We start from the raw sequence: 57,671 nt of genomic DNA, 5'->3' as shown, positions 1-57,671 counted from the left end.
GGGCGGTGTTCCACGGCCCGAGGTCGCGTGCCCACACCACGTCGCCGTCGAGCGAGGGGCGGTTCAGGTACAGGAACGGCGCGAACGCCAGCATCCCCGCGGAGTCGCGGGCCAACTCGCCGCGGCACGCGGGCGCCAGCGTGCCGGCGGGCTCGAGGCGCAGGTTGGGATCCGGGGTGGCGCCCGTCCTGACGCCCGGCCGGCCGAGCGCCGCGAGGCTGTCCAGCCTCGCGACCAGCGCCGCGCCGCTCGGTCCGCCGACCTGCGCCCGGTCGAGCGCCTGCTCGAGGGTGCAGGCGTCGATCGCCGCATAGAGGCGCGTGGAGCGCGGGGCCGGCACGCCGAGGGCCCACATCCGGACGATCAGCCGCGACCCCCAGCCGTCCGGGATCACCACCACCGCGTGGCTGATGCCGGCGCGCCTCGCGTCGCGGTCGGGATGAAGGTCGAAGACCGGCGTTGCCCGGCGGTATGCCGCGAGTCGGCCGGGCGTCACGGTCACGAGTCCGAGCAGCATCGCGGCGGCGAAGGCGAACACCGCCGCGTGCCCCGAGGTGACCCCCGGCAGAATCTCGCGCCCCGTGCGACGCAGCAGCACCAGCCCACGCGCCACCAGCACGACCAGCCAGGGGACGGCGGTGAACAGGAACCGTGGCCCGTAGAACACGTCGCGGTGCCAGTAGAAGAACAGCAGGCCGACGAGTGCGGCCGCGCCCGCGACGGGCACCGCGTCACGCGCCTCGAGGCGGCGTCGCGCGGCGACGAACGCGACGGCGATCAGGACCAGGATCGGAAACGGTGCGTCGAACAGGTACGCGTCCACCTGGTGGAGATCGATGCTGGTGAGCCCCACCGCCCGCGCCGGCGTGAGCGGGATCCCCCAGGGGACCGGATGAAACCCGAGCGAGTGGTTGGGTCCCCAGAGATAGGTGTACCCCAGCTCGTGCCAGGAGCCCGTGGTGTGCGCGTTGTACCAGAAGAACGGCAACGTCAGCAGGACCCCGGCCACGCCCGCGACCGCCAGCACCGCGATGCGCCGCGGCGGCGGAGCAGCCATCACCAGGATGACGGCGGCCGGCGCCGCCGCCGCCACGGCGTCCAGCGGGCGGACCGCGGCCACCAGGCCCAGCAGCGCGCCCGCGACGAGCCCGGCGCGGCGCCAGTCGCGCCCGGCGGCCGTGGCGCCGGCCGCGGCGAGCATCCCGAGCGCGGCCGCGGGCAGATGGCTCATCTCGCTGCCGGACACCGCCACCACGAACGGGGACAGGCACAGCAGGACGGCGGCCAGCCGGGCCGTGGTCTCACCCGCGCACCAGCGGGCGGTGCGATACGTGCCCGCGACCAGCGCGAAGGCGAGCAGCGGATTGAGCAGCCACCAGGCTCCGGCCGCGAGGCCGGCCGCCAGCACGAGCGACTGGCCGGGCGGGTACTGGGAAAACCAGCGGTCGGGGCCGATGATCATGTGCAGCGTGGCGAAGTTCCCGATCTCTCCGGCCGGAGGCGGCGGCACCCACAGGCGGCCGGCCAGGAAGATCCGCGCCTGGAACAGCTGGGCGAAGCCGTCGACGTTGCGCGGGTTGCCGGCAAACACGGCGAGACACATCGTCAGCGCCGCGCCCGCCAGCACGACCGAGACGGCTGCCACGAACCACGCCGCCGGCGGCCGCGCCGCCAGCCGGCGCCACGCGTGGAGCATGCGCGCCGCCGCCGCACCTCGCGTGAGCACCAGGACGACGGCCGCCCCGCCGCCGACGACGACCGTGCCCCAGAACCAGGCCTGCCAGGCCGTCGCGTAGTACTCCAGCGGCGCGCCCGCCCACCAGGCGCCGGCCGGGATCAGCGACCACGCCGCGGCGAGTGCCACCGCAGCCGGCACCACGATCGAGGGCCAGCGACTCGTCGCGTTCACGGTCCCGCCCGCGCCGGCCCGGCGAGACGGCCCACGAACAGCAGCGGCGTCTCGTCCACCGGCTGGAGCTGAACGCTCGCGCCCGACGCCGCGCCCTCGCCCGGCAGCACGATCGTGAAGGCGCGCGGCGGCTGCGGGATGGGTGAGGGCTCGAAGCGCGAGAACACGATCGCCGAGGCCCGTTGGGCACGCGCGTACCGGACGGTGCGCTCGAACGAGGCGTACGGCAGCACCCGCCAGGGGCGGGACGCCCACAGGGCGACGGCGGGGTGCCAGCTCATCACCACCGAGTCCGGGGGCAGGTGGCGCGCGAGGTATTCGCCGACCACCCGCCGCGCCGTGGCGACCTGCTGAAGCGCCGTGGTCTGCGGCCAGGCGCGCACCAGGTCGCGCGCCGCCGGCTCGACCAGCACGAGCGCGGTTGCAGCCACCAGCGCGGGTCGCGCGCGCTTGCGCCACCCGGCCGGAACCCGGTCGGTGATCCACAGCACGGCCGCGCCGCCGTAGATCGCCGCGAGGACGGCCAGCGGAAGCAGGCTGCGCGGCTCGACGTAGGTGAGCAGAGAGGGCAGGAGGGCGCAGGCGGCAAGCGGGAGCACCCACGCCAACGCTCGCGCGGACCCGACGACGATGCCGGCGAGCGCGAGGGCACCGAGCCACCACGGCACGACCGTCGTCAACCCCCGCCACCACACGAGCGCCGCGCCACGGCGGGCGGGCGGAGCGGTGGCGCGGGCGGAGTCCACGCGAGGCGAGGGCACGCCGGCTGCCGGCGGCGATGCGATGCCGGCGGCGCTCGGCGCCGGCGCGGCCACGGCATTCCGGTGCACGCCCCAGTACTGCGACGCCATCCACTCTCCGGACGCATCGAGGCCGTAGAGCGAGCGCAGGAACGCATCCGGCTCGCCCTGCCAGACGAAGCCCTCGAGCACCTGGCCGCCGGCGCGCGCCCCCTGCACGGCGGACGGCAGCTCCGCGTCGGCGACCGCGGCCGCCTGCACCCGGCCGCTCAGCGCCCAGCGGCCGAGGGTCGCGCGCAGGTAGCCGAGGTAAGGGGCGGTGACGACGACGGCCGCCGCGGCGGCCAGGGCGAGCCGCTTCCAGTCTGGGACCCCGGCGCGCCGCACTGCGAGGACGCCCGCCAGCGCGGCGAAGAGCGCGGCACCGAGCACTGCACCCTCGGCGCGGGTGAGGTAGGCGCCGCCGGCCAGCGCGCCCGTGAGAACCCACCACGGCCAGCGTGCCTCGCAGGCCCGCGCCGCCGAGGCCACGGCGCCGAAGGCGAGCACCAGGAACAGCGGCTCGCTGCCGAAGTAGAGGTTCCAGCTCTCGCCGGGGAAGAACGGCACGAAGCTCATCAGGGCGGGCGTCGCGGCCGTCAGCGCCGCGGCCACCAGCGCGAGCCGGCCGCCACCCACTCGCCGACCCAGCGCCGCCACGGGCAGGACCAGCAGGCTGCCGCAGACGGCGGCCAGCAGCCGGGACGCCCACAGGTCGGGCAGTCCCGTCAACGAGAGCAGCGCCACCAGCACGGGCTGCAGCGGCGAGAGCGCGACGTGGGGCAGACCGTTGAGCGCGAATCCGTGTCCGGCCACGAGGCTCCGCGCCAGCAGCAGATAGTAGCCCTCGTCGTAGACGATGTAGTCGCCCCGGGCCACCAGCAGCACGAGTCGCACGGCCAGTGCCGCCAGGACGACCAGCCACAGCACACGACGCTCGCTCACGCGGCCCTCCCGGGTTTCGCGCCCCGCAGCCTGGCCACCAGCAATCGGAGCGCACGGCCGAAATCGGGCCGCGGATCCTCCAGCAGCGCGGTGAGCCGCGCCACCGGTACCCGGCGGCCACCGTAGGTGCGGCGCCGTGCCCGCAGCACGTGCGGCACCAGCGGCCAGAACTGCAGCCACCCGCGGATGGTGGCGCGCGCCGGCCAGCCGCTGAACAGCGGGTCGAGGAACGGCCAGGTCAGCATGACCGGCCCCCAGGGCACCAGCCGCCGCAGCGGCATGGTCTGGAAGAACAGCAGCAGCGCGTTGCGCACCATGAACACGGCCTTCGGTATGCTGAGCTGCCCGGCCGTGGCGTGCGCGCGGTGCCGCACGACCGCCGCCGGCTCGTACCAGCACGCGAAGCCGGCCAGCTGCGCGCGAATTCCCAGCTCGACGTCCTCGAACCAGGCGAAGAACGCCTCGTCGAAATCACCGATCGCCTCGAACAGCTCGCGGCGGTACGCCGCGGCCCCGGCACAGGCGCACAGAACCTCCCGGCCGCGGTCGAACGGCGGCCCGTCGGGCCGGCCGCGTCCCATGTCGTAGGCGAACAGCCCCATCGCGGCGCCCGCGGAGTCGAGGACGCCGGGGTCGCGCGCCGTCACCATCTTCGACGCTACCGACCCGATCTCGGGCCGGCGGTCCAGCACGGCGACCAGCGCCGCGAGCCACCCGGGATCCGCCTCGGCGTCGTTGTTGAGCAGCATCACGTATTGCCCGCGGGCGGCGCGGACGCCGGCATTGACCGCCACCGCGAACCCCCGGTTCTCCGGAAATTCCACCACCACCACGGCGGGAAACTCGCCCCGCAGCATCTCCACGGTCCCGTCCCGCGACCCGTTGTCCACCACGACGGTCTCGAAGTCGCGGAAGCTCTGCGCCCGCAGGGAATCGAGCGCGGCCTTGAGCAGCGCCCGCCCGTTCCAGGTCGGGATGACCACGCTCGCGCGCGGCGCCGCGGCCGTCACGGCTTGGTGGCCACCAGCACCAGCTCCTCGCCCGCCGGGATGCCGAGTCGGGTGAGCGCCCACTCGGCCAGCTGGAACGCGCGGGCGCGCCGGCCGGCCCAGCCGCCTGGCGGCCGCTGTCCCGGCTCCGGCCAGGCCGCGAGCTTCCCGCGCGCCAGCAGCCACGAGAACTCCGCGTTGCGCACGCTGCTCCTGGCGGTGAGGACGCGCAGGCCCACCCGCGCGGCGAGGCGCCGGAGCGTGGCGCGCGAGAACAGGTGGAGGTGTCGCGGAGGATCGAGCCCGATCCAGGCGACGCCGAGACGGCGCCGACCGAGACTCTCCGTGTTGGGCGTCACGACCACGACCCGTCCGCCGGACCGGGTGACGCGCGCACACTCGCCGAGAAACGCGAGCGGATCGTGTACGTGCTCGATCACGTGGCTCGACGTCACGGCGTCGAAGCGCCCGTCCGCGAAGCGGTGCTCCTCGAGCGTGCCCTCCCGCACGTCGAGGCCGCGCCGCGTGCGCGCCACCTCCACCGCGCGCGGGTCCGGCTCCACGCCCACCACGCGCCAGCCCAGCTCGCGCATCCGCTCGAGGAACGCGCCCCCGCCGCACCCGACGTCGAGCACCTCGCCCCCCGCCACGCGCGGCAGGTACATGACCGAGAATCCCGCGGCCTCGGCGCCCTCGGGACGCGGGACGGCCAGCAGCGCGAGCGCCCGCTGCCAGCGCGCGAGGCCGTCGTCGTAGCCGAACGCGTGGGCCAGATACGCCGCCGGCACCACGCGGGCCAGGCCCCGCGGAGCCGGAGCGGCGAGGGGCAGGGCCAGGTTGAAGGGGTAGTTCTCGTACGCCCTCGCGATGTGCGCCGCTGAATACCGGGGATCGAGAATCAGCAGGCCGCAGCCCGTGCAGCGCGCGAGCGACCACGTCCCCGGCGTTCCGCACAGCCGGTCCGTCAACCCGGCGTATTCGGCCGCGCGCCGCGTCTGTCCGCACACCGGGCAGGGACCGGCCGCTTCGAGCGGCTGCGGCACGGCGGCGGGAGGGCCCGCCATCACCGGCCCCGACGCCACGGCCGAGCCTTGAGCGCCGCCGCCACGGCGGTGCGCTCGCCTGCCCGCAGAACCACGATCCAGCCGAGCGCCGCCGTGCCCACCGCGAGCAGCGCCCCGACGGCGAGCCGCGCTCCGGCACCCGCGCGGCCGGCCGCGTCGAGCCACGCCGCGGGCACGGCGACCGCCAGCACCGCGCCGTACGACGCCAGTCGCCGGACGGAGCCGGCGTGCTCGGCGGCACCGACCAACCGGTGGGCTGCCGCCAGCAGCAGCGCTCCGTCGAGCGTGACGCGGATGGTCCAGGCCGCGGCCGCGCCGGTGATGCCCTGCCAGCGGAGCAGCACCAGCAGCAGCGGGCCGTAGAGGACCAGCTCGCCCAGGTGGAACTTGGCACACACGTCGGGGCGTCCGATGCCCTGGAGCAGCCAGAAGGGTACCATCGCCACCGCGTTGACGGTGACGCCGACCGCGAGCAGCTGCAGGGTCGCGCCGGACCGGGTCGCGAACTCGTCGCCCAGCCACACGCGCAGGACGTCCGGCGCGAGCGCCACGATCAGCACCGCCAGCGGGCCCATGACCAGCGCGATGGCCCGCGCGCCGTCCACCGCCAGCCGCCTCGCCTCCCGCACGTCCGCCGACCGGTCGGCGCTGAACAAGGGGAACAGCGCGCGCATCGCGCTCGAGGGCACCAGCGACAGCCGGGTCACCAGGTCGTACGGCGCGGCGTAGAATCCCACGGCGCGCACGGACAGCACGGCGCCGATGACGAGGCGGTCGGCGTTCACCATCAGCGGCCCGACCACGTTCGAGATCGCGACCCAGCGCCCGTAGCCCAGCAGGGCGCGCACCGCGCCGAGTCGCGGGCCGCCGCTCCGTAACTCCGGCACGGCCCGCAGGCACACCGCCAGCGTCGCCGCGCAGGCGGCAGCCTGCACCGCCGCGATCGTCACGACCACCGGCAGCAGGCGCGTCGTCCACGGCAGCACCATCAGCGGCGCCAGCAGGCCGAGCGCCGCGGTCGGGACCGAAATGAGGGCGACGAGGTCGAACCGCCGGCCGGCTTCGAGCGCCCCCAGCAGCGCCGGCAGCAGCACGACGAAGGGCGCCGCGAGGGCGAGGGCGCGGAACGCCGCCACGGCATCCGCGGTCAGGGCCGGCGGGATCCGGAGCACGTGGCGCACCAGGGGACCCGCGACGGCCAGGAGGCCGAGGCCGCCCGCCACGCCGATCGCGGCCGCCATCAGGGCCACGGTCCAGAAGGTCTCGGCCGCCGCCGCGCCGGGCTCGCTCAGCGCGCGGGCGAGGAAGCGCGTGCTCGCCCGCCCCAGGCCCACGTCGAGGAGCGCCGCGTACGCCAGCACGACGGCGGCCGCGGCCAGCACGCCGTAGCGCTCGATCCCGAAGCCGCGTATCACGGCCGGGACCGTCACCAGCGCGAGCGGCAGCGGCAGGAAGCTCGCCACGAGATTGAGGCTCGCATTGGAGACGACGCCGCGCGCCCGGGCGGCCGGGCGCGGCTCCGGCGTCGCCGCCGCGGGCACCCCGCCTCCCGTCACGGGCGCGGCGCCTCGCCCAGCCGGCGCGCCAGCCCTTTCGGCAGCAGGCCCTCGAGCCTCCCGCACTGGAAGCCGAGCATCCGCACGGCCTCGAAGGCGACGGCGTGCGGCAGCGCCGCCGTTCCGTAGCGCGTGCCGACCCAGCGCAGCTCGCGCGCGAGGTGACCGCCTCCGCCCCGCCAGGCGCCGCCCGCGAGGCCGAGCGCCTGCAGCGAGGAGCCGCTGTCGAAGTTGCGCCGGAACGCGCGCCGGAAGCCCGACCGGTGGCCGTGGTACGCCTCCGCCCGCGGCTCGTAGCGGATCTCGTGACCCGCCCGCAGCACCGCGAGCGCCCAGGCCTGGTCCTCGCTCATCACCACCCCGGGAAACGGAATGGCCGCCCACACCGACCGCCGCACGGCGCCGAAAGCGTTGGAGAACAGCGTCGTCCCCGGCCCGAACGCGGTGCCCAGGTCCGCGCGCGTCAGCCGCCGGGGCCGCCCGGCATAGTTGACCCTCGCCAGGAATTCCTCCTCCGGCGACGCCCCGCGCGGCACCTGCCGCCCGAAGGCGCCCGCGACCGCACCGTCGGCGAACGCGGCGAGCAGCGGTGGCAGCCACGAGTCCCCGGCCGGCTCCACGTCCTGAGTGAGGAACAACAGCACGTCGCCCGTGGCCACGGCCGCCGCCCGGTTCCGCGCGCTCGCGTGGCCGAACGCCGCGCCGCCGAGGTCGAGCACCCGCGCGCCCGCCCCGCGCAGCAGCTCCGCGGTCCCGTCGCGCGAGCCGGAGTCGATGGCGACGATCTCCGCGAGGCCGCGCCCCGTCGCCCGCTCGCGCCCCAGCGACGCGAGCAGGGCCGGCAGCGTCGCCGCGCCGTTCAGCGTCGGGACGATCGCCGATACCCGCGGCGGGCTCACCGCGCCGACCCGACGCCCACCGGGCTCCCCGCGGTCCTCGCGCCGCCCGCACGTTCTCGACCCGAGCCGGGTGTCACCGGCGCGGGTCGTCGCGCAGCACGCTGATGAAGAACGAGCCGAAGACGACCTGCGCACCGACCACGATCAGGCTCAAGCCGAGCAGCGCCGGCCGCACCGCGAACAACTGGCCGCGGCCCGCCCGGAGCCAGCTCTCCAGGATCCAGCCGTTGACGCCGAGGCCGGCCGCGGCCAGTGCGAGGCCCACCAGCAACCCGCGCTCGAGCGTGAAGTGGCGGTCCAGCCACGCGACCCACCGGTCGCCGGGGACGGCGAGCTCGCCTCCCCCGTACGACTTGGCCGCCAGCCCGAGCACGACGAGCTGCACGCCCAGCACCGCCAGGGCGCTCGCGACGAACATGAAGTGGTAGTCGAACAGCAGCCCGCCGATCTGGAGCGGCCCCGGCAGCAGCGCGAGCAGCGCCGCCAGGCCCGCCACCAGCGCCGCGAGGCCGGGCACGAGGAACAGCGGCGTCGGCGAGAGCAGCAGCATGAAGCGGAGGTGTCGCCACCCGTCCCGGAAGCTCCGCAGCTTCGACTCGCCGCTGCGCGGATAGTACGTGATCGGAATCTCGCCCACCGCCAGGCCGTGGCGGAGCGCCAGCGCCACCATCTCGGAGGCGAACTCCATGCCGCTGGTGCGCAGGCGCATCCGCGCGCTCGCGTCCCGGGTCATCGCCCTGAGGCCGCAGTGGGCGTCCGACACGCGGCGGCCGAAGAACAGGCTCAGGATCCCCGAGAGCACCGGGTTCCCGACGTAGCGGTGCAGCCACGGCATCGCGCCGGGCAGGATGCGCCCCTTGAACCGGGAGCCGAGGACCACGTCGCTGCCGGCCTTGAGGGCCGCCACGAACTCCGGCACCGACGCGAAATCGTAGGTGTCGTCCGCGTCGCCGAGCACCAGCAGGTCCCCCCGGGCCGCCTCCAGGCCGGCGAGATACGCCGCCCCGTAGCCGCGGACCGGCGCGGCCACCACCCGCGCGCCGGCGGCCTCGGCCAGCGCGGGCGATCCGTCGTCCGAGCCGTTGTCGGCCACCACGACCTCGCCGGAGAGCCCGGCCAGCTCCATGGCCCGGCGCGCCTTCGCGACGCAGCGTGCGACGGTGGCCGCCTCGTTCAGGCAGGGCATGATCACCGAGACGTCCGGCCGCGGTCCGCTCACGGCGACGCGCCGCCCGCGGGCCGCGCCGGGCCGCTGCGATCCACGGCGAACGCCATCGCGCTCGCGGGCGGCGGCCACAGGCGCGCCACGTGGAGGTAGCCCGGGTAGCGTCCCAGCAGCTGGCTGATCGTGGGCGCCGCATCCGACCCTGCGCTGCCCAGCAGCACGTAGCTCACGCGGGCGCGGTCGAGCCACGCCTTCAGCGTATCCGGGCCCAGGCTCTCGTCGGAGCGCCCGCGGTATCGCCACACGTACGAGGGAACGGCGCGGCGGCCGGTGTAGAGCCATAGCAGCGCTTCGTCCTCTCCCGCCACCACCGCGTCCGGCGGCGTCTGGTCGCGCACCCACGGCAGCAGCTCCGAGACGGTGGCGGAGATCCCGCGCCCGAGCCCGGTCGCGTCGCCCCGGACGTAGCCGCGGACCTGGTAGAACGCATAGCCGGCGACGACCGCCACCACGGTCGCCGCGACGGCCCACCGCCCCACGGCGCGGACCGGCGGCGCGGCCGACCTGGCCCGCTCCGCGACCTGCAGCGCGCCCGCGAAGAACGCGACGGCCAGCAACGGCCAGGCGGCCCACACGAACCGGTCGGGGCCGTACGGCCAGACGAGGACGACCGCGCCGTAGGCCAGCAGCGTCCAGCCCAGCGCCGCGGCCCGCCGCAGCAGCGGACCGAAGCCGGCCGCCACGAGCGCCAGCGCCGGCACGCCCAGGAAGAGCCGCAGCCACCCGCGGAACGGCGCCAGCGCGACCGCGCCGATCGGCCGCAAGAGGTCGCCGACGTTCGCCGGCGAGAACGCGGACCAACCGGCCTGCGCCATCAGGTCCCCGTAGGTGCCGTAGCCCGCCACCAGCGCCGGGTCCACGCCGCCGCGGTGCCGCGCGACCCACGCCAGCCACGGCACCAGCCACAGCGCCGAGACCCCCAGCGCCACCAGCGCCGCGCGCGGACGCCGCGCCAGGACCAGCGAGAGCGGGACGGCGGCCACGACCGTGATGCCCAGCGACCGCGCCAGCGCCGCCGCGCCCGCCAAGAACCCCGCGAGGCCCGCGAGCAGCCACGCCTCCCGCCGGCCGTCCGCCTCACGCGCGGCGTCGCCGGCCCAGCAGGCCGCCACCAGCGCCACCAGGAACAGCGGCTCGGCGAACAGCGCGGTCGCGACGGTCACCAGCGGCAGTGCGGTGGCGGTGGCCGCCACGAGCACGGCGACCCGCCACGGCCGCGCCGCGCTGCGCCCGCTGAGGTAGAGCACCAGCAACCCCGAGCCGAGGCCGAGCAGCACTGCGTTCGCCGCCTTGAACACGGCCACGTTGGCGGGGAACGACGGCGCCAGCTTCCACAGTCCCGCGAGAAACAGGGGATAGAGGAACGGATAGTGCACGCCCGCCGGCGCGCCCGGCAGGTAGAGGAGGTGGTAGCCGTGCCCCTCGGCGAGGGCCCTGGCCAGCGAGAGGTAGATCCCGTCGTCGTAAAACACGCCGACCAGGGAGGTCGTGAGGTTGAGCGCGACGACGGCCCCGACGGCGAGCGCCGCGGCCGCCGCCCACACCGCACGCTCCCTCACCGGGCCGCCGTCACGGCGCCTCTTCGTACCGCGCCAGCTTCCGGTACAGGGTCGACGGGTCGATGCCCAGCACCTCCGCAGCGCGGCTCTTGTTCCCGCCCTCGCGCTCCAGCACCCACAGCACGTATGCGCGCTCGACCACGTCCAGCGTCGGGTTGGCGGCCGGGCGCTCGGCGACCAGGGCCGGCGCCCGCTGCTCCGTGACCCGCGCCGGCAGGCCCTGGACCGTGATGGTATCACCCTTGCTCAGCGTGCAGGCGCGCTCCAGCGCGTTCTCCAGCTCGCGCACGTTGCCCGGCCACTCGTAGGCGAGGATCGCCTCCATCGCGTCGGGGCCGAGCGTGCGCGGCGCCTCGTGACGCTCCTGGGCCATGCGCCGCAGGAACGCGTCCGCCAGCAGCGGGATGTCGTCCCGGCGGTCCCTGAGGGGCGGCAGGTGGAGCGCGATGACGTTGAGCCGGTAGTAGAGATCGGACCGGAACCGGCCCTGCTTCATGTCGTCTTCCAGGTCGCGGTTCGTGGCCGCGATGATCCGCACGTCGACCGGCACCGGCTGGGTGCCCCCCACCGGAATGGCCTCGCGCTCCTGCAGCACCCGCAGCAGCTTGACCTGCGTGGCCGGCGTCGTCTCGCCGATCTCGTCGAGGAAGAACGAGCCGCCGGCCGCGGCGGCGAACAGCCCCTCGTGGTCCCGCACCGCCCCGGTGAACGACCCCTTCACGTGGCCGAACAGCTCCGACTCGAGGATGCCCTCCGGCAGCGCGCCGCAGTTGATCGAGAAGAACGCGCCCCGGGCCCGGCTGGAGAGCGCATGGATGAACCGCGCCACCACCTCCTTGCCGGTGCCGCTCTCGCCCTGGATCAGGACCGTGCTGTCGGTCGGCGCCACCGTCTCCGCCATGCGCAGCACGTCGCGGAACACCTTCGAGACACCGATGGGCTTGACGGCCTGCGCGCCCTCGCGGCGCTGAATCTCCTGCTTGAGCACCCGGTTCTCGGCCTTGAGCTTGCGGTGCTCGAGCGCGCGCCGGCAGATCGCGACCAGCTCGTCGTTGTCGAACGGCTTCTGGATGTAGTGGAACGCGCCGCGGTTGATCGCCTCGATCGCCGTCTTCAGCTCGGCTTGCGCCGTCATCAGCACCACCGGCACGTCCGCGTCGCGGCCGCGGGCCGCGCTGAGGATGTCGATGCCGTTGACCGTCGGCATCCGGATGTCCGTCAGCACGAGGTCGGGCGCCTGTCCCTCCAGCGCCTCGAGACCGGCCGGCCCGCCCTGCGCGACCAGGACCTCGAATCCCTCGTTCTTGAACAGAATGCGCAGCGAGTCGAGGATCGCCGACTCGTCGTCCACGATCAGCACCGCAGGCCGTTCGCTCACGCGTCCTCCTCCGCATCGAACCGTGCCGGCAGGAACACCGTGAAGGTGGTGCCGTGGCCGCGCAGCGAGTCGCAGAAGATCAGGCCCCGGTGCGCCTGCACGGCGCGCTGCACGATCGCGAGCCCGAGCCCCGTCCCGCCGACCCGGCCGGTGACGAACGGCTCGAACAGGCGCGGCAGGATGTCGGGCGCGATGCCCGGGCCCGTGTCCGAGACCGCCAGCAGGCGCGGGGACTCCATCGTCACCCCGCCCGGCAGGTCGCCGGGCGCGGCCGGCGCCACGCGCACCCGGACGTCGGCCGGCCCGGGGGCGGCCTGCACCGCGTTCAGCACCAGGTTGAACACCACCCGGTGCAGCAGGTCCTCGTCGCCCTCGACCAGCACCGGGCCGTCGGCCACGTCGAGGGCGATGGCGGCGACGGGCGAGCAGTCGGGGTGCTGGCGCGCCAGGCGGATCCCGTGCTCGGCGACCGACACCAGGTCGAGCCGCGCCGAGCGCGTCACCCGCACCCGGGAGAAGTCCAGGAACTCGGTGAGCAGCGCCGACAGCCGGTCGCTCTCGCGCACGATCAGGCCCGCCAGCACGCGCTCGTCCGCGCCCGGGGGCGCGAGGCGCGAGAGCTGCACCACCGCGCTGCGGATCGAGGCCAGCGGGTTCTTGATCTCGTGCGCCAGCGAGGCCGAGAGCTCCGCCACCGCCTCCAGCCGCTCGGTCCTCAGCCGCAGCTCCTCCACCCGGCGCGCGTCGGAGATGTCCTGGAAGATCACCGTGGCCGAGGGCGGCACCCCCTCGGCTGCGCGCACGGCCGTGGTGGTGAACCCGACCGGGAAGTTGCGGCCGTTGCCGGCCACCTCCGCCACCGTCCGCACCACCCGCCGGCCCTCGCGCGCCGTGCGCCGCATCGCGTCGGCCAGGGTCGGCGCCACCTGGTCCATCCGCTCGAGCACGGGCTGGCCCAGCAGCTCGGTGAGCGGCAGCCCGAGCAGCACCTCGGCCGTGGGGTTCGCGTACACCAGGCTGCCGTCGCCCTCGACCGTGATCACGCCGGCGCCGATGTGCCGCAGGATGTCCGCCGCCTGGAGCCGCACGCGCCGCAGCTCCGCCTCGAGCGTCTCGTGAGCGGCGCCCGCCACGCGCACCCGGCTCGCCAGGTAGCCGGTGGCGCCCGCGACCAGCCAGAACACCGCCACCTGCAGCAGCACCGCCGCCGACAGCTCGCCGCCCACGATCACGTCGGCCGTGTAGACGATCCCGGCGAGCAGCGCCACCAGCAGGCCGTTGGCGAGCGGCATCAGCACGGTGTAGAACGCGATGACCAGGATGTAGAGCGCGGCGAAGTAGGAGTACGGCCCGCTGATGTGGGACACCGCCGTGACCAGCGCCACGTCGAAGACCGCCTGCCCGTACAGGCCGGCCTGGCCGAAGTCCCGGAGGCGCACGTGGGTGTACCAGAACGACACCCCGGTCACGGCCAGCGCCAAGGTGACCGACACGGAGGCCACCAGCAGCGCGGTGAGGTCGGAGCTCCACCAGGCGAGGGCGGCGGCCAGGAACACGGCCAGGGCCACCGAGACCCGGCCGATGTACAGCCACTGCAGCAGCGTGCGGGCGGGCGGCACCACGCCGGGGGCGGGGCGCACCCTCGAAGCCGCGGCCGGCGATGGGACGGTCACGGCGCCCAAAGTAGGGGGAGTATTGCAGAATGCAAGAACGACGGCGGGCGGGTCAGTTGCGAGACGCCGAGTGGCGAGCGGTTACGAGTCCGGAAGACTGCAGGGGCCAGTCCAGTTGTCCGTAGAGACACCCGGCCTGGCCCCTCACGCCTCTCATCTCACCACCACTCGCAGCTCGGCGTCTCGCAACTGCTCTGCGCTCCGCCCCCTGCCGGCTCGTAACTCTACTGCACCGCCCCGATCATGCCGAAGATCGGCAGGTACATGGCCACGATCATGCCGCCCACCACGACGCCGAGGAGCACGATCATCACGGGCTCCATGAGGGAGAGCAGCGCCTCGACCGCGGCGTCGACCTCCTCGTCGTAGAAGTCGGCGATCTTGCTCAGCATCTCGTCCAGGCCGCCGGTCTGCTCGCCGACGGCGATCATCGAGATCACCATGGGCGGGAACACCTTCGACTTCTGCAGCGGCGCCGCGATCGTCTCGCCGCCGGCGATCGACGCCCGCGACTCCATCACGGCGTCGTGAATGACCCGGTTGCCGGCCGTCTTGGCCGTGATCTCCAAGCCGTCGAGGATGGAGACGCCGGACGCGATGAGCGTGCCGAGCGTGCGGGTGAAGCGCGACACGGCCGACTTGCGAATGACGTCGCCCAGGACCGGCATGGCCAGCAGGATCCGGTCCACGTTGAGGCGGCCGGTCGGCGTCGCGTAGTAGCGGCGCACCGCGAACACGACCAGGGCGATCAGGCCGCCCATGAGCCACCAGAAGTGCTTCACGAGGTCCGACGTGCCGATCACGATCCGGGTGGGCAGCGGCAGCTCCATCTTGACGTCGGCGAACATGCTGCGGAACACCGGGATCACGAACACCAGCAGGACGATGACGGCCAGGATGGCGACCGAGAAGATCACCGCCGGGTAGATGGCGGCGCCCTTCACCTTCCGCACCAGGGCGTCGTTCTTCTCCATGAAGGTGGCGAGCCGGAGCAGGATGGTGTCCAGGATGCCGCCGGCCTCGCCCGCGGCCACCATGTTCACGTACAGCTCCGAGAACGCCTTGGGGTGCTTGCGGAGGGCGTCGGCCAGGGTGTGGCCGCTCTCCACGTCGTACACCACGGCGCGGGTCACATCCTTGAGCGCCTTGTTCTCGGTCTGCTCCGACAGGATGTCGAGGGCCTGCACCAGGGGGAGGCCCGAGTTGATCATCGTGGCGAACTGCCGCGTGAAGATGACGATGTCGCGGGTGCTGATCCCCTTGCCGAACGAAAACTTGATGTCGCGCGGCGCCTGCTGGACCTTCACGACGATCATCCGGTTCTTCCGCAGGTGCTGGACGACGTCGTCGTGGCTCGGCAGGTCGATCGAGCCGGACTGCAGCTCCCCGGTCAGGGTCCTGGCAGTGTAGTTGAATACCGGCATCGGTCAGCCTCCTGTGCGCGCGGGGACTTCCGGTGGCGCGATCATCGCTTGAGCCCGCCCGTGAGCGGCCGGTCCTTCGGCGCCATCGCCTTCTCTTCCTCCGCGGGCACCGGCTCGCCGATCATCCGCAGGAACTCGTTCGGCTCGCCCGACACCCGCAGGCACTCCTCCAGCGCCACCTCGCGGTTCATGTACAGCTGGTACAGCGAATCGTTGAGCGTCTGCATGCCGTGCTTCTTGCCGGCCTGCATCGAGGACTGGATCTGGTGGACCTTGTCGTCGCGGATCAGCGCGCGGATGGCCGGCGTGGCCACCAGGATCTCGCACGCCATCACCCGTCCCCGGCCCTTCGCCTTCGGCAGCAGCGTCTGGGTGACGATGCCCTCGAGCACGAAGGCGAGCTGCGCCCGCACCTGCGACTGCTGGTGCGAGGGGAACACGTCGATGATGCGGTTGATCGTCTCCGCCGCCGAGTTGGTGTGCAGCGTCGCGAAGGCGAGGTGGCCCGTCTCGGCGATGGTGAGCCCCGCCTGGATCGTCTCCAGGTCGCGCATCTCGCCGATCAGCACGACGTCCGGGTCCTCGCGCAGCGCGTACTTCAGGGCGCTGGCGAACGACTTGGTGTCCGTGCCCACCTCGCGCTGGTTCACGATGCACTGCTGGTGGCGGTGGATGAACTCGATCGGGTCCTCCACCGTGATGATGTGACCCTTCCACTCCCGGTTGATCTTGTCCACCATCGCGGCCAGCGTGGTGGACTTGCCCGAGCCCGTCGGCCCCGTCACCAGCACCAGGCCCCGCGGCTTCTCGGCGAGCTTGGCGACGATCGCCGGCAGCTGCAGCTGCTCGAACGTCTTGACCTGGAACGGGATCTGCCGGATCACCAGCGACACGCAGCCGCGCTGCTTGAAGGCGTTGCCGCGGAACCGCGCGAGGTTCTGGATGCCGAACGAGAAATCCAGCTCGTCCTCGGTCTCGAAGCGCTTCTTCTGCTGCTCGGTGAGGATCGAGTACGCCAGCTGCAGCGTGTCCTTGGGGTTGAGGATCGCCTCGACCCGGCTGTTGGTGATGTCGCCGTCCACCCGCAGCTTGGGACGCTCGCCGGCGGTGATGTGGAGGTCGGAGGCGTCCTGCTCGATCATCTCCTCGAGCAGGGCGCGGAGGTTGAAGGCGCTGGGCGCCGCCTGGGGATGCGAAGGTGCCGTCACGGTCTAGGCCGCCGCCGTTTCCTTGACCACTTCTTCGAGGGTGGTGATGCCCTTCTTGATCTTGACCAGGCCGTCCATCCGCAGCGTCAGCATGCCTTCCTGCACCGCCTGCTCCGACAGCTCGCTGGTGGACGCGCCCTTGAGAATCATGCGCCGCAGCTCCGGCGAGAGAAACATGACCTCGTACAGCCCGGCTCGGCCCTTGTAGCCGATCCCGCCGCACTGCTCGCAGCCGGTGCCCTTGTAGAACGTGATGCCGGCGAATTCCTGGGTGTCGCCGCCCAGGGCCTTCAGCTCCTCGGGGGCGTAGCGGTGCTCGGTCTTGCAGTTGCTGCAGATGCGCCGCACCAGCCGTTGCGCCACGATCAGGTTCACCGCCGACGCCACGTTGAACGGCTCGATCCCCATGTCCACCATCCGGGTGATGGTCGAGGGCGCGTCGTTGGTGTGCAGCGTCGACAGCACCAGGTGCCCGGTCAGGGCCGCCTTGATCGCGATCCCGCCCGTCTCGATGTCCCGGATCTCCCCCACCATGATGATGTTCGGGTCCTGCCGCAGGAACGCCCGCAGCGCCGCCGCGAACGTCATCCCCACCTCGTTCCGGACCAGGACCTGGTTGATCCCCATCAGGTTGTACTCGACCGGGTCCTCGGCGGTCATGATGTTGACTTCCATCGTGTTGATCCGCGACAGCGCCGAGTAGAGCGTGGTGGTCTTGCCCGAGCCGGTGGGCCCCGTCACCAGCACCATTCCGTACGGATTCAGAATCGCCTTGAGCAGGTCCGCTTCGGCCTTGGGCTCGAACCCGAACTTCGACAGGTCGAGGGTCAGGTTCCCCTTGTCGAGGATCCGCAGGACGATCTTCTCCCCGAACAGCACCGGGAGGGTCGACACGCGGTAGTCGATCACCCGCTTTCCCATCTTGAGCTTGATGCGCCCGTCCTGCGGCACGCGGCGCTCGGCGATGTTCAGCGCCGACATGATCTTGATGCGGCTGGTGAGGGCGGCCTTCAGCTTCAGGGGCGGCTTCATCACCTCGAGCAGGGCGCCGTCGATCCGGTAGCGGACCCGCAACTCGTGCTCGAACGGCTCGATGTGGATGTCGGACGCGCCGCGCTTCACGGCGTCGGTGAGGATCGCGTTGATCAGCTTCACGACCGGCGCGTCATCGGCGCTCGCCGCTCCCTGCTGCTCCTCCTCCTCCTGCTGGGCGACCACCTCCAGCTCGCCCTCCGGTCCCTCCTCCTCCATGTCCTTGAGCAGCGTGTCGAGCTGCGCGTCCACCTCCTCGTAGTACTTGTCCAGCGCCGTCCGCAGCGTGTACTCGCCGGCGATGACGGGGAAGATGTCGTAGCGGGTGATGAACTTGAGGTCGTCGAGGACGCTGAGATTGGTCGGGTCCGCCATCGCCACCGTCAGCGTCCGGCCCTCGCGCTTGAGGGGCAGCACCAGGTGCTTCAGCGCGACGTCGCCGGGGATGAGCTTGATGATCTTGGGGTCGGCTTCGAAGCGCGCCAGGTCCACCGCCGGCATCCGGTACTGGCGGGCGAGCATCTTGGTGATCTCGGTCTCCTGGACGAACCCCATCTTGACCAGGTTGTAGCCGAGTCGCTGGCCGTTCGCCTTCTGCTCCGAGAGGGCCTTCGAGAGCTGGTCCTTGGTGATCAGGCCTTCGCGGATGAGCAGGTCGCCGAGACGATCGCCAGTGGCCGCCAGGGGTGCCGGCATGGTAATGGAGCCGAGTGGATTCGGGGAAACGGCGCTAAACCCGGGATCAGAAGGGAATAGTACGGGTGCTCCCCCCCCTGTCAAGGGATTGTGACGAGGCCCCGGAGCCGTTCGGCGCGCACGCGTCCCAGGCCGGGAACCCGCGCCAAATCAGCGATGTCGCGGAACGGGCCGTGCGCCGTCCGCTCGGCGACGATGCGCGCCGCCAGCACCGCGCCGATGCCCGGCAGACACACCAGATCGGCCGCCGGCGCGCGGTTCAGGTCGGGCGCGCGGACGCATCCGCCGGCCTTGGGCGCTCCGGGCGCCGACCTCGCGGCCGACGTGGCGACCCAGACCGCCGCCGACCCGGAGCCGTCGCCCGCGCTCGGCACGGCACCGTAGCCCGTGCCGCCGACGGGGGCGCCGACCGGCCAGCCGTCCCTCTCCACGGCCGCGGGCGCCACGCCGCCGAAGGTCACGTGCGGCTCGAGGCCGCGCAGCAGACCCGGGCCGATGCCCGTCACCCGCCTCAGGCCCGCCAGCGATCCGAACGGGCCATGCGCCTCGCGCTCGGCGACGATGCGCCGGGCGAGCGCAGGTCCGATGCGCGGCAGCCGCTGCACCTCGTCGGCCGGCGCGCGGTCGACGTCCACGCGCTCCAGCGGCCCGAGGGGCCGGGCCAGCGCCTCCGCCCGCTGCGACTGCGCGGCCTGGCGCACGATGTCGCCGCCGGCCAGCGCGGGGGCCACGGCCGACAGCCCGACCTGCGGCTGTTCGCCGGGCCGCAGAGCGCGGAACGCCGCGCCTGCCGCGGACACCACCGCCAGGAACACCAGGGCGCGGCGCTCGTCGTGCGTGAACATTGCGGCCAAGATGGCCCCGCCGGCGCGGGCACCGGCACCATCCCGCCGCGGCGCGTGCCGAATCAGTGCAGCAGCGCGAGGGCCAGGCGCCCGACCCCGGCCAGCGATGCCTCCGACATCTTGTCCGGCGTGTCCTCCAGGGTGTGGTGCCAGGCGCGGTAGTTCTCGAAGCCGATGACGTCGATGGCCGGAATGCCGGCCTCCAGCAGGGGCACGTGGTCGTCGAGGATCGGGCCGCCGTTGACCGGCCGGAACATGGACCCGAGGTGCAGCTCGGCGGCCGTGCTCCAGACCCGGTCCACGATCTCCGGGGCCCGCTCGACCGACCAGCCCTCCTCGTAGATCACCTGGTTGCGCCCGCCAATCATGTCCCACAGCACGGCGAACAGCGGCCGGTAGCCGGCCGCCGGCAGGTGCTGGGCGAAGTAGCGGGCGCCGATCAGCACGTCCTTCTGGCTGTCGGCCTCGAACGACCCGTAGTCCTCCCCGTCCACGAACAGCAGGTCGACCCCCACCGAGGGGGGCGTCTGCTTGAGCGCATCGGCGACGCCCAGCAGCAGCGCGGTGCCCGACGCGCCGTCGTTGGCGCCCGGAATCGGCAGAGCGCGCTTGGCGGAATCCGGGTCGTTCTCCGCGACCGGGCGTGTGTCCCAGTGCGTGAGATAGAGAATGCGGTTGGGGTCGGCCGGCCGAAACCGGGCCAGGATGTTCTCGAGCCGCAGCGTGTCACCCGCGGCCGTGACGTGGGTGAAGGCCTGGATCTCGACGCTGTCGGCCCGCGAGCGAAGCTCCCGGGCCAGCCAGTCGGCGATCGCCCGATGCCCCGGCAGGCCCGGTGCGCGCGGGCCCGCGGCCACCTGGTAGCGGACCCAGCCCATCGCCTGCACGGCATCGAAGCGCTGCGCCTGGGACTGGCTCCCGTGGCACGCGACGCCGACCGCGGCCGCCAGGGCCACCGCCAGGCGCCTCACCGGGGCTGCCCGGCCTGGAAGTTCACCGTGACCGATGCCGTGAGGACCAGCTGGGCGGTCTTCCGGGCCAGGTACGCATCGTCGTTGATGATGTACCCGACCGACACACCTGCGGAGACGTTGGGCGGCATGTCCGTGTCCATGGTGAGGTTGAACTGCTGGCGCCCCGCGTCGAGAATCGACACGCAGCTGGCGGCATCCACCAGGTTGATGCAGCCCTTGGTGTTGGACGACGAGTAGGCGAGCGACGTGCGGATGTCCGACTTGAGGGGCAACAGCTCGTACGGCGGCCGGAAGGCGAAGGCGACGGTCGCCGACGACTCCGTGCGGTCGTTCTGGGTCTGGCTCCCGGCCTGGTTGGCCAGCGACCGGCTCACGCTGTAGGAGAGGCTGGTCGAGACGTGGCCGGCCCAGGTGAGCGACAGCGACACCGGCCACGACCGCGTCTCCTGGCTGGTGCGCAGCGCGCCGACCGTGCTCGCCGACGCGACGCTCTCGAGCACCAGCGGCGGCTGGACGGTGCTCGAGTTCGTGATCCGCACCGTCGCCGAGGCGCTCACGCTGGACAGGATCTTCGCGATCGCCTTCTGCCGCGGCGTCCACGTCCACCGGCCGGTGACGTCGGGCCAGGAGGTGTTGTTCTGGTCGGTCTCGGACTGGCCGGTGCCGCGCACCGACCAGGTGGACTGGGTGCCGGTGCTGTAGCTGCCCGTGACGGAGAAGCCGAGCGGAAAGCGCAGCCCCGACGAGGCGCGCCACTGCTGCGCCTGCGACGCGCCGACCGCCAGGCGGCCGTCGATGGCGCGGAAGCCGCCCGTGCCCCCGAGGCCGAGCTCGTAGCCCAGCGAGGGATCGAGACCGGCGCGGGAGAACTGCGAGCGCAGGTCCGTGTGGGTGGAGAAGTCGAGGGGCGCCAGCCGGTCCAGCCACGGCAGCAGGCGGGAGGAATCCCCCATCAGCAAGCGCAGGGCGCGCGAGAAATCCAGCGAGCCGCCCAGGTCCGTGGACCGCGCGTTGGTGAACGTGGTCGGCAGGCGGAACGCACCGGCCGTGTCCCCCACCGCCCGCTCGGGGATCCCCCCGTTGGGGTCGCGCGTCAGGCCGAAGCTCGAGGCGCTGGTGAACCGCGGCCGCAGCCAGGTGAACAGGTTCGGCGTGTAGCTCAGGCGCGTGGTCAGAACCCGCTGGCTCTCGAACCCCAGGCCCATCCCGAGGAAGCGCTGCCCCTGCTGGCGCGTGAGCACGCCGAGCGTGGTGCTGTCGCCGTAGTCCTTCAGGTCCCGCGTCGACGTGAGGTTGACGCTGAGCGAGACCGACGACAGCGGCCGCAGATCCACGCCCGCCCCCGCCTGCAGCGACGCCTGCAGCGCGTGGACCGTGGTCGCCAGGGTGTCGCTCACGGTCGCGACCGGCACCGAGAACGTCTGCGCGTCCGAGGTGCTGTGGGTCCAGCCCAGCGAGAAATGGACCGACGCCGGACTCCACCGCAGCCGGGAGCTCTCCACCCCGCGCAGCAGCTCCGAGCGTCCGAACAGCGGAATGGCCCGCAGCAGCCGTGCCAGGAGCAGCGGCATCCAGCGGAAGCCGCGTTCCCCGGGCAGCGCCTGGTAACTGGCCGCGACCACCGCCGACCGCGCGGAGCTCTGCGACAGCTGGGACGTCGCGGTGCCGTTGGTGAGGACGGTGTTCAGGGCGAGGTTGTCCACCAGCCAGCGCTCCCACCACAGCTTCCCGCGGCGCGTGCGCCGGAGTGCGAGGCTGTAGAAGGACTGCGTGGCCTGCGGGTGCCGCAGCCCCACCAGCCCGGACGCCAGCACGTCGGTGCCGCCGAGGTAGTACGGGTCGTCACCGGAACGGTTGACCTGGATCGTCAGGGGCGCCGCGAGGCCCAGGCGCTCGAGGCCGAGCCGGTCGAGGTGCACCGTGGAGCTGAAGGCGAGCTGGTTGCTGGTGGTGTACGTCGGATCCTCGCCCAGCTGGTGGAACTGGGCGTCGCGGCGCGACACCGACAGGTTCATGTCCGCGACGTCGGCGGCCACCACGCGCAGGTTGACGGCGCCCGCGTACCCGGGGTCGTTGACCACCTGCGACAGGCGGATGTCGTCCACCCACAGCTCCGCGCTGTCGGCCGCGAGCCCCGAGTCGCGGACGAAGCCCACCGCCAGCTCGCGCACCTGGGCCAGGTTGGGCGGCGCCACGCCGGGGTCCCGTACGTGGACGATGTAGGTCCGCGCGCTGTCGCACTCGACGTACGCCAGGCTGTCGCCCCCGCAGGTGGATGCGCCCGAGGGCCGCTGGCCCGCGAGGAACCGGCGCTCGATGTCCGCCCGCATCTCCTGCCAGCGGCTGAAGTCCACCACCTTGTCGGGCAGCCAGGTGGTCGTGTCCGCGGAGGCGCGGAACATGTAGAAGTTGTTCTCGTCCTGCCCCACCTTGATGTAGAACGACAGCTGGTGGTTGTTCCAGCCCGCGCCCCGCCCGCGCGCCCACACGTGCAGCTGCCGGTAGCCGAGGAAGTTCCGCTGTCCCTCGGGGAACTGGTAGTACGCCTCGGCCCGCTCCCCCACCCCCACCTGGCTCCCGATCAGCCGCAGGGACCGCTCGTTGATCTGCGTGGAGCCGTACGTCAGGTTCCCCGACTGGGTCGCGCCCTCGTTGCTCACGCCCGGCGGCGGCTGGTAGTGCAGGTCCACGACGTTCTCGGTGCTGACGATGCTCGCCACGACCTCGCCGTGGCCGGTGCCGACGGCCCCGGAGATGCCGGCGATGGGCGTGGTGGCCCGCTTGATCCACGGGGCGCCCACGAGGTTGAGCCGTCCCAGCGCGAAATACAGGCTGGCGTCGGCGGGCCCCTCGGGCGCGACGACGGTCAGCCGCAGCGACCGGATCTGGTGGACGTCGGGAGCCCCGACCTGGAACGTGTCGGCACGGAACGGGATCCGGTACAGCCGCCAGTGGCCGACGACGGAGTCGACGTGCCCGGACTGGTCCACCGGCCCGCCGTCGCGCACGAAGTACTTCGGGTCGCCCAGGTGGAATACGTAGCGGAAGTAGCTCTCGTTCAGCGCCGAGACCAGGCTGTCGAGGTGGCCGTCGCCGTCGAGGTCCTCGGCGTCGGGGAGGCCGTTGCCGCGCGTGCAGCGCGCCTCCGGGTCCCCCCGGTAGGTGACGAAGATCGCCCCCGCGGCGCCGGAGGGATACGTGCACAGCGGCATGTTGTGCACGTAGCTGCCCGTGGTCTGGTCGAAGATGCTGTCCGCCACCGCCCCGAGGATGCCGTTGTCGTTGATCAGCGCGTTCCAGGAGTTGGTCAGCGTGTCGCGCTCGGTGTCGAGCCGCCCCTCGCCGATGCGGCGGCGCCCCGAATAGGTGGTGTCCCCGGTGGGGCTGACGGTGAAGCTCGTCGGCACGAAGTCCACCGCGTCCTCGTACACCCGGCCGAAGTCGAAGACGAGGGAGGCGCCGGCCTGGCGCGCCGGGGAGTTGGGGAGTTCGAACACCCAGAACTCGAGGTACTCGACCCGCGAGAGGTCCACGCCCGTGGCCGACAGCGGGAGCGTGATGGAGCGCCACCGGGGCCCGGGCGTGTGCGGCAGCAGCCAGCGCATCAGGCCGGTGGTCTGGTTGGGCAGGCCGCCGATGGTGTCGGGGTGCAGGCTGAGCCAGAGCACGTTCTCGAGACTGCCCGCCGTGCCCTGGGTGACGATCGTGGGGTCGATGTCCTGGGAGCTGAACTGCAGGTACCCGCCGCCCGTGGTGCGGATCAGGTTCTGCCACACCAGCGGCACCGCGTTCGCGTCCGCGAATCCGCTCACCGGATCGATGCCGGTGCCGGCGAGCCCGTGCGGCGAGGCCGGCCGGCTGCCCTGCTGCCAGGAGCTCTCGGTCAGCGGCAGGAACGTCCCCCCCTCGCCCTCGAAGGTCTCGACCCAGGCCTGGCCGACCTGGTTGGGCGAGGGCCGGGACGTGGCCAGCTCCGCGTCGAGCGTGATCTGCGAGGGCACCTCGGTGCGCACCAGGGGCAGGTGGTTCAGGAGCCGCGTGAGGCCCAGCGGCTCGAAGTGGAAATTGCCGGACACGCCGCCGACGAAGTTGGACGACGGCTCGAAGCCGAGCGGCGGACGGGTGAAGTTCGACTGCTGCTGCTGCAGCAGGCCGAGCACCGTCACCGAGCCGTGGTCGCCGAAGTCGTAGCGCGTCTGGAGGCCGTAGATCGAGGTCGGCGCGATCGCGAAGCCGGGCTGCTCCTCGTACTGAACGTTCACGGTCGCCGGGGTGGCGAACAGCGAGTCCGGGTGCAGGAAGCTGACCTGGCCGACCTCGTAGTTGATCGTGTAGTCCACGTTGCGGACCAGGGTGCGGCCGCCCACCGTCAGCCGCTCGCTCCCCGGCCGCAGCTGCACGGCCCCCAGGTTCAGCGTGCCGGACTGGTCCCCGCCCGAGGCCTGGTAGTGGAGCGCGAGCTGGTAGAGGGGTGTCGGCCCCTGCGTCAGCAGCAGGTAGGTGGGCGTGCGGTACAGGGAGTCGTTGCGGTATTGCGGCGCCAGCACGGTGCTGTCGGCGAACGGCGCGAGGGTCGGGAAGACGACGTAGTAGTCCCGCAGCGGAGCGCCGCCGGCCGGATCGCGCGAGCGCGGGAACAGGCGGTTGAACTGGTCGAACTGGGTCTGGTCGGTCGTCAGGGAGAGCCCGAGCAGCGCCAGGAAGGTGGCGGCCCCGGACGCCGGGCGCTCCGACTGGGCCACGACGATCCTGAGCTGCATCCCGTCGCGCACCACGCTGCCGGTGCCGCCCACCCGATACACGTTGCGCATCATGTACCGGAAGGTCGGCACGTCGGGGCCGCGCTGCGGCTCCTGGATCAGGCGCAGGGTGTCCACGCGGCCGGCGGTCGCCGCGGCAGGGAACGTGCCGATGCTGTCGCCCGCGGCGGTGACGTACGAGACGGCCAGGTAGTCGCCGTTGTCGAGCTGGTTGGTGAGCGCGAACCACAGGCCCGAGGGGTCGAGATAGTAGTCCCGGCCCTCGATCAGCAGCTCCCACGGGAACGGGCCGGCGCGCTGCGGGCTGTCGGGTCGGTCGGCCACGGCGGGGATGCCGCCGTAGCTCTGCTGCGCCGTCGTCACGCCCACGGTGCTGCGGCGGCGGTACACCCGCACCTGGACCACCTGGTCCTGCCGCGGCAGTCCGGCCAGGTTGAGGTTGAGCGCATCCACGCGCGGGTACCCGGGGAGCGTCGCGGGGTCGACCACGAAGAAGAAGCGGTTGGGCTCGTAGTCGCGGTCCATGACCGTCCGGTCCACCGCCTGCAGCGTCTGCTGGCCGACCACGTAACTGCGGCCGCTCACCACGTTGCCGCGCTGCTGGGCGTAGATCCCGCTGAAGTCGATCGGCCCGATCTGGCCGGACGCCTGGAAGCCGAAGTTGTTGGCGGGGATCCCGCCGGTGATGAACTGCGACCCGGGTGCGCGGAAGGTCACGTTCCCGACCTCGACGCGCTGCAGCACTTCGTCCTGGAGGCCCTGGTAGTAGAGCTTGATGTTGTTCGACGCGTCGAACTCGCGCTGGGAGTTGTAGTCCACGTCGAGGTGGACCCGCTGCCCCACGATGCCCCCGGTCCGCACGTCGAACTGCGGATCGAGCCGCGGCGGCGTGACCGCCGACGAGCAGCCGGACGACAGCACGGCGGCGTCGCCGGGCTGGCAGCGGAGGTTCTTGAGGTGGTCGTAGCGCAGCTCGAACCGCGCGTTGAGCACGATCCCGAGGTCGGCGTAACGCTGCAGGACGCTCTGCTGCGGGCGGACCGTCTCCTCCACCGGCGGCGGCGCCAGCACCGCCACGGGGGCCGGCGGCCGCAGGCCGAACAGGGCCGTGCTGTCACCGCCCGCCACGCCGAAGTGCCAGCGCGCCGCCTGCCGCGCGGCCAGGTCCGCGAGCAGCGAGTCGCTCCAGCGCCGGCCCGCCGTGCCCGCGTCCACGCGCGCGGGGAGCAGGTAGCCGAGCGCCGCCGGCCACCGGATGGCGAGCGTGTCCCCGGCGAACCGCGGCGGGCGCAGCCGCGGCAGCGAGTCGGCTTGCTGCGCGTGAGCTCTGGAGGCGGCGAGGACGGCGAGAAGAGTGATCGCGACGGCAATGCGCGTCACGTACGCCCGCACTTTCAGTGGTATTCCTGGGCGGCTACTCGGGGTATTATACGACGACGCCGGAGGCCCCTCAACCCCGATCGGGACACGACTTAGACCGTGAAGCTGCTGTCGCGTTACCTGCTGCGCGAGCACCTCCCGCCGTTCGCGTTCGCCCTGGGGGCGCTCACCGGCCTGATGCTGCTGAACCAGGTCGCCCGGCAGTTCAGCCAGCTGGTTGGCAAGGGGCTCCCCTGGGGCGTGATCCTCGAGGTGTTCGGCCTGTCGGTGCCGTTCATCGTGGCCATGACGCTGCCGATGGCCGTGCTGGTCGCCGTCCTGTACGCGTTCGTGCGCCTGGGCGCGGACAACGAGATCACCGCGCTGCGCGCCAGCGGCGTGAACCTGGTCGCCCTGGTCCGGCCGGTGCTGCTCGCCTCGCTCGGCCTCGCGATCGTCGCCTTCCTGTTCATCGACCAGGTGCTCCCGCCCTCCAATCACAAGCTGAAGACGCTGCTGGTCGACATCGCGCGCAAGCGGCCCACCTTCGAGCTCAAGGAGCAGATGGTCAACGAGGTCATCCCGCAGCAGTTCTTCCTGCGGGCTGGCCGCATCGACCAGTCCACCGACCGGCTCAAGGACGTGCAGATCTACGACCTCAGCAGCGACCAGCGGCGGCGCACGATCTACGCCGACAGCGGCTACATGCGCTTCAACGCCACGCGCACCGACCTGTGGCTGACGCTGTTCGACGGCTACGTGTTCGACCAGGACCGGACCCAGCCGGCCGTGTTCCGGCGGGTGTTCTTCCACACCGACCTCGTGCGCAAGCGCGGCATCTCCAACACGCTGGAGCGGACCGGGGAGGACATCGGCCGGGGCGACCGGGAGATGTCGGTGTGCGAGATGCGCACCGAGCTCGGGCGCCACCTGCTCTCGCTGGCCGCGCTGCGGCGCGAGCGCGAGGCCACGCTCGGCAACGACGTGCGCACCCTGCTCGGCGTGACGCCGCTGCCGCAGGCCGACACGACCGGGATGCGCCCCGAGCGCTCCCTGGAGGTCGCCTCCCTCTACTGCGGCGCGCTCGGCGGCCTGGGCCGCCTGCTGCGGCCGCGCGCCGCGCACGCCCAGCAGCCGCCGCCGCGCCCCGCTCCGGTCCCGGCGGTCCGCCCGCCCGCGGCGTCGCTGCCGGCGGCGGTCGCCGGGTACCGCATCACCATCGCCGACTCCGCCGGCAACCTGCTGCGCCTGCGCCTCGCGGACCTGGACGCGCGCCGGGTCGCGCTGCGGCAGATGGCGGCGCGCTACCAGATCGAGATCCACAAGAAGTTCGCGATCGCCGCGGCGTGCCTGGTGTTCGTCGTGATCGGCGCGCCCGTGGCGCTGCGCTTCCCGCGGGGCGGCGTCGGGCTGGTGATCGGTGCGAGCGTGCTGATCTTCGGGTTCTACTACGTGGGCCTGATCGGCGGGGAGACGCTGGCCGACGCGCTGATCGTGACGCCGTTCTGGGCGATGTGGGGCGCCAACCTGCTGATGACCGCGATCGGTCTCGTCTTCTTCCTGCGCCTCAACCGCCAGCGGGTCGCGGCGCGCGGCGTAAGCTGGCGGGAGCGGATCGCCGTGCTCGGGCGCCGCCGGAAGGCCCGGCGCGCGTGATCCGCGGCGTGCGGGTGCTCGACCGCTACCTGACGGGCGAGTTCCTGAAGATCTTCGCGATCACGGCCCTCGGCTTCCCGGTGCTGACGATCGTCATCGACCTCACCGATCACGTGGACCGCTACATCAGCAAGAACCTCCCGGTGCTGCGCGTCGCGCTCGCCTACCTGGCCGGCGCGCCCGAGCAGGTGTTCTTCATCACCCCGGCGGCGGTGCTGTTCGCCACCGTGTTCTCGGTCGGCGCGCTGGCCCGCCATTCGGAGATCACGGCTGCCAAGGCCTCCGGCATCTCGTTCCACCGGCTGGTGCTGCCGATCTTCGCGCTGGCGGCCGCCGCCAGCGTGTTCGCCTTCTTCCTCGGCGAGTTCGCGCCGCTGGGGCAGGAGCGGCGTGCCACCCTGCTGGGCGAGCGGGAGGTCCGCTCGCAGACCATGCGCTACAACTTCGTCTACCGCGCCGACGGCGGGCGGATGTACACGATCGGATCCCTGTCGGTGCCCGACCGGTCGATGACCGGCGTCCAGATCGAGCGGGAAGGCGCCGTGGACGGCCCCGCGGCCGACTCCTTCCCCGGCTACTACCTCGATGCCCGGACGGCGAGCTTCGCGCCCCGCCTCGGCTGGACGCTCAAGGGCGGCTCGCTGCGGCTGTTCTTCGGCCGCGATCGCGAGGCGGCGTTCGGCTTCGATTCCCTCCGGCAGCGGGCCATGTCCGAGCGGCCGCTCGATTTGCTGGTCGAGCCCAAGGCGCCGGACCAGATGCGCTACGCCGAGCTGGGTCACTACGTGCGCACGGTCGAGCGCGCCGGCGGCGACGCGAACAAGCTGAAGGTCGAGCGGGCCCTCAAGCTCGCCATCCCCTGCACCTGCCTGATCATCGCGCTGTTCGGGGCGCCGCTCGGCGTGGCGGGCGGCCGCAGCGGCGCCGCCTACGGCGTGGCCGTAAGTCTCGCCACCACCATCGTTTTCCTCACCATGGTGCAGATCATGAAGGCCGTCGGCGCCGGGGGTGTCGTGCCGCCCCTGGTGGCGGCGTGGATACCCAATTCGCTGTTCGGGGTATCGGGAGCCCTGCTGTTCGCCAATGCCAGGACTTGAGACATTGGCGTGACTTGACGCTTCGCCCGCCGGGCGGAATGTTCTTTGTGCCCTTTCACCCCCTATCGGCTGCTTCGGCATGCCCGGACGGAATCGCGCTGCACCTCGCTCATCCAATCACCATCAGTCTCGGCGGATGGAGGGAATTGGCATGAAGCTACCTGGCAGGATTTGTCTGCTGACTGCGCTGGTCGCCTTCGCGGGCACGACGGCGCTGCGTGCCCAAGGGGTCACGACGTCGGCGATGACCGGGGTCGTGAGCGACTCGTCGGGCGCCGCCCTCGTGGGGGCCCACGTGGTCGCCGTGCACGGCCCGTCCGGAACCTCGTACGTCGGCACGACGGGAGAGGATGGCCGGTTCACCCTCCCCGGCATGCGCGTCGGTGGGCCGTACAGCGTGAGGGTCGCATACGTCGGCTACCGGCAGCAGGTGCAGGACCGGATCTACCTGCAGCTGGGCGTGACCGCGGACCTGCAGTTCATGCTGACGCCGGTGAGCGTGGAGATCGAGCCCATCACCGTGACCGGGCAGAGCGACCCGATCTTCAGCTCGGCGCGGACCGGAGCGGCGACCGCCGTCCCCACGGCCGCGATCCAGCAGCTGCCGACCGTCACCCGGCGGGTGGAGGACCTCCTCCGGCTGACCCCGCAGTACGAGAACGGGACCAACGGCTACTCGTTCGCGGGCCAGAACAACCTGCTGAACAACATGACGATCGACGGGTCGTACTTCAACAACTCGTTCGGCCTCGCCGGGGAGCCCGGCGACCGCACCGGCGTGGCGGCCATCTCGCTCGACGCGCTCGAGCAGGTCGAGGTGAACGTGGCGCCGTACGACGTGCGCCAGGGCAACTTCGTGGGCGCCGGCGTCAACATGGTCACCCGCAGCGGCACCAACCAGTTCACCGGGTCGCTGTACTACGGCTGGCGGAGCAACAGCCTCGTCGGCACGCAGGCCGGCGCGAACACCTTCAACCCCGGCACCTTCAAGTACCACGACATCGGCGTCAATGTGGGCGGGCCCATCATCCCGAACCGCCTGTTCTTCTTCGCCAGCTACGAGAACGACGCCCAGACCACGCCGGCCACGACCTATACGGCCAACACCGGCACGCAGACCGTGGGCGGCAGCGTCACCCGCGTGCTCGCGTCGGACCTGGACTCGATCAGCAGCTACATGCAGAAGAACTTCAACTTCAACCCCGGCGCGTATCAGGGCTACAGCTTCCAGATCCCGTCCACGCGCTTCCTGACCCGGCTCGACTTCAACCTGAACGACCACAACAAGATCTCGGTGCGGTACAACCTGCTGAACTCGCAGTCGCCGATCCTGATGTCGAACTCGGCGTCGCTGGGGGTCGGCGGCGTGCGCAGCAACCTGAACTCGCTGAACTTCGCGGGCAGCAACTACGCCATCCTCGAGAACATCCGCTCCACCGTGGCCGAGTGGAACTCGACGATCGGCACCAAGATGTCCAACAACTTCATCATCGGGTACACCTCGAACGATGAGAGCCGGTCGAACGTCTCGCCTCCCTGGTTCCCGCTGATCGAGATCCTCAACGGCGGCACGTCGTACACGGCCCTCGGGTTCGAGCCGTTCACGCCCGACAACACGCTCAGGTACCACAGCTTCCAGCTGCAGGACAACTACAACTTCTACCTGCGCAACCAGACGCTGACGTTCGGAGTGAGCTACGAGAAGTATCACTCGCTGAACATCTTCTTCCCGGGCGCGCAGAGCGTGTACGTGTACAACTCGCTCGCGGACTTCTACACCGACCTCAACGACTACCTGGCCAACCCGAACCGCACCACGTCGCCGGTGACGCTGAACACCTTCCAGTACCGGTACGCGAACATCCCCGGCCAGAGCGTGCCCGTCCAGCCGCTGGACGTCCAGTACGCCGGCGTGTACGCGCAGGACCTGTGGCGGCCCACCAGGGACATGACCGTCACGGCGGGCCTGCGGGTCGACGCCCCGTGGTTCGGGAACACCGCCTACGACAACACGCAGGCGGACACGATGCATTTCCGCCTCGGGTTCGGCTGCGCGGCCACGTCGGCGACCTGCCCGACGACGACGTACAACACCGGCAAGCTGCCGTCGGTCAAGCCGGAGTGGTCGCCGCGCCTGGGCCTGAACTGGGACGTGCAGGGCAAGCACACCACGCAGCTGCGCGGCGGCACAGGCCTGTTCGCCGGCCGCCCGGCCTACGTGTGGATCTCGAACCAGATCGGCAACACCGGGGTGCTGACGGGCTTCATTCAGCAGAAGAACACCACCGCCTATCCGTTCAACCCGGATCCGTATCACTATGCGCCGGCCTCCGTCACGGGCGGTCCCGCGGCCAGCTACGAGCTCGCGCTCACCGACCCGAACTTCAAGTTCCCGCAGGTGTGGCGCAGCAACATCGGCATTGACCGGCGCCTGCCCTTCCTCGGGCTCACCGCCAGCGCCGAGTTCCTGTACACCAAGGACGTGAACGGCGTCGCGTACGAGAACGTCAACCTGCCCGCAGCGGACACGACGTTCTCGGGCGTGGACAATCGGCCGCGCTGGTTGAACAACGCGACCCATACCCACGCGAACCAGCTGTACACGGCCGTTTCCGCCGACGCGACGGTGCTGACCAACGAGGGCATCGGCCACTCCTCGGTGCTCACGTTCACGTTGGAGCGCCCCGTCGCCACAGGACTCTATGCCAAGCTGGGCTACAGCTACGGCGTGAGCCGCAACACCGTGGACCCGGGCTCCATCGCCTACGGCTCGTGGAGTGCCAACGCGCAGTCGGCCGACCCCAACAATCCGGGAGCCGGGTACTCCGGCAACATGCAGAAGAACCGGTTCTTTGCGGCCATCACCTACACCCAGAACTTCATCGGGAAGCTGGTGGGGGCGGGGTGGGTCGGGAACACCTCCGTGAGCGTCTACTTCGACGGCCACACCAACGGCAACACCAGCTACGTGTTCGCCGGCGACATGAACGGCGACGGGGTCCGCGGCAACGACCTGATCTGGATCCCGACGACGGACACCAGCCAGATGAATTTCGTGCCGCTGACCGTGGGGTCCGGCGCGGGCGCCGTCACGTACACCCGCCAGCAACAGCAGGCGGCGTGGGAGGCCTTCATCGAGCAGGACTCGTACCTCAGCTCCCACCGCGGCCAGTACGCTCAGCGCAACGCCGTCTTCCTGCCGATGGTCTGGCGTGCCGACCTGAGCATCTCGCAGGACATCGGCCGGGCGATCGCCGGCCAGACCAGCCGGTTCCAGATCCGGCTCGACATGCTGAACTTCACCAACTGGCTGAATCACAACTGGGGCCTCGGGCAGATTTCGACGCTGCCGAGCGCCGGCACTGGCACCGTGGCACCCCTGGTCTTCGTGGGTTCCGACGCCAACGGCGCCCCGACGTACCGGCTGGAGAACATCGGCACGTCGCTGATCACGCACTCGTTCCAGAAGTCGGTGACGACGAACGACGTGTGGCGGTTGAACCTGGGTGTGCGCTACTTGTTCAATTAGCTCGTAGCCTCACCCGTACGGCGAGCCGCCCTCCGCAAGGGGGGCGGCTTCGTTTCGATGAAGGCCGAAGTCCGGGAGCGGGGCAGCGAGACGACACGGGGCTCCGCCCGCGACGCAGCCGGCGCGACGGGGCCCGCTACGCGACGGGCGCCGTGCCCCCGGTGCGGCCGGCCCTGGAGCGCGACCAGAGCCAGTAGGCCGGGAGCCCCGTGAGGATGACGCCGAAGGCGAGCGCCGAGCCGCCGGGGTTCGTCACCAGGGCGTTGCCGAGGATCAGGACCGCGGCCAGGAGGAACAGGATGGGCGGCAGCGGATAGGCCCACACCCGCACCGGACGGTCGGCGGCGGGGAGGCGGCGCCGCAGGACGAACACCGCCGCCGCGCCCAGCGCATAGAACGGCCACAGGGCGAGCACGAACGTGTCGGCCAGCTGCTCGAACGTCCGCGCCAGCACGAAGGCGACCCCGAGTCCGGCCGTGAGCACGATGGCGACGGACGGCGTCCGGAACCGGGGATGGATGCGCGCCACCCCCCGGAAGAACAGCCGGTCGTCCGCCATGGCGAAGAAGATGCGCGGCCCGGTCAGCATCGAGCCCGCGAGACCCCCGAAGGTGGAAACCATCACCACGACCGCCACGAGCCCGACGCCCACGCGGCCCACCAGCAGCTCCGCCGCATCGGCGGCCACCAGCCGCGAGCGGGCCACCTCGCCGATCGGCAGCAGGTAGAGATAGGCCGCGTTCACCAGCAGGTAGATCGCCACGACGGCGCCGGTCCCGAGCAGCAGCGCCCGCGGCAGGTTGCGCTGCGGGTCGCGCACCTCTCCGCTCACGAACGAGACGTCGGCGAACCCGTCGTACGCCCACAGCACGGACACCAGCGCCAGGCCGAACAGCCCCGCCTCGAGCGTCCCTCCGCCGGTCGGCGTCAGGCCGGCGAAGTGCCGGAAGTCGCCGTGCCCGGCCGCGAAGGCCACCAGCACCAGCAGCACCAGCGCGCCGCACTTGGCCGCCGTCGTGGCGTTGAGCACCAACGCGCTCCAACCCACGCCCACGTAGTTGAAGACGGCGGTCACGACGATGGCCGCGGCGGCCAGTGGGTGCACGAGCGGCGCATACTGCGCCAGCTCCGGATTCTTCCCCAGCGAGCGCAGCAGGTACTCCGCGAACACCGTCGAGGTGGCGCCCAGGGCCGAGGCGCGGATCACCAGCAGCTCGGTCCAGCCCAGCAGGAACGCCGGCATGCGGCCGAACCCCTCGCGCACGTAGACGAACAGGCCCCCCGAGCGCGGGTACATCGCCGCCAGCTCGGCGTAGGTCAGGGCGCCGCACAGCGCCAGCACGCCGCCGAGAACCCACACCCCCAGCATGGGGACGGGGGCCGGCACCCGCGCCGCGATCAGCGCCGGCGTGCGGAAGATCCCGCTGCCGATGGTCGAGCCGACGAGCACGGCCACCGCGCTCCACAGCCCGAGGCTCCGGGGCAGGCGCTCGCCCCACGCGTCCCGTTCGGGGCGCGGCACGAGCTTCGGGAACGACTCGGCAGGCACGCGCGAACATAACCCGGCCGCCCGGACCCCCCGCAAGCCTGCGCCCTCCCGCATGTTCGCCGGCGAACATGAGGGGGCGGAAGTCCCGACCGCTCCACGGCTTCCGCCCCCAATGACAGCCGGCGTTCCCGCTGTTACTTTTCACCGCGACTCGACACGACAATCACTCTCAAACGTCCTTTCGCGCGGCCGGCCCCGTTCCGGGGAGGCCTGGATCACGGCGGAGACAGCCTGATGCACTGGTGGTTCCCGGGCAACGCGTCCAGCGTGGGCGGCAAGGTCGACTCGCTGTTCTACGTCATCCTGTACATCACCGGCGCCGTATTCGTCCTGGTCGAGGCGACGCTGCTGGTCTTCCTGGTGCGCTACCGCAAGCGGAGCGGGCGGACGGCGACCTACGTGGAGGGCAGCACCAAGGCCGAGATCGTCTGGACGGCCATCCCCGCAGTCATCCTGGTCACGCTCGCCCTCGTCAGCCAGCCGCTGTGGTCGAAGATCAAGGACGCCGACACGTATCCGCGCGACGCGGCGCATCTCGGCCTCGAGGCGAAGCAGTTCGAGTGGCACGTGACCTACCCGGGCCCCGACGGGAAGCTGGGGACGGACGACGACTTCCTGAAGAAGGACTCGATCCACCTGGTGGTGAACCGCGACTACGTGCTCGAGATGACGGCGCGCGACGTGGTGCACAGCCTGTTCATCCCGGCGTTCCGGCTGAAGCAGGACCTCGTGCCGGGGATGAACATCCGGATGTGGATCCGGCCGACGCGCACCGGGACCTTCGAGCTGGCGTGCTCGGAGCTGTGCGGCCTGGGACACTACCGGATGCGCGGCGTGGTGATCGTGCACTCGCCGCAGGACTACGCGGCCTGGCTGGTGAGCCAGGGCGAGGCCACGGCGGCCGACTCGGCCGCCGCCGCCGCCCCTACTACTAGTGGAAAGGGCGCCCAATGACCGCCGCGGGGACCGCCCTGCCCGGGCACGTGCACGCCGACGACCGGTCGTTCGTCCGCAAGTACGTCTTCTCGACCGACCACAAGATCATCGGCATCCAGTTCCTGTTCCTGAGCCTGTTCTTCCTGCTCGTGGGCGGGCTGCTGGCGATGGGGATCCGCTGGCAGCTCGGCTTCCCGGGCCAGCCGATGCCGCTCGGGGGCTGGCTGCCGGAGGGCGTGGCGCCCGGCGGCGTGGTCTCGCCCAAGACGTACATCGGGCTGGTGACGATGCACGGCACGTTCATGATTTTCTTCGCCGTGATGCCGCTCCTGGTGGGGGTGTTCGCCAACTACCTGATCCCGCTCAAGATCGGCGCGCCGGACATGGCGTTCCCGCGCCTGAACATGTGGTCGTTCTGGCTGATGATCCCCTCGGGCCTGCTGATGCTGGCCAGCCTGTTCGTGCTGGGCGGCATGTCGATCGCGGGGTGGACGGTGTACGCGCCGCTGTCGAACAGCCCCGACTACACCGGCGTGCACCTCGGCCAGCAGCTGTGGTGCCTGAGCATCGTGGTGTTCGGCGCCTCCTCGCTGCTGGGCTCGGTCAACTACATCACCACCGTCATCAACCTCCGCGCGCCGGGGATGACCTGGTTCCGCCTGCCGCTCTCGGTGTGGGCGCTGTTCATCACGGCGGTGCTGGCGATCCTCGCGGTGCCGGTGCTGGCCGGCGCCGTGATCATGCTGTTCTTCGACCAGACCATCGGGACGCACTTCTACCTGCCGGCGGCCGGCGGGCAGCCGCTGATGTGGCAGCACCTGTTCTGGTTCTTCGGGCACCCCGAGGTCTACATCCTCATCCTCCCGGCGATGGGGATCGTCTCGGACGTCATCGCCAACGGCGCCCGGAAGCCGATCTTCGGGTACACCTCGATGGTGTGGGCGATGATCGCCATCGCCTTCCTCGGGTTCATCGTCTGGGGCCATCACATGTTCCAGAGCGGGATGAACCCCACCCTGGCCAGCGCCTTCATGGTCTCGACCATCGTGATCGCGGTCCCCTCGGCCATCAAGGTGTTCAACTGGCTCGGCACGATGTGGCGCGGCAGCATCCACTTCACCACGCCGATGCTGAACGCCATCGCCTTCGTGTCGATGTTCATCATCGGCGGGCTGTCGGGGATCTTCATGGCCTCCACGCCGGTGGACATGTACATCCACGGCACCTACTTCATCGTCGCGCACATCCACTACGTGCTGTTCGGCGGCAGCCTGTTCGCGATCTACGCGGGCGTGTATTTCTGGTTCCCGAAGATGTTCGGCAAGCAGCTCGACGAGCGGCTGGGCAAGGTCCACTTCGCGCTGACCTTCGTCTTCTACAACCTCACCTTCTTCCCGATGCACATCCTCGGCATCGGCGGGGAGATGCGGCGGATCTACGACCCCACCGTGTACGACTACCTCCGACCGATGCAGCCGATCAACGTCTTCATCTCGATCAGCGCGTTCCTGCTGTTCGCCTCGCAGCTGGTGATGGCGTGGAACATCGTCCGCACGCTGGCCCGCGGGAAGCAGGCCGACATCAACCCGTGGCACGACTGCGGGCTCGAGTGGACGGTGCCCTCGCCGCCGCCGCACGGGAACTTCGCGACCACCCCGACCGTTTACCACGGCCCGTACGAGTTCAGCCTGCCGGGCGCGGCGCAGGACTACGTCCCGGTGAACCAGCCGCTTCCCTCCGTTCCGGAGGGCCGTCGATGACCGCCCACGCGGCGACGCACGGGATGGCGGGCGGCGAGCACGCCCAGGGCGCCGTCGGCGTCCACACCCAGAAGCTGGGGATGTGGGTCTTCCTCGTTTCGGAGGTGATGTTCTTCACCGCCCTGATCGGCTCCTACATCATCCTGCGGTGGGGGACGGCGGCCCAGTGGCCGGAGCCGCGCTCCGTGCTGGCCATCCCGGTCACGGCGATCAACACCTTCATCCTGATCTGCTCCAGCGTCTCGATGGTGAAGGCGTACGCCGCCGCCACGCGCGACGACCAGGCCGGCCTCAGGCGCTGGCTGCTGCTCACGGTGCTCGGGGGCGCGACCTTCGTTTCGGTCCAGGCGTTCGAGTACCACCATCTGATCGAGAAGGGCTTCCTGCCCAGCTCCGGGCTGTTCGGCGCCACCTTCTACACGATGACCGGCTTCCACGGGTTCCACGTCACCTGCGGCGTGCTCAGCATGATCTGGGTGACCATCCGGGCGTTCCGCGGCAAGTACGCGGGCGGGAAGTTCCAGGGCATCGAGACCATCGGGCTGTACTGGCACTTCGTGGACCTGGTCTGGATCATCCTGTTCACCATCGTCTATCTCATCTAGGGACCGGCCATGGACGCTGCCGAGCACAAGGCACCGAACTACGTCGCCGTCTGGGGGCTGCTCGCGATCCTGACGATGGTCGAGGTCGCCATCGTGTACTTCCGCCTGCCGCGCCGCCTGATGATCGTCTCGCTGGTCTTCCTGGCGCTGTGGAAGGCGTTGCTCGTGGCCCTCTACTTCATGCACCTCAAGTTCGAGCCCAAGCGCCTGCTGTACGTGGTGCTGGCGCCGCTCCCCCTGGCGGTTATACTCGTGGTGGCCGTCATGCACGGATTCCGGGGACCGTGATCAACTTCCACAAGGTCCTGATCGTCACCGCGATCGTCTTCTGCGCCTTCTTCGCCGCGTGGGGATGGCACGACTACCAGCGGAGCGGCTCGACCTGGAGCCTGGCATCCTCCATCGCCTTCGCCGCCTTCGCCGTCGGCTTCGCCGTCTACCTGAGGTTCCTGCGGAGATTCCTGGGCAAGTGAGCGGGCCGGACCTCCTCGCGTACCGGCCCGGGCTGCACCGCTACGCGGTCGGGGTGGCGTGCGCCACCGCGGTGCTGATCTTCATCGGCGGCCTGGTCACCAGCACCGGCTCCGCGCTGGCCGTGCCCGACTGGCCGTTGTCGTACGGGCAGGTCTTTCCGCGGATGACCGGCGGGGTGCTGTTCGAGCACGGCCACCGGATGGCGGGCGCCACCATCGGCCTGCTGACGATCGTGCTGGCGGTGTGGCTGTGGCGGTCCGAGCCCCGCCGCTGGGTGCGCTGGCTGGGCCTGATCACGCTCACCGCGGTGTCGCTGCAGGGCGTCCTCGGCGGCCTGACGGTGCTGCGGAGGCTGCCGCTGGCCCTCGCCGTGTCGCACGCCGGCCTGGCACAGATCGTCCTGTGCCTCACGGTGACCATCGCCCTGGTGACGTCCGCCGGCTGGATGGAGGCCCCGCCGCGCGCGCCCGACGCCGGCGCGCCGTCGCTTCGTGCCCTGACGCGGGTGGCGGTCGCGGTGGTCTATCTGCAGATCCTGGTCGGGGCCGTGGTGCGCCACTCCGGCGCGGGTCTCGCGGTCCCCGACTTTCCGCTCGCGTTCGGGCGGCTGTGGCCCGCGGCGGGCCTGATGTCCACGCCGGTCGCCTATCAGCTGCTGCACCGCGCCGGCGCGCTGCTGGTGGCGCTGTGCCTGATCTGGACCGTCGCGGCCGCGATGCGGCGCCACGGCTCCGTGCCCGGCCTGCGCCGGCCCGCGCTGCTGCTCGCCCTGCTGCTCGCATGGCAGGTCTACCTGGGCGCGGCCATCATCTGGACGAAGCGCGCGGTCGTCCCCACCACGGCGCACGTCCTGTCGGGCGCGCTGGTGCTGGCGACGGCGCTGGTGCTGGCGCTGCGCGCGACGCGCCTGCTGGCGCCGCTGCCCTCGGACCGGAGCAGCTCCCCGGCCTCGACCGCGGCATGACCGCGCTTTCCGGCGGCGCGGCGGTCGCGCCTCCGCCCCCCGCCCCGGTCCCTACCCCGGCGCCGGCCGCCCCCGGCCGCCGCAGGCTCGCCGCGTTCTTCACGCTCACCAAGCCCGAGATCACGTTCAACGTGGTGCTGACCGCGCTGGTGGGCTTCCTCGCCGCGGCCCACGGCGCGGTGGACGTGCTGGCTTTGCTCCGCACCCTGCTCGGGACCGCGCTCGTGGCCGGCGCCGCCAGCACCCTCAACCAGTGGGTCGAGCGCGACCTCGACGCGGTGATGAAGCGGACGGTGCGCCGGCCGCTGCCCTCCGGCCGGCTGACGCCGCGGGAGAGCCTCGCCTTCGGCGCCGTACTCGGCGTCGCGGGCACGGCCTACCTGGCCGCCGCCGTGACTCCGCTGGCCGCCCTGCTCGCCGCCCTCACGGCCGCGAGCTACCTGCTCGTCTACACGCCCCTGAAGCGGCTCACCTCGCTCGCGACGGTGGTCGGCGCGGTGCCGGGGGCCATCCCGCCCATGATCGGTTGGGCGGCGGCCCGCGGCCGCCTGGACCCGGGCGCCTGGGTGCTGTTCCTGATCCTGTTCTTCTGGCAAATGCCGCATTTCCTCGCCCTGGCGGCGCTGTACCGCAAGGACTACGCGCGTGCCGGCTTCCGGGTGCTGTCGGTCGAGGACCCCGGCGGCGCCAGCACCGGTCGCCAGTCGGTGCTGTACGCGCTCGCGCTGCTGGTGGTGAGTCTCTTGCCCACGCCGCTCGGGATGGCCGGTCCGCTGTACTTCTTCGGCGCGCTGGCGCTGGGCGGCGGCTTCGTCTACTACGGCGTCCGGCTCGCCGCGAGCCCCGGCAATCACGCGTGCGCCACCTTCCTGTTCCGCTACTCCCTGATCTACCTGCCCGCCTTGTGCGCCCTGATGGCCCTGGGCTGACCGAGCCCGCGGTCGGCGTTCGCGGCCTGCGGCACCGCTTCGGCGCGCGCGAGGCGCTGGCCGGCATCTCCTTCGACGTCGCGCAGGGCGAGCTGGTCGCCCTGCTGGGACCCAACGGCAGCGGCAAGACGACGCTGTTCCGCATCCTCTCGACCGCGCTCCTGCCCACCGGCGGAGCGGCCGAGGTTTTCGGTGCCGACGTGGCGCGGCAGCCCGGGCTGGCCCGGAGGCGGATGGGGGTCGTGTTCCAGGCCCCGAGCCTCGACCGCAAGCTCACGGCCGCCGAGAACCTCCGGCACCAGGGGCGGCTCTACTGCCTGGGAGGCCGGGACCTCGAGGAGCGGATCAAGGCCGCGCTCGAGCGGGTCGGGCTCGCCGGCCGCGCGGGCGAGCGCGTGGAGCGGCTTTCCGGCGGCCTGGCCCGCCGCGTCGAGCTGGCCAAGGGCATGCTCCACCGCCCCGGGCTCCTGCTGCTCGACGAGCCGACGACCGGGCTCGACCCCTCCGCGCGACGGGGGTTCTGGTCCTACCTGGACCTGGTCCGCCGCGAGACGGGGGCCACTGCCGTGGTCACCACCCATCTGCTCGACGAGGCCGGGCGGGGAGACCGGATCGCCTTGCTCGACGAAGGCCGCCTGGTCGCCCTGGGCGCGCCCGCGGCGCTGACGGCGGAGATCGGCGGCGACGTCATCACCGTGCGGACCGCCGACCCGGAGCGGCTGGCCGGCGCCGTCGCGGCCCGGTTCGGATGTCCGGCCGCGGTGGTCGAGGGGGCGGTGCGCATCGAGGTCGCGCGAGGACACGACCTGGTGCCCCGACTGGTGGAGGCGTTTCCCGAAGCGATCCTCGGCCTCACGCTGGGCAAGCCGACGCTGGACGACGTCTTCGTGCACCGCACGGGCCGTCACCTGCATGCGGGCGACGGAGGCGACGGCGCGTGAGAAACTTCCTCGTCGCGGTGGGCACGCTGTGGCAGCGGGAGTTGGTCCGGTTCTACCGCCAGCCGAGCCGGCTGGTGGGCGCGCTCGCCCCGCCGGTGCTGTTCTGGCTGCTGATCGGCTCGGGGCTCGGACCCTCGTTCCACGCTCCCGGCGGGGCGGCGGGCACGAGCTACCTGGCCTACTTTTTTCCCGGAGTGGTGATCCTCATTCTCCTTTTCACCGCCATCTTCTCCGAGATCTCGATCATCGAGGACCGGCGCGAGGGGTTCCTGCAGGCGGTGCTCGTCGCGCCCGTGCCGCGCGCGAGCATCGTGCTCGGCAAGGTGCTCGGCGGCACCACGCTGGCGGTGCTGCAGAGCGCGCTGTTCCTGGCGCTGGGACCGGCGGTCGGACTGAGGCTCGCCTCTCCGGGCGCGCTGGCCGTGCTGGCGGCGGTGCTGTTTTTGCTCGCCTTCGGCCTCACGGCGCTCGCCGCCGCCATCGCCTGGTGGCTCGACTCCACCCAGGGCTTTCACGCCATCATGAACCTGTTCCTGATCCCGATGTGGCTCCTGGCGGGCACGCTGTTTCCCGTTGAAGGCGCGCCGGGCTGGCTCGGCGCCGTGATGCGGGTGAACCCGCTCACGTACGGCGTGGCCGCCTTGCGGCGCGCGCTTTCGTCCGCCGGCGCCACGGGGCCCGGCTTCGGCGTTTCGCTCGCCGTCACGGCGGCGTGCGCGGTCCTGGCGTTCGGTGCCGCTGTGTGGGTGGCCTCCCGCCGGCCCACGCGGTGATCGCGACGGAGGATCTTCCCGCCGTGAACGCCACGCTCAACGGCGTCACGGCGGTTTTGCTGTCGCTCGGCTATGCCATGATCCGGCGCCGGCGGACGCTGCTCCACAAGGCCTGCATGCTGGCGGCCTTCGGCGTCTCCACGGTCTTTCTCGCTTCGTATCTCTGGTACCACGCTCACGCCGGAGTGAAGCACTTCGCCGGCCGGGGCTGGATTCGGCCTGTCTACTTCGCTATCCTCATCACGCACACCGTGCTGGCAGCGGCGGTCGTGCCCCTGGCCCTGACAACCGTCTATCTCGGACTGTGGTCGCGACATCCCACGCATCGGCGCTACGCGCGATGGACCCTGCCCATATGGTTGTACGTGTCCGTGACCGGGGTCGTCGTCTGGCTGCTGCTCTTCCGGCTCTCCTTCTAGCGCTGGCCCCCGCGGCGTGGGCGCAGGACATGTCCCACGGCCCGCTGATGAAGACGATGTTCTGGACCGGTGCGCTGCTCGCGCTGATGCCGGTGGCCCTGGGACTCATCGTGCTCGGTGTCGTCCTGCGCCAGCGGCGGCAGCGCCGCCGGCGGGAGGAATCCGCTGACCAGCCCTGAGCGGCCCGGGCCACCGGGAGTTCAGGGGAGCGTCCTCCTGGTGGACGACGACGACGATCTCGCCGACGTCCTGGGGCGCGCGCTGGCGCGGCAGGGGTACGTCGTCCACCGCTCGCGCGCCGGCAACGATGCGATCGCTTCGCTCCCGAGCCTCGGGGCGCTGGATGCGGCCGTCGTGGACCTGGTGCTGCCGGGCGCCGGCGGGCTCGACGTCGTGCGCAGCATCCGGCGGGCATTCCCCGGTTGCCGGGTCGTGGCTTTGACCGGCCTCGCCGAGCCGATGATGGAGCAGGCGTTCCGGGACGCCGGCGCCGACGTCTTCCTCGGCAAGCCGGTGGAGCTGGCGGAGCTGTTTCGCGCCCTGGCAGCTCGACCCTAGGCCTTCGCCCTATCCCAACTGGAGCCGCAAACGCAACGCCCCCGGCCGAAGCCGGGGGCGTCGCACCCTGTGGAACCTCCTGCAGCTACTGCAGGATGACGGTCATCTGGTACACGATCGAGTAGTGGGCGTTGAAGCCGAGAATACCAATCCAGTACTGCGCGGCCGGCTCCGACGCCGTGGTCCACGCCTCGGGCTGCGCCGTTGTCGCGCCAGCGTACCCCGTCAGGTCCACACCCGACTCGTCGCACTTGGTCGCGGCATTGCAGACCAGGAAGTCGAGGTCCTCGGTGTAGGCTACCGTATTGGTCCCCGTACTGTACGGGTTGCCGCTGCCGAACCAGGCGAGGCTCCCCTTCAGCACCTGGGCGGCCGTCGTGGTGAAGGTCCAGAACGCGGAGCCGGCCGGGCCGACGGACCCGTACACGACGGCCGTGTCGTTGGCCGGAATCGTCAGGACGTTGGCGGCGCCCTGCGTCGTGCCCACCGGGAAGTCCGACGCGACGCTGTCGATCGGCACCGGGTTCAGGGTCGAGAAGGCCGAGATGGTCACGGCGCCCCACGAGACGTTGGTGACGGTCACGTTGCCGCCGCCGCCGCGCTTGGCCAGGCCGGTGACCGAGTTGGCCGTGCGGCTCAGCTCCCACATCGCGTCGCTGGTGGAGATACCGGTGTTGCCGACCAGCACCTGCGAGGTCGGCTGCAGCGCGAGGCCGGCGGGCAGGGTCACGGTGATGGTGTCGCCGAGCCGCGCGTTGTTGGGCGACATGGCGACGCCCAGCGGGCCGAAGCGCTTGCGCGAGACGGCCGTGCTGTCGCCGATCAGGGAGTCGATGGCGATGTTCCCGATCGCCGTGTTGCCGGTGACCAGCACCAGGTTCGTGACGATCACCTTGCCGGCGCCGGGCCTCAGGAACGCGGCCTGGAGCTGCGTCGGCGTCTTGCCCACGAGGATGCCCGTCGAGATGCCGGACGGCCCGCTCAGGTAGACCCTGGCCTGGGAGGTGTCGAACTGGAACACGCTGGTGCCGTTGATCACGAGCGTGTCACCGGCGGTGTAGGCGACCGTGTCCGCCGGGATGGTGTCATGACCGATGATCGTCCCCGGGACGACCAGCGTGTCGGGCCCCGGCGTCCCGACGACCGATACCTGCGACGCGGGAAGGACCGGCGGAACGACCGCGACGCGGACCGTGGCCGTCAGGCCCCGGCTCTGCACCGTCACCGTCGTCCAGCCGCCCGTGCTCACCACGCCGCGGACGAAGGCGCGGCTCAGGTAGTTGCCCGGGATGATCGTGGTGTCCTTGTTGACCACCGCGATGGTCGTCGCGGCCGACGACCAGGCCGCGTCCGTCTCCGGCAGGACGTTGCCGCCGTTGTCGAGGATCGTGGCCGTCACGGCGGTGCTGTCGCCCGGAGCCACGAAAATGGACGTGTGGTCCAGCGACAGGATCGTCGGGCCGCTCCTCAGGCCGCTCACGGGGTCCTTGAAGCAACCCGCGGCGCCGGCTGCTACGAACGCCACCGCAAGCAGAACCAGACTTTGACGCTTCATGATTACCCTCGCGCTCAAGTAGCGTGATTTCTACCGCGCACCGCCCAGGCTACTGTGGCTCCTACTGTGGCACGTCCAGCGTCGTGATGCCGAGGAACCGCGCCACATCGGTATAGTTGTGACGCGCGTAGTCCGACGCGTCATCCAGCATGTTGGGCCAGTTCGGCAGCCCGGTTTCCTGCCGGTCGTTGGTGCCGATCAGCTGGTAATGCCCGATCCCCGACCGGTCCAGGAACACGTAGTACCGCTGCCGGCCCCGCGTGTATCTCCACACCTCGTAAGGGAGCGGCGACGCCATGGGACGCCGCAGGATGTCGTCCCAGCTGCCGTTCCTCAGGAACACCCTTCCGCGATCGGTGCGCCACCCCGGAATCTGCGCGGCGCCGCCTTCGCGAAACGTCTCGTTGGCGAACCCCACCAGCGCGTAGAACTGCTCCATCGGCTGGTTCACGCCGGTCCCGTGCGTCGGGTCCTTCTTGGCCCAGAACTCGCGCAGGAACCTCCGCTTCCCTTCAACCGACAGCCCCTCGTAGACGCCCTGCTCACCCGGCTCGAGCAGATAGACCAGCGGCGCGTACAGCGAATCGAGCCCGGCCTCGCTCACGCCTTCGAACCGGTCAGAACCGGCTGCGGGGGCCACGGCCCTCTCGGTGCTCGGTGCCCCCATGACGAAGGGAGCCTCGCCCACCACGGTGCTGTCGCCCAATGCAACCGCCAGCTGCAGCACGTAGGCACCGGGCGGCAGACCCGACAGGTCCACCGAGCCCCGCACCGCGCCGCCCTCCGGCGCGAACTGCACCGGCCTGGGCGCCGTCCGCACCAGGGAGCGCCCGGCCCCGCCGAGCACGGCCGCGGTCAGCCGGCCGTCGAGCGAGGCTCCCGGCCAGGGATAGACCTCGGCGTAGTACGACAGCATCGCCTCGGTCGGCGAGAGGTGCGGGACCGGTGCGGTCCGCAGCAGCAACCCGCCTCGCTGGATCTCCCCGGCCGCCGCGGCCGCGCTGTCCGACCCCGCGGCCCTCACGGCGCTCGCGAGCAGCAGGTCCGAGAGCGGAGGGCGGACCGCATAGGCGCTGACGTCCAGCGCCCGCTCGACCGCCGCGCCCGCCTCCGGCACCGCCCGCACCACGATCCGGTACCGCCCGGGCGCCGCCCGGAAGTCGAACGTCTCGACCGCCGTTGCGCCCGCCGCCCGGGCCACTGCGCCCGGCACCTCCCGCGTCCACTCACTGCGCTGGAGCTCGAGGCCGGTGGTGTCCGACACCGCGACCTCCACCCGGTACCGCACCGTCTGACTCACGCCCGACGCCACCGCGCCGAGGCGCACTTCACACACCCCTTCGATTGTCGTGGTCGCGCTGGCCGGCGAGTAGAACCGCACCGCGCTGACCGTCAGCGGCTGTCCGCCGCTCTGTCCACCCGGCGTGGCTGCGACCAGCAGAAGGCCGGCCGACGCCAGCGCCACCTTCACCATCTTCATCAAGACCTGCCAGGCAGGGGGCCGGAGAGCGGCGACGCTCCCCGGTCCCCCGCGCGATGTGTCAGCCTACCAGGTGAACCCCACCGTGAGCATGTTCACGCCCCCGAGGAGCCCCATGTTCCGGTACGCGTAGTCGATGCCCACCCCGAAGCCGGAATTCCCGGGACGGTAGTACACGCCGCCGCCGGCAGACATCCGGTACTGGCTCGTCCCGCCGACCGAGCTGCTGAAGCCGGCCGAGTCCGAGGGCGTGATGTTGTTGTCGGGCCAGTAGGTGACGCTGGCGCGACCGGCGACCGAAAAGCCGCTGCTGCCGAGGGCGACGTTGTACTCGCCGCCGAAGTTGAAGCCGGGGTTGTTGTTGTTGGGCTGGGTGAACTCGCCCAGCACCGAGAGGCGGCCGGCCGTCGTCTGGAACAGGTCGTACGCCAGCCCGACCCGGAAGGTCACCGGCAGCGGCCAGTCCTTGGTGGTGAATTGCGCGGTCGCCGGCTCCTGCGGCACCGAGTCCTGCCCGACCGGGGGCGTCCGGCTCACGTTCACCGTCAGCGCCTGCCCGCTGTGTCCGAGCGTGGAGCCCAGGTTCTGAATCACGAACGACGCCCGGATCGGGCGGCCGCCGATCATCGCGTGGAAGCTGGTGCCGAAGTCGACCGCCACCGCGTTGCCGGACGCGCGGCCCAGCTGATCGTTGATCAGCTTGGCCGTGAGGCCCGCCGAGAACCGGTCGGAGAACTGCTGCGAATAGGTCAGCCCCGCGACGGTCTCGCTCACCGAATACACGTCACCGGTCGACCCGGTGGGATCGTCCACCGTGTACACCGGCTGGCTGCTGAAGCCGAAGTTGGCCACCGAGACGCCGATGGCCCGTGCGCCGCCGCTCATCGGGAATCCGACGGCCGCCCAGGCGTACTTGGTGCCCGCGACGTAGTTCATCGTGGACGCCATCAGCCCGGCGTGGTCCATCTGCGACAGGCCGGCCGGATTGTAGTAGACCGCCGACACGTCGGTCGTGAGCGCCGCAAAGGCGCCGCCGAGCGACGCACCGCGCGCCGACGGAGCCAGCAGCAGAAACTCGGCGGCCGTGGTGCCGTAGCCCGTATTGTCGGACGGGATCTGGCCGCACTGCCCGACGGTACCGCCGCACACCGGCCCCTGGGCCCGCGCCGGACGACCCGGAACCAGCGCGACGGCCAGCAGCGCGACGCCAATCAGAACGAAACGATTACGCATGCGAACCTCCGCGCGGGCCGGGGCGGGTGCCCCGGCCCGCTTCGGGACGTTTACTGGGCGAAGTTGACCACCGTGAACCGGCCGATCTTGGTGCTGCCGTCTGGCGCCTCGACGTGATAGAAGTACACGCCGCTCGCCACGAACTGGTTGTTCCGATTGCGGAGGTCCCAGGTGGCCTCGCCACCGCCCGTCGGGTCGTTGTGGGTCAGGACCCTGACCAGGATTCCGCTCACGCTGTAGATCCGGACGATGGCCTGGTTCGGCAGATTGACGAACCGGAGCACCTTGTTGTTCGCCGAAGTCTCCAGCGCGTTGGTCACGTAGTACGGATCCGGCACCGTGTGGATCGCACTCATGTTGCCGGCGGCCTTGTTGATCCCGAAGGCCTGCGTGACCCGCAGCTTCAGCGACAGCCCGGGCACGTACGGCTGGCGGTAGGGCAGCGGCGTGTACGAGTAGCCGGAGCACGCCGTCGCCGCAGCCGCCGGCGTCGCCGGGGTGTAGTTCGAGCAGGTGGCGTCCACCATGCCATCGAGCACCTTCAGGTGCCACTTGGTGCCGGCCGCCGGCAACGACGCCATCTGCATGATGAAGAAGCTGCCGTCGATGTACAGCGAGATGCCGTTGCCGTTGGCGGTGCCCGTGTTGTCGTAGTTGATCGGCTCGTACTCCGCCTTGTTCTCGAGCGGAGCGCAGGTGATGCCGTACGTGAGGCTGCACACCGGGGCGATGGCGTACTGATGCCAGTACCCGACCACGCCGACCGTCGGCGTGCCGGTGCCGTCCGCGATGTCGCCGTTCGCCACGCCCGCCGCCGTGAGGGCCCGTTCGTTCACGAACCCCCAACTGACGCGCATGTCGGTCGCGAACGGCACGTTGACGTGGTGCGTGGAGTCGCGCACAGTGATCGTGGAGTCCGCGTTCCACGTCACCACGAAGTCGCCCGGATGACCCAGGGACGTCCCGTACTGGACGTACCGGTGCAGGATGTTGATGCCCGGCGGCGTACCGGTGTTCGGCAGGCGGTACGTCAGGGCCTGGTAGATCATGCTCACGCCGGTGAGCTTGCCGTCGGTGTTGGCCGCCGAAGCGAACGGATTGACCGTCGGCTGCGGAGGCTCGGCGCTACCCTGGTCGTACCACACCGGCTGGCTCAGGAGCGCGCTGTGACGCTGCGCCGCCGTCTCCCCGGTCCACGGGTACCGCTGGGAGCTCATCGTGAGGTTGCCGGGAGTGACGGCGCCCATCGGCGCGATGAAGGTCTTGAACTGGACCGGCATGGTCGCACCAGCCTTGAACAGCCCCGACAGCCCGAGCGTGGCCGCCCGCGCGGAGTCGTAATGGACCAGGGGGGCCGACGCCGAGTCCAGCACCCAGTTGCTGGTCAAGGTGGCGTTCACCGCGTTGTACCCGTCACCGGGGTCGAACGGGAGCGCCGCCCGTACCGTATCCTTCCCCGAGATGAACGACACGTACATGCTCGCGTACGGACCGCCGAAGCCGCCCACGGTCCCCGGCACGAGCGAGTCGATTAGCGCCGTGATGTCACCCGGCGGCAGGGCCTCGGCCACCGACGCCAGGAAGCCGAAGCTGGCGGCGTTGGTGGGCGGGATGACGCCCGTGACCGCGCCGCTGGACGCATCCATCTTCGGCGCGGCGGCGTTGGGATCCAGCGCCACGTTGTCGTCGCCGAACTCGCCGGTGACGATCACCGCGACGTTGGCGTTGCTCCCCTCGGCGCGCGGCGTCACGGACTGCGCCACCAGCGACGACTCCAGCGAGGAGGGGCCCGACTTGACGCTGTTGATGTCGAAGGCCGTCACGGCGTAGAAGTACTGCACGCCGTCCAGGAGGCCCCGGTCGACGAAGGCGAACGGCACGCCGTTGTCCACCAGCGCCGGAAGGTGCGTGGCGCCCCCCACGATGGCGGTGTCGGCCGCCACGATGAGGATGTTGCCGTTAGCGAGCTTGTAATGAACGCCGGCAATGGTGGTGTCGCCGCCCTGGAGTTGCACCCGGCCGCCCGGCGTGATCTGGATGACGTTGCCGACGAGCGGGTAGAGGTTGGGGGTCCCGGACAGCGGGTTGCCCGTCGTGTCGAACGCCGTCGGGCAGCTCGCGATGATCTTCAGCTCCGGCGCGCACTGGTTGCCGAACGTGTTCGGGTCGTAGAACTGGCCCACGTAGTCCGTGACCGTCGTGCCCACGTAGTCGAACTGCGCGATGACCTTCATCTCCGACGCGGTCCGCCCGCGCCAGATCCGGTACCCCTCGACGTCGAACTGGCGGTAGTCCGGATCGTACAGCGGGTTCGCCTTGACCGTCGGCGGCACGGTGGTCGAATCGGTGATGACCGGCGCGCTGGCGATGCCGTAGTACGGGTCACCGCACGGCGGCGTGCTGCAAGTGGCGTTCTCGGTATTCGACTTCTGCCACGCCACGGTCACCTGCCCGTCGCCCGGCACCAGGTAGAACGTCGGCGACTCGGGCGCGAACGGGAGCAGGAACTTGTTGTCGAAGATGGCCTGCGCGGTCAGCGCCTTGGCCAGGAGCGAGCGGGGCGCGGTCTGGACCTCGTCCTGCTCGATGATGCCATCGCCGTTGAGGTCGCTGAACTGACCCCACCCCATCGGGCGCTCGACCGGGTCCCGGATGGTCGCAGCGGCGGTGCAAGCGGCGAGGCAGACGCGAGTCCCGCCACCGGTCCCGGCGAGGGCCAGGGTGTCCGGCTGCGGCGGGTAACCCGGCAGGTACGTGTCCACCAGGTTCGCGTTGATGTAGTTCTGGATGCTGCCCGCCGGCATCGCGTAGATGCCGTTGCTCGTCGCCGCCCAATTATGCAGCGGCGCCGCGAAGACCAGCGCGACCACGATCACCGACGACTGCCCGGGGGCCATGTCGAACGGGCCCGACGACTCGAAGTAGCGGGTGTCGGCATACGCCTGCAGCGAGGCGCAGGTGTGCAGGACGATGGGGTTCGAGTTGCAGACGCCGTCACCCAGGGACGGTGTCACGTGTCCCGAAAGGAACCGGTACATCTGGCTCACGCCGACCGGGTCGTTCATGAGGCCGCAGCCGTTGCACGTGTTGCTCCACATGCTGATGCCGAACTCGCGGCCGGTCGACGGATCGATCGGGCTCTTCAGGTATTTGGCGGCCTCGTACCCGGGGGCCGGGTAGAAGGGGTCGCCGAAGATGTTGGCCGGGTACTGCCACAGCGGCTCGCGGTAGTCGGCCTTCATCACCGAGACCAGCGAGAACGGCAGGACGGCCTGGGAATAGTTGTAGCTCGCGTTCCCCTCGTCCGCGTCCTGGTAGAAGGCCGCGAACATGTTGTGGAACGTGAAGCCACTGGCGGGCACCGTCACCCCGTAGGCGGCCTGCGCGCGGTTGTGGAAGTCCTGCGCGATGGCGACGATCCTGTCGACGTCGGCGCTGGAGTACCCGGCGCTGTCCTCCAGCGCCTGGTAGTCCGTGCGGTTCAGGGACGTGATGTTGATGAACCGGAACAGGAAGTAGAGGATGTCCTCGTTCCCGCTCGGGTAGTTCCACAGCAGGCCCCGCTGCTCGACCAGGACGCCCATCGCGTGCTTGCGGCCCGTCGACAGGGAGGGGTTGCCGTCCCAATACCGCACCCAGGTGTCCTGCTGGGAGATGGTCTTGCGCCCCAGCAGGGCCTTGTTGTACAGGGTCGGGTCGTTGACGTTCGCGGCCGTAGGCCAGGCGGCGATGTCGTCGGCGTTCAGCCCGTCGAAGATGTTGGTGACGGCGTCGCCCTGCCGCTGGTCGCCGCGGGCGTCCATGAAGAACGTGCCCACGGTGTCTCCGGCCCACACGCCGGCCTGCGTGCAGCTCGGCGGGTTATAGCACACCGTCCCGGCGATCTGCAGGCCGCTGTTGAAGATGTAGCTGTCCGGCGAGCCGTTGGGCCAGAAGCCGGCCTCGATGGTGCCCGAGCCGTAGGGGTTGGTGCACTGGTTCCCGAAGTTGGTCAGCCAGTTGCAGTCGACGCGGTTGGCGTGCAGCCGCAGGCCGATCGATCCCTGGAACAGGTTGAACCCGCCGCGCGCGGCCCGGGTGATCGGGCGCGACGGCCGGGCCACGGCCGTCGAGACGACCGAGACACCCGCCCCGAGCACCAGAACCGCCGCCAGCGCCAGACGCTGTAGCACTCTCGATTGCATGCGGACTCCTTGAACGTTGCGCCCACGGCGCCTCGCCCGATGGCGAGGCGCCGCTGGCCGTCCCGAGCTAGAAGTTGAACTCGAAACCGAGACGCATGTCGAACCCGGGGCCGTTCAGCGTCTGCGGCCCGTGGAACCGGGTGTACCATGCGTTGAACGCCGTGTTGATCTCGCTGGTGCTGAAGAACTGGTCGCCGTTGCCGAACCGCAGCTCCGCCTGCTGGAGCATCAGGCAGTCGACCGGTCCAGCGATCCCGCCGCTCCCGTAGCCGTACTTCGAGCAGTCGCTCAGGTCCACACCCGTGAGGACCTGGGTGATGCCGTTGGTGGTGACCGACTTGGTCTTCCACAGCTGCCCGGCGTCCTGCGTCAGGGTCGAAATCTGCGGATTCAGCTGCTGCGCCTGATACAGGTTGTTCACCACGTCGCCCGTCTCGGCGAAGATCGCCGTCAGGTTCTTCCAGTTGAACAGGTTCCGGAAGTCCGCGAAGACCGAGATGTCCTTGCCGGCCACGCGGAAGCCGCGGGTCACCCGGAGATCCACGTCCTTGATCCACGGCATCGTGGAGCTGTTGATCGGCTCCTCCGGATTGCCGCTCAGCCCGAAGCCGTTGTTCGGCCCGAGCGCGCCGAGACCGCCGTTCTCCATCAGGGTGTAGGGCAGCCCGCTCGCGAACCGGAACGTGGCGTACACGCCCGTGTTCTCGAGGATGCTCCCGATCACGGTGCCCCGGTTCCACCCGTTGGGGAAGGTCGCCGCCAGGTTGCCGGCGATCGTGTGGCTGCGGTTGTCACCGCTGGTGAGGATCGCCTGCGGCGGCAGCAGCCGCAGCCCCGTGACCGCGCTGTTCACGCGGGCCAGGGTATTCAGGTACTGCTGGGGATCCGAGCCGGTGCTCTTCGCCGTCTGATACGTGTACGACAGGGTCCCCTGGAAGATCGACCCGAAGCGCCGGTCCAGCCGGATGTCCACGCCGCGGGAGTTCCCGAAGTCCTCGTTGGTGTAGAGGTTGATCTGCTCGTTCGTGGAGCCGGGGTTCTGGCACACGCCCGTGTTGCACCCGATGAACGGGTCGAAGATGTTAAGGCTCCGCCCCGCGATCTCCGAGACCTGGTCCTTGTTGTATGCCGAGACGTCGAGGACCATGTCGTCGCTGAACGCGTGCCGGATCCCGAACTCGAACATGATCGTCTTCCCGAAGCCCAGCGGCCGGCCCCAGGTGTCGTTCAGGTTCGTGTTCGCGACGTCGGAGTTGCTCTTGGTCGCCATCAAGCTCATGTCCGGCGTCTGCACCTGGTGCGCGTACGACAACCGGAAGTTCGTCCGGTCGGTCACCGGGAACGACACCCGGAGCGACGGCGACAGGATGTGCTGCGGCGAGGCCTTGAAGTAGTTGCAGGTCGCCAGCGCCGTCGAGTCGTGCGCCGTCAGGTCGGCATCGCAGGCGCGCGCCATCGCGCTGTCCTGCGCGTTGAACGACATCGCCAGCTTCTGCGTCAGCGTGTACGACGCCGAGCGCAACGGATCGGTGAAGACCCGGCCGGGCACGCGCGAGTACAGGATGCCCGTGTCCATCCGGTCATACCGGAGTCCCAGCTCGACCACCACGTCGCCCAGGTCGATGCGGTCCTGGCCGTACAGGCCCAGCGTCTTGGGCGCGGTCGTGTAGGCGTCCATGAAGATCAGGTTGTTCAGCCCTGCGCCCCACGCCTTGTCCTTGAAGTCCGTGAACTCGAAGCCCCCCTGGACGCGGTTGTAGCGGTTCGCCTGCCAGTCGATGTTCGCCCGGCCGGTCACCCGCGTCTCCGTCGTGAGCTGGGGCGCGTTGGTGCCGATGCCCGCGCTGGCGAACGCACTGGAGCTCACCCCGTACGGGTTGAACCGGTACGAGCTGGCCGCGGCCAGGTCGTTGCGGTTGATGTACGGGATGCAGCCCCCGACCCCGCTCGCCCGCGGCGTCTGGCAGGTGCCGAGCCGCAGGTTCTGGATCAGCGCGTCGTCGATCGGGAAGCTGTTGAAGTTCGTCACGAACTGGATGTTGCTCGTGTTGAACCAGCCGAACGGATCGTTGTGGCTCTCCATCCAGCTCGGCTGCACGAGCCCGAAGATGTACTGGTCCTTCTGCCAGCTCAGCGCCGCGTCGAGCTGCAGCGCGTGCTCGCTCGAGCTGGACAGGTTCTGCGTCCAGCTGCCGATCAGCACCTGCGCCAGCGCCCAGTTGCCGGTCTGGTTCGTCGGGTCGTAGTTGATCCCGCCCAGGCCCTGGTTGCGGTCGACGTGGTAGCTCGCCGACAACCGCGAGCCGCTGCCGTAGGTGTACTGCAGCTTGCTGTCGATCGTCGTCTGGTCGGTGTTCGCGTTCAGCAGCCGCGTGCTCTGGCACGTGCCCTGGAACGCGGCCGTGCCGCTGCACCCGCTGGCGTACTGGGTGAACTTCGGCAGCCGCACCAGCTGGCTGTCCGACAGCGTGCTGCCGGGGTTGAGCGGCACCATCACCGAGTCGAAGTACCCGGCGAGCTGGAACTGCGGCACGTTCTGCTGGCCGAACGGCCGCTGCGCGTTCTGCTGGCCCTGCAGCGTCGTCCCGACGAAGAACGTGAGGTTCTTCAGGCTCGGAAACGGCCCGCCCACCGACGCCTCGATGCGGTTGAGCCCGGTGCCGTATACCTGGCCCGACACGTTGTCGGTCTGGTAGCTGATGCTGCCGTGGTATTCCGGCCCGCCGGAGCGCGTCACGAGCGACACGACGCCGCCCTGCGCCTCCCCGTACGCGGCGCCGGTGGCGCCGGTGGTCACCGACGCCTCTTCCAGCGCGTTGGTGCCGACCGTGGCCGCCGTGCCGATGTTGGTGGCCAGGCCGGAACGGCCGTACGAGCCGCTGAAGGCGCCCTGGTAGTTCCGGACCAGCACGCCGTCGATGTACGTGGCCTGCTCACCCGGCCGGCTGCCGCGGATCGACAGGCCGCGGTTGCTCTCCACCACGCCCGGCTGGAGCCGCAGGACCTGGCTCACCGCGTCGACCGGCAGCGCGGCGATCTCGCCGCCCTGGATGGTCGGTTTGCTGGTGACCTGGTCGCGCGGCACGATCGGGTTCTGGTTCTCGACCACGTTGATGTCGGTCAGCGTGACCGCGTGCGCGGCCAGCACCGGGCTCACCGTGTACGTCTGGTCGGCGAGCACCCGTACCCCGCGCACCTCGCTGGGCACGAACCCGATGAACTGGGCCCGGACCGTCACGACGCCCGCCGGTACGTTGTTGAGGAAGTAGTAGCCTTTGTCGTCGGTGATCGCGCGGAACGACGACCCCACGATCTGCACCTGCGCGCCCGCGATGGGGGCGCCAGCAGAGTCCTTGACCGTGCCTTCAATCTTGCCGGTCGTGCCCTGAGCCAGCAGTCTGCCGGCTCCGAACACCGCCACGGCCACGATGGCCGACGCCACGAGGGCGAGGCGAGAGAAGGCCCAGCGACTACGTTCAGTCATTGCAGACCTCCACAGGCGTGAACACGAGGGATACGAAAGACGAACGTGGCAGCGACACGCCACCTCCTTTCGACGATCCTAGTTCGACCATTCCCGGTCTATGCACTCGTTGGTGAGGCGAGGCAAACCCTAACCTCGGCCAATATGCTCCTCGCCGGAGGGGAGTGTCAAGGAACGGTAACGGGCGGTGTCCCCTCCCGGGGACGCCCCCCGACGGTGGCGGAACGGCGCGGCGTTTCCCGCTTCTCCCGCGTCCCGGTCCGCCCTTCACCGCCGTCTCGCTCCGACGGTCTCCCCCGAAAAAGCGCCCTATGTTAGCGCGCGGTCGGCGGCGCCGCTAGGGTGTGCCTCCGGCTCCCCGCCACCCGCCGTGCCCGCAGGTCTACACGTCGAGTGCGACGATCGACTGCTGCGGCTCCGACGGCGTCACCTGCGGGCCGCCCTCGCGCAGGTAGACGTTGATCTCGCTCCGCACGCCGAAGCGCCCCGGGAGGTAGATCCCGGGCTCGATCGAGAAGCCGACCCCCGCCAGCAGCCGGCGGTCGTCGTGCGTCTCGTAGTTGTCGAGGTGCGGACCGGAGCCGTGGAGCTCGCGGTCGATCGAATGACCCGTCCGGTGCACGAAATGCGCGGCATGGCCGGCCGCGGCGATGACGCCGCGCGCGACGTCGTCGAGGTCCGCGCCGGTGACCGGCCAGCCCTCGCGCCACTTGTCGGTCAGCACCGCGACGGTCTGGTCCCGCGCGTCGCGGACCACGTCGAACACGCGGGCCACCTCGCCGGGGGGGGCGCCGCCCACGTACGCCATCCAGGTCTGGTCGGCGTACACCGTGTCGATCGCGGTGCCGGCCCACAGGTCGAGCAGCAGCACGCCCCCGCGCTCGATCACCGTGTCGGACATCGCCGTCGGGTCGTGGTGCGGGTTGGCGGCGTGTTCGCCCGCCGCGACGATCGGCGGCTCGTTGGTCATGAGGCCGCTCTGCTCGAAGGCCGCCATCACCCAGCGCTGGAGCCCCTGCTCGGTGGGCGCCGGGCCGTGCGCGTACCAGGCCCTGACCTGCTCGAAGGCGGCCAGGGCGATCTCCCGCAGCTGCTCCGCGGCCTTGAGGTGGTTCGCCAGCTCCTCGGCCGTCCAGCGGGCGGCGAGCGCCGTCACGAGCTCGGAGCTGGACACGACGTCGGCGCCCGCGGCGCGCAGCAGCTCCACGACGCCGGCGGGGATGCGGTCGAGGTACGGCACCGCGTCCTTGCCGGAGTACTCGATGGCCAGCCGCTTGCCCGCCACCAGGCGCGTCAGCTCCTGCTCCAGCTCCCGCCACGCCGCGTAGGTCCGGACCTCGCCGGGAAACCCGGCGATCCGGTGCTGCTCGATCTTGTGCGCGACGGCCACCGGCTTGCCCGCGGCCGGCAGGAGGACGAACAGCCGCCGGGTGGCGAGTCCGCCGAGCCCGAGCACGCGCGTCGCCACCGGGTTCATGCCGTGGAAGTCGAACAGCAGCCAGCCATCGAGCTTCAGGCCGGCCAGCATCTTGCGGACCTGGGCCAGGACCTCGGGGGTCAGATAGTCGTCGACGCTCACAACGTCCTCCGTGACAGGGCGGTCGAGCGCCACTCGCAGCGCGCGTCCCCGCGCGCACGGCACGCCGCGTGGTGCATCCCGCCGTCGAAGTCGGCCAGCTGGCGCAGCAGCTCGGCGAGGGCCGCCGCGTAGAAGGCGCACGCGGCCCCGTCGGGAGTCGCGTGCACCGAAACCGGGTCCGGGATCGTGGCCACGGCGCTCCGGCCGGCGCGCGCGAGGCTCGCGCCGAGGACGTCGCCGGCGCACCGCCGCGCCGCCCGGAACCCCACCACCCGGCGCATGAAGGACGGCAGGTGGCGCGCGGCCCAGCGGATGGGCGGCGCGAGCCGCGCCACCGCGCGCCGCGCCGCACGGCGGCCGCCGTCCGCGAAAACCAGCGTGGCGTCGGTGCGGCGGCCCGCCAGCCGGAGGATCTGCTCGAACTCTTCGTGCGAGACACCCTGGTCACGCCGCACCACCACTTCGTACCTGGCGATCTGCGCCGCGACGGTGTCCGACAGCCCCAGGCGCTTCTGCAGGTGCTCCGCCACGTACTCGGCGGCGTCCTCGTCGCGTGGGGAGTCGAGGTGCCGCATCGCCTCGAGCACGGCGAGCGGGAGGATGCTGTGAGCGAGAAACCGGTGGCGCTTCGTCACGGCGGCGAGGGCCAAGATACTGTCGCCCCCTCCCCGATTCCACCGCGGCGTTGCGCCGCGCGGCCGCGCCCGGCTAACTAGGGGCCGTGACGAAGTGGCTCTCGCCCGGCGGGACGCTCGCCGCCCTCGCCGTCGGCGTCGCCGTGACGCTCGGGGCGGGCGGGGCCGGCCTGGCCCTGCTGCTCGCGTTCTTCCTCTCCTCCAGCCTGCTCACGCCGGGCGGTGGCCGGCGACGCGCGGTCCAAGTGGCCGCAAACGGGGGCGTCGCCGCGGCGGCTGCCCTGGTTGCACGCGTGCACCCGGCGTGGACCGCCGCCTTCGCCGGCGCCCTGGCGGCCGCCGCCGCCGACACCTGGTCCACCGAAATCGGCGGCCGCAGCCGGCGGCCGCCGCGCCTCGTCACCACCGGCCGGGTGGTCGCACCGGGCACGTCGGGCGGCGTCACCTGGCTCGGAACCGGCGGCGGGGTCGCGGGCGCGACGTTCATCGCCGCCGCTGCGGCGCTCCTGGGGCTGGTGCGGCCCGCCACCGCCGCAGCAGTCGGCATCGGCGGCGTCTCCGGGGGCCTGGTCGACTCGCTGCTCGGCGCGCTGGCCCAGGCCCGCTTCCGCTGCCCCGCGTGCGGCACCACGGGCGAGGGGCGGACCCCACACTGCGGCGAGCCGATGGTCTTCGTCTCCGGACTCCGCTGGATGACCAACGACACGGTGAACTTCGCCGCCACCCTCGTGGGCGCGCTGGTCGCGGTTCTTTCCACCGGCTCCGGTGTAGCAGTTCCACCCTAGTTTCGAGGCTCATTCCATCACTGCCGAAGCCGTCACCACGCCGGTCGCCATCACCCCGGGCGGCCCGGGCAACCGCCCGCGGGTCCTGGTGGTGAACACCAACCGCGAACGGTCGCCGCAGCCGTGCGTCCCCAACGGGATGGCGGCGGTCGCGGGCTCGCTGGAGCGCTCCGGGTGGGCCGTGGCCGCACTCGACCTCTGCTTCGCGCGCTCGAGCGAGGGCGCGCTGCGCTCCGCGCTCGGCGACGTCCGGCCCGACGTCGTGGCCTTCT

General features: G+C 71.1%; 41 protein-coding genes (2 of these 41 running past the window's edge). 17 read left to right on the top strand and 24 right to left on the bottom strand.

Translation table 11 applies throughout. The annotated features are described in order from the left end of the window. From VMF70_08740 to sprA, 16 genes are all read right to left on the bottom strand, one after another. Positions 1–1,909, bottom strand: the 5' portion of a protein-coding gene (locus VMF70_08740; protein HTT68102.1) for a hypothetical protein. 113 nt of this gene lie to the left of the window's left edge; the window shows 1,909 of its 2,022 coding nt (coding positions 1–1,909); the start codon lies at positions 1,907–1,909; its stop codon lies beyond the left edge, outside the window. Next, entirely contained in the window at positions 1,906–3,633 is a 1,728-nt protein-coding gene (locus VMF70_08735; GenBank protein HTT68101.1) for a glycosyltransferase family 39 protein, read from the bottom strand. The genes VMF70_08740 and VMF70_08735 overlap by 4 nt, the downstream gene beginning before the upstream one ends. Beyond that, positions 3,630–4,643, bottom strand: a complete 1,014-nt coding sequence (locus tag VMF70_08730) for a glycosyltransferase family 2 protein (protein HTT68100.1) — start codon at positions 4,641–4,643, stop codon at positions 3,630–3,632. The genes VMF70_08735 and VMF70_08730 overlap by 4 nt, the downstream gene beginning before the upstream one ends. Further along, entirely contained in the window at positions 4,640–5,704 is a 1,065-nt protein-coding gene (locus VMF70_08725; GenBank protein HTT68099.1) for a class I SAM-dependent methyltransferase, read from the bottom strand. Before VMF70_08725 ends, VMF70_08730 begins: the two co-directional genes overlap by 4 nt. Further along, positions 5,686–7,242 (bottom strand): oligosaccharide flippase family protein, encoded by a 1,557-nt coding sequence (locus VMF70_08720; protein HTT68098.1) that lies wholly within the window; start codon positions 7,240–7,242, stop codon positions 5,686–5,688. Before VMF70_08720 ends, VMF70_08725 begins: the two co-directional genes overlap by 19 nt. Beyond that, positions 7,239–8,141 carry a glycosyltransferase family 2 protein gene (locus tag VMF70_08715; GenBank protein ID HTT68097.1) on the bottom strand — a complete coding sequence of 301 codons (903 nt, stop codon included), beginning with the start codon at positions 8,139–8,141 and terminating at the stop codon, positions 7,239–7,241. The genes VMF70_08720 and VMF70_08715 overlap by 4 nt, the downstream gene beginning before the upstream one ends. A gap of 73 nt (positions 8,142–8,214) precedes the next feature. Further along, positions 8,215–9,360, bottom strand: a complete 1,146-nt coding sequence (locus tag VMF70_08710; GenBank protein HTT68096.1) for a glycosyltransferase family 2 protein — start codon at positions 9,358–9,360, stop codon at positions 8,215–8,217. Continuing rightward, positions 9,357–10,925 (bottom strand): hypothetical protein, encoded by a 1,569-nt coding sequence (locus tag VMF70_08705; GenBank protein ID HTT68095.1) that lies wholly within the window; start codon positions 10,923–10,925, stop codon positions 9,357–9,359. Before VMF70_08705 ends, VMF70_08710 begins: the two co-directional genes overlap by 4 nt. A gap of 10 nt (positions 10,926–10,935) precedes the next feature. After that, positions 10,936–12,303 (bottom strand): sigma-54 dependent transcriptional regulator, encoded by a 1,368-nt coding sequence (locus tag VMF70_08700; GenBank protein ID HTT68094.1) that lies wholly within the window; start codon positions 12,301–12,303, stop codon positions 10,936–10,938. Further along, positions 12,300–13,943, bottom strand: a complete 1,644-nt coding sequence (locus tag VMF70_08695; protein HTT68093.1) for an ATP-binding protein — start codon at positions 13,941–13,943, stop codon at positions 12,300–12,302. The genes VMF70_08700 and VMF70_08695 overlap by 4 nt, the downstream gene beginning before the upstream one ends. A 257-nt stretch (positions 13,944–14,200) precedes the next feature. Further along, positions 14,201–15,400: a type II secretion system F family protein gene (locus VMF70_08690; protein HTT68092.1), complete on the bottom strand. Its 1,200-nt coding sequence runs from the start codon at positions 15,398–15,400 to the stop codon at positions 14,201–14,203. A 41-nt stretch (positions 15,401–15,441) separates the two neighbouring features. Next, positions 15,442–16,608 (bottom strand): type IV pilus twitching motility protein PilT, encoded by a 1,167-nt coding sequence (locus VMF70_08685; GenBank protein HTT68091.1) that lies wholly within the window; start codon positions 16,606–16,608, stop codon positions 15,442–15,444. 3 nt (positions 16,609–16,611) lie between these two features. Further along, entirely contained in the window at positions 16,612–18,336 is a 1,725-nt protein-coding gene (pilB, locus tag VMF70_08680) for a type IV-A pilus assembly ATPase PilB (GenBank protein ID HTT68090.1), read from the bottom strand. A gap of 80 nt (positions 18,337–18,416) precedes the next feature. Beyond that, entirely contained in the window at positions 18,417–19,181 is a 765-nt protein-coding gene (locus VMF70_08675) for a helix-hairpin-helix domain-containing protein (GenBank protein ID HTT68089.1), read from the bottom strand. 62 nt (positions 19,182–19,243) lie between these two features. Next, positions 19,244–20,152: a M28 family peptidase gene (locus VMF70_08670; GenBank protein ID HTT68088.1), complete on the bottom strand. Its 909-nt coding sequence runs from the start codon at positions 20,150–20,152 to the stop codon at positions 19,244–19,246. After that, entirely contained in the window at positions 20,149–26,295 is a 6,147-nt protein-coding gene (sprA, locus tag VMF70_08665; GenBank protein ID HTT68087.1) for a cell surface protein SprA, read from the bottom strand. Before sprA ends, VMF70_08670 begins: the two co-directional genes overlap by 4 nt. A gap of 99 nt (positions 26,296–26,394) precedes the next feature. Between sprA and VMF70_08660 the strand changes: the two genes are divergently transcribed. From VMF70_08660 to VMF70_08650, 3 genes are all read left to right on the top strand, one after another. Beyond that, positions 26,395–27,930 (top strand): LptF/LptG family permease, encoded by a 1,536-nt coding sequence (locus tag VMF70_08660; GenBank protein ID HTT68086.1) that lies wholly within the window; start codon positions 26,395–26,397, stop codon positions 27,928–27,930. Further along, positions 27,927–29,027 (top strand): LptF/LptG family permease, encoded by a 1,101-nt coding sequence (locus VMF70_08655; GenBank protein ID HTT68085.1) that lies wholly within the window; start codon positions 27,927–27,929, stop codon positions 29,025–29,027. Before VMF70_08660 ends, VMF70_08655 begins: the two co-directional genes overlap by 4 nt. A 151-nt stretch (positions 29,028–29,178) precedes the next feature. Further along, positions 29,179–32,556: a carboxypeptidase regulatory-like domain-containing protein gene (locus tag VMF70_08650; GenBank protein HTT68084.1), complete on the top strand. Its 3,378-nt coding sequence runs from the start codon at positions 29,179–29,181 to the stop codon at positions 32,554–32,556. Positions 32,557–32,692: 136 nt separating this feature from the next. On the opposite strand, the gene VMF70_08645 is transcribed toward VMF70_08650, so the two are convergent. Continuing rightward, positions 32,693–34,105 carry an amino acid permease gene (locus VMF70_08645; protein HTT68083.1) on the bottom strand — a complete coding sequence of 471 codons (1,413 nt, stop codon included), beginning with the start codon at positions 34,103–34,105 and terminating at the stop codon, positions 32,693–32,695. Positions 34,106–34,339: 234 nt separating this feature from the next. Between VMF70_08645 and VMF70_08640 the strand changes: the two genes are divergently transcribed. The 12 genes from VMF70_08640 to VMF70_08585 are packed head-to-tail and all read left to right on the top strand — an operon-like array spanning position 34,340 to position 42,464. Beyond that, positions 34,340–35,059 (top strand): cytochrome c oxidase subunit II, encoded by a 720-nt coding sequence (locus tag VMF70_08640; GenBank protein ID HTT68082.1) that lies wholly within the window; start codon positions 34,340–34,342, stop codon positions 35,057–35,059. After that, entirely contained in the window at positions 35,056–36,801 is a 1,746-nt protein-coding gene (locus tag VMF70_08635; protein ID HTT68081.1) for a cbb3-type cytochrome c oxidase subunit I, read from the top strand. The genes VMF70_08640 and VMF70_08635 overlap by 4 nt, the downstream gene beginning before the upstream one ends. Beyond that, the gene (locus VMF70_08630; GenBank protein ID HTT68080.1) at positions 36,798–37,406 is read left to right on the top strand and encodes a heme-copper oxidase subunit III; all 609 of its coding nucleotides are present in this window, start codon (positions 36,798–36,800) and stop codon (positions 37,404–37,406) included. The genes VMF70_08635 and VMF70_08630 overlap by 4 nt, the downstream gene beginning before the upstream one ends. 9 nt (positions 37,407–37,415) lie before the next feature. Next, the gene (locus VMF70_08625; GenBank protein ID HTT68079.1) at positions 37,416–37,694 is read left to right on the top strand and encodes a cytochrome C oxidase subunit IV family protein; all 279 of its coding nucleotides are present in this window, start codon (positions 37,416–37,418) and stop codon (positions 37,692–37,694) included. After that, positions 37,691–37,879 (top strand): hypothetical protein, encoded by a 189-nt coding sequence (locus tag VMF70_08620; protein ID HTT68078.1) that lies wholly within the window; start codon positions 37,691–37,693, stop codon positions 37,877–37,879. The genes VMF70_08625 and VMF70_08620 overlap by 4 nt, the downstream gene beginning before the upstream one ends. Further along, positions 37,876–38,844, top strand: coding sequence for a COX15/CtaA family protein (locus VMF70_08615; protein ID HTT68077.1), 969 nt, complete (start codon positions 37,876–37,878; stop codon positions 38,842–38,844). The genes VMF70_08620 and VMF70_08615 overlap by 4 nt, the downstream gene beginning before the upstream one ends. Then, positions 38,841–39,773 (top strand): heme o synthase, encoded by a 933-nt coding sequence (cyoE, locus tag VMF70_08610; protein HTT68076.1) that lies wholly within the window; start codon positions 38,841–38,843, stop codon positions 39,771–39,773. Before VMF70_08615 ends, cyoE begins: the two co-directional genes overlap by 4 nt. Continuing rightward, positions 39,749–40,714, top strand: a complete 966-nt coding sequence (locus tag VMF70_08605; protein HTT68075.1) for an ABC transporter ATP-binding protein — start codon at positions 39,749–39,751, stop codon at positions 40,712–40,714. Before cyoE ends, VMF70_08605 begins: the two co-directional genes overlap by 25 nt. Further along, positions 40,711–41,487, top strand: a complete 777-nt coding sequence (locus tag VMF70_08600) for an ABC transporter permease (GenBank protein HTT68074.1) — start codon at positions 40,711–40,713, stop codon at positions 41,485–41,487. Before VMF70_08605 ends, VMF70_08600 begins: the two co-directional genes overlap by 4 nt. Further along, positions 41,457–41,906, top strand: a complete 450-nt coding sequence (locus tag VMF70_08595; GenBank protein ID HTT68073.1) for a DUF420 domain-containing protein — start codon at positions 41,457–41,459, stop codon at positions 41,904–41,906. Before VMF70_08600 ends, VMF70_08595 begins: the two co-directional genes overlap by 31 nt. Before the next feature lie 29 nt (positions 41,907–41,935). Further along, positions 41,936–42,085: a hypothetical protein gene (locus tag VMF70_08590; GenBank protein HTT68072.1), complete on the top strand. Its 150-nt coding sequence runs from the start codon at positions 41,936–41,938 to the stop codon at positions 42,083–42,085. Between the two features lie 40 nt (positions 42,086–42,125). Beyond that, positions 42,126–42,464 (top strand): response regulator, encoded by a 339-nt coding sequence (locus VMF70_08585; GenBank protein ID HTT68071.1) that lies wholly within the window; start codon positions 42,126–42,128, stop codon positions 42,462–42,464. A gap of 85 nt (positions 42,465–42,549) precedes the next feature. Here the strand turns inward: VMF70_08585 and VMF70_08580 are convergent, their stop codons facing one another. From VMF70_08580 to VMF70_08550, 7 genes are all read right to left on the bottom strand, one after another. Then, positions 42,550–44,019: a hypothetical protein gene (locus VMF70_08580; GenBank protein HTT68070.1), complete on the bottom strand. Its 1,470-nt coding sequence runs from the start codon at positions 44,017–44,019 to the stop codon at positions 42,550–42,552. Between the two features lie 61 nt (positions 44,020–44,080). Beyond that, the gene (locus tag VMF70_08575; protein ID HTT68069.1) at positions 44,081–45,499 is read right to left on the bottom strand and encodes a GWxTD domain-containing protein; all 1,419 of its coding nucleotides are present in this window, start codon (positions 45,497–45,499) and stop codon (positions 44,081–44,083) included. A 66-nt stretch (positions 45,500–45,565) separates the two neighbouring features. Further along, on the bottom strand, positions 45,566–46,732 hold the full coding sequence (locus VMF70_08570; GenBank protein HTT68068.1) for a PorV/PorQ family protein: 1,167 nt from the start codon (positions 46,730–46,732) through the stop codon (positions 45,566–45,568). 50 nt (positions 46,733–46,782) lie between these two features. Beyond that, complete coding sequence (locus VMF70_08565; protein HTT68067.1) at positions 46,783–50,904, bottom strand: hypothetical protein; 4,122 nt, start codon at positions 50,902–50,904, stop codon at positions 46,783–46,785. 79 nt (positions 50,905–50,983) lie between these two features. After that, positions 50,984–54,400, bottom strand: a complete 3,417-nt coding sequence (locus tag VMF70_08560; GenBank protein ID HTT68066.1) for a TonB-dependent receptor — start codon at positions 54,398–54,400, stop codon at positions 50,984–50,986. Between the two features lie 382 nt (positions 54,401–54,782). Continuing rightward, a complete protein-coding gene (locus VMF70_08555) occupies positions 54,783–55,979 on the bottom strand; it encodes a M24 family metallopeptidase (protein ID HTT68065.1) in 1,197 nt (398 codons plus the stop codon). Beyond that, positions 55,976–56,614 (bottom strand): hypothetical protein, encoded by a 639-nt coding sequence (locus VMF70_08550; protein ID HTT68064.1) that lies wholly within the window; start codon positions 56,612–56,614, stop codon positions 55,976–55,978. Before VMF70_08550 ends, VMF70_08555 begins: the two co-directional genes overlap by 4 nt. An 86-nt stretch (positions 56,615–56,700) precedes the next feature. On the opposite strand from VMF70_08550, the gene VMF70_08545 reads away from it, so the two are divergent. Beyond that, positions 56,701–57,399, top strand: a complete 699-nt coding sequence (locus VMF70_08545) for a DUF92 domain-containing protein (GenBank protein ID HTT68063.1) — start codon at positions 56,701–56,703, stop codon at positions 57,397–57,399. A 91-nt stretch (positions 57,400–57,490) separates the two neighbouring features. Continuing rightward, positions 57,491–57,671: the beginning of a radical SAM protein gene (locus VMF70_08540; protein HTT68062.1), read on the top strand. The gene runs 1,214 nt beyond the window's last position; 181 of the gene's 1,395 nt are visible here — the first part of the coding sequence; it begins with the start codon at positions 57,491–57,493; its stop codon lies off the right edge, out of view.

The organism is Gemmatimonadales bacterium, assembly GCA_035502185.1.
In the GTDB taxonomy this organism is placed as follows: Bacteria; Gemmatimonadota; Gemmatimonadetes; order Gemmatimonadales; family JACORV01; genus Fen-1245.
This window is presented reverse-complemented; position numbering and strand designations above follow the sequence as displayed.

Excerpts from the sequence above, each read along its gene's own strand:
- VMF70_08690 (HTT68092.1), bottom strand. The coding sequence starts at position 15,400 with ATGCCGGTATTCAACTACACTGCCAGGACCCTGACCGGGGAGCTGCAG.
- pilB (HTT68090.1), bottom strand. The coding sequence starts at position 18,336 with ATGCCGGCACCCCTGGCGGCCACTGGCGATCGTCTCGGCGACCTGCTC.
- VMF70_08675 (HTT68089.1), bottom strand. The coding sequence starts at position 19,181 with ATGTTCACGCACGACGAGCGCCGCGCCCTGGTGTTCCTGGCGGTGGTG.
- VMF70_08650 (HTT68084.1), top strand. The coding sequence starts at position 29,179 with ATGAAGCTACCTGGCAGGATTTGTCTGCTGACTGCGCTGGTCGCCTTC.
- VMF70_08640 (HTT68082.1), top strand. The coding sequence starts at position 34,340 with ATGCACTGGTGGTTCCCGGGCAACGCGTCCAGCGTGGGCGGCAAGGTC.
- VMF70_08635 (HTT68081.1), top strand. The coding sequence starts at position 35,056 with ATGACCGCCGCGGGGACCGCCCTGCCCGGGCACGTGCACGCCGACGAC.
- VMF70_08630 (HTT68080.1), top strand. The coding sequence starts at position 36,798 with ATGACCGCCCACGCGGCGACGCACGGGATGGCGGGCGGCGAGCACGCC.
- VMF70_08625 (HTT68079.1), top strand. The coding sequence starts at position 37,416 with ATGGACGCTGCCGAGCACAAGGCACCGAACTACGTCGCCGTCTGGGGG.
- cyoE (HTT68076.1), top strand. The coding sequence starts at position 38,841 with ATGACCGCGCTTTCCGGCGGCGCGGCGGTCGCGCCTCCGCCCCCCGCC.
- VMF70_08590 (HTT68072.1), top strand. The coding sequence starts at position 41,936 with ATGTCCCACGGCCCGCTGATGAAGACGATGTTCTGGACCGGTGCGCTG.
- VMF70_08580 (HTT68070.1), bottom strand. The coding sequence starts at position 44,019 with ATGAAGCGTCAAAGTCTGGTTCTGCTTGCGGTGGCGTTCGTAGCAGCC.
- VMF70_08575 (HTT68069.1), bottom strand. The coding sequence starts at position 45,499 with ATGAAGATGGTGAAGGTGGCGCTGGCGTCGGCCGGCCTTCTGCTGGTC.
- VMF70_08570 (HTT68068.1), bottom strand. The coding sequence starts at position 46,732 with ATGCGTAATCGTTTCGTTCTGATTGGCGTCGCGCTGCTGGCCGTCGCG.
- VMF70_08560 (HTT68066.1), bottom strand. The coding sequence starts at position 54,400 with ATGACTGAACGTAGTCGCTGGGCCTTCTCTCGCCTCGCCCTCGTGGCG.